General features: G+C 48.4%; 58 protein-coding genes and 1 tRNA gene (1 of these 59 only partly in view). 10 read left to right on the top strand and 49 right to left on the bottom strand.

Annotated features, from left to right (window positions below):
• Both WCT25_00295 and dnaJ read right to left on the bottom strand, forming a co-directional pair.
• Positions 1-665, bottom strand: the 5' portion of a protein-coding gene (locus tag WCT25_00295) for a Clp protease N-terminal domain-containing protein (GenBank protein ID MFA6535855.1). It extends 235 nt beyond the left edge of the window; only the first 665 of its 900 coding nucleotides appear in the window; its start codon is at positions 663-665; its stop codon lies beyond the left edge, outside the window.
• Positions 666-939: 274 nt separating this feature from the next.
• Positions 940-2,031 (bottom strand): molecular chaperone DnaJ, encoded by a 1,092-nt coding sequence (gene dnaJ / locus WCT25_00290; GenBank protein MFA6535854.1) that lies wholly within the window; start codon positions 2,029-2,031, stop codon positions 940-942.
• 78 nt (positions 2,032-2,109) lie between these two features.
• On the opposite strand from dnaJ, the gene WCT25_00285 reads away from it, so the two are divergent.
• Entirely contained in the window at positions 2,110-2,679 is a 570-nt protein-coding gene (locus WCT25_00285; GenBank protein ID MFA6535853.1) for a hypothetical protein, read from the top strand.
• Between the two features lie 273 nt (positions 2,680-2,952).
• Here the strand turns inward: WCT25_00285 and dnaK are convergent, their stop codons facing one another.
• From dnaK to WCT25_00210, 15 genes are all read right to left on the bottom strand, one after another.
• Positions 2,953-4,839, bottom strand: coding sequence for a molecular chaperone DnaK (gene dnaK, locus WCT25_00280; protein ID MFA6535852.1), 1,887 nt, complete (start codon positions 4,837-4,839; stop codon positions 2,953-2,955).
• A 110-nt stretch (positions 4,840-4,949) separates the two neighbouring features.
• Positions 4,950-5,276, bottom strand: a complete 327-nt coding sequence (locus tag WCT25_00275; protein ID MFA6535851.1) for a hypothetical protein — start codon at positions 5,274-5,276, stop codon at positions 4,950-4,952.
• Between the two features lie 110 nt (positions 5,277-5,386).
• On the bottom strand, positions 5,387-5,584 hold the full coding sequence (locus WCT25_00270) for a hypothetical protein (protein ID MFA6535850.1): 198 nt from the start codon (positions 5,582-5,584) through the stop codon (positions 5,387-5,389).
• Positions 5,585-5,994: 410 nt separating this feature from the next.
• Positions 5,995-6,585, bottom strand: coding sequence for a nucleotide exchange factor GrpE (locus WCT25_00265; protein MFA6535849.1), 591 nt, complete (start codon positions 6,583-6,585; stop codon positions 5,995-5,997).
• A gap of 161 nt (positions 6,586-6,746) precedes the next feature.
• Complete coding sequence (locus tag WCT25_00260) at positions 6,747-7,457, bottom strand: putative dsRNA-binding protein (GenBank protein MFA6535848.1); 711 nt, start codon at positions 7,455-7,457, stop codon at positions 6,747-6,749.
• A gap of 256 nt (positions 7,458-7,713) precedes the next feature.
• A complete protein-coding gene (gene rpsI, locus WCT25_00255; protein MFA6535847.1) occupies positions 7,714-8,127 on the bottom strand; it encodes a 30S ribosomal protein S9 in 414 nt (137 codons plus the stop codon).
• A gap of 5 nt (positions 8,128-8,132) precedes the next feature.
• Complete coding sequence (locus WCT25_00250; protein ID MFA6535846.1) at positions 8,133-8,474, bottom strand: uL13 family ribosomal protein; 342 nt, start codon at positions 8,472-8,474, stop codon at positions 8,133-8,135.
• Positions 8,475-8,514: 40 nt separating this feature from the next.
• Complete coding sequence (rplQ, locus tag WCT25_00245) at positions 8,515-8,829, bottom strand: 50S ribosomal protein L17 (protein MFA6535845.1); 315 nt, start codon at positions 8,827-8,829, stop codon at positions 8,515-8,517.
• Positions 8,830-8,896: 67 nt separating this feature from the next.
• Positions 8,897-9,853, bottom strand: coding sequence for a DNA-directed RNA polymerase subunit alpha (locus tag WCT25_00240; protein MFA6535844.1), 957 nt, complete (start codon positions 9,851-9,853; stop codon positions 8,897-8,899).
• Between the two features lie 77 nt (positions 9,854-9,930).
• Positions 9,931-10,539 carry a 30S ribosomal protein S4 gene (gene rpsD / locus WCT25_00235; protein MFA6535843.1) on the bottom strand — a complete coding sequence of 203 codons (609 nt, stop codon included), beginning with the start codon at positions 10,537-10,539 and terminating at the stop codon, positions 9,931-9,933.
• 40 nt (positions 10,540-10,579) lie between these two features.
• Positions 10,580-11,014: a 30S ribosomal protein S11 gene (gene rpsK, locus WCT25_00230; protein ID MFA6535842.1), complete on the bottom strand. Its 435-nt coding sequence runs from the start codon at positions 11,012-11,014 to the stop codon at positions 10,580-10,582.
• Positions 11,015-11,162: 148 nt separating this feature from the next.
• Complete coding sequence (gene rpsM, locus WCT25_00225; GenBank protein ID MFA6535841.1) at positions 11,163-11,543, bottom strand: 30S ribosomal protein S13; 381 nt, start codon at positions 11,541-11,543, stop codon at positions 11,163-11,165.
• An 84-nt stretch (positions 11,544-11,627) separates the two neighbouring features.
• Positions 11,628-11,744, bottom strand: coding sequence for a 50S ribosomal protein L36 (rpmJ, locus tag WCT25_00220; GenBank protein MFA6535840.1), 117 nt, complete (start codon positions 11,742-11,744; stop codon positions 11,628-11,630).
• Between the two features lie 93 nt (positions 11,745-11,837).
• Positions 11,838-12,056 (bottom strand): translation initiation factor IF-1, encoded by a 219-nt coding sequence (gene infA / locus WCT25_00215; GenBank protein ID MFA6535839.1) that lies wholly within the window; start codon positions 12,054-12,056, stop codon positions 11,838-11,840.
• 82 nt (positions 12,057-12,138) lie between these two features.
• Positions 12,139-12,825 carry an HAD family phosphatase gene (locus WCT25_00210; protein ID MFA6535838.1) on the bottom strand — a complete coding sequence of 229 codons (687 nt, stop codon included), beginning with the start codon at positions 12,823-12,825 and terminating at the stop codon, positions 12,139-12,141.
• Positions 12,826-13,235: 410 nt separating this feature from the next.
• Between WCT25_00210 and WCT25_00205 the strand changes: the two genes are divergently transcribed.
• Together WCT25_00205 and WCT25_00200 are read left to right on the top strand one after the other, a co-directional pair.
• Complete coding sequence (locus WCT25_00205) at positions 13,236-13,514, top strand: hypothetical protein (GenBank protein ID MFA6535837.1); 279 nt, start codon at positions 13,236-13,238, stop codon at positions 13,512-13,514.
• A gap of 2 nt (positions 13,515-13,516) precedes the next feature.
• Entirely contained in the window at positions 13,517-15,115 is a 1,599-nt protein-coding gene (locus WCT25_00200) for a hypothetical protein (protein ID MFA6535836.1), read from the top strand.
• Positions 15,116-15,178: 63 nt separating this feature from the next.
• On the opposite strand, the gene WCT25_00195 is transcribed toward WCT25_00200, so the two are convergent.
• Together WCT25_00195 and WCT25_00190 are read right to left on the bottom strand one after the other, a co-directional pair.
• Complete coding sequence (locus WCT25_00195; GenBank protein MFA6535835.1) at positions 15,179-16,645, bottom strand: hypothetical protein; 1,467 nt, start codon at positions 16,643-16,645, stop codon at positions 15,179-15,181.
• A gap of 176 nt (positions 16,646-16,821) precedes the next feature.
• Positions 16,822-19,314, bottom strand: coding sequence for a hypothetical protein (locus WCT25_00190; protein MFA6535834.1), 2,493 nt, complete (start codon positions 19,312-19,314; stop codon positions 16,822-16,824).
• 216 nt (positions 19,315-19,530) lie between these two features.
• Here WCT25_00190 and WCT25_00185 point away from each other — a divergent pair, with 216 nt between their 5' ends.
• The gene (locus tag WCT25_00185) at positions 19,531-21,468 is read left to right on the top strand and encodes a hypothetical protein (GenBank protein MFA6535833.1); all 1,938 of its coding nucleotides are present in this window, start codon (positions 19,531-19,533) and stop codon (positions 21,466-21,468) included.
• Positions 21,469-21,538: 70 nt separating this feature from the next.
• Here the strand turns inward: WCT25_00185 and WCT25_00180 are convergent, their stop codons facing one another.
• From WCT25_00180 to WCT25_00165, 4 genes are all read right to left on the bottom strand, one after another.
• Complete coding sequence (locus tag WCT25_00180) at positions 21,539-22,636, bottom strand: hypothetical protein (GenBank protein MFA6535832.1); 1,098 nt, start codon at positions 22,634-22,636, stop codon at positions 21,539-21,541.
• Between the two features lie 326 nt (positions 22,637-22,962).
• On the bottom strand, positions 22,963-24,357 hold the full coding sequence (locus WCT25_00175) for an adenylosuccinate synthetase (GenBank protein MFA6535831.1): 1,395 nt from the start codon (positions 24,355-24,357) through the stop codon (positions 22,963-22,965).
• 88 nt (positions 24,358-24,445) lie between these two features.
• The gene (locus WCT25_00170) at positions 24,446-25,600 is read right to left on the bottom strand and encodes a hypothetical protein (GenBank protein MFA6535830.1); all 1,155 of its coding nucleotides are present in this window, start codon (positions 25,598-25,600) and stop codon (positions 24,446-24,448) included.
• A gap of 63 nt (positions 25,601-25,663) precedes the next feature.
• Complete coding sequence (locus WCT25_00165; protein MFA6535829.1) at positions 25,664-26,542, bottom strand: hypothetical protein; 879 nt, start codon at positions 26,540-26,542, stop codon at positions 25,664-25,666.
• Between the two features lie 143 nt (positions 26,543-26,685).
• On the opposite strand from WCT25_00165, the gene WCT25_00160 reads away from it, so the two are divergent.
• Positions 26,686-27,168 carry a hypothetical protein gene (locus WCT25_00160; GenBank protein MFA6535828.1) on the top strand — a complete coding sequence of 161 codons (483 nt, stop codon included), beginning with the start codon at positions 26,686-26,688 and terminating at the stop codon, positions 27,166-27,168.
• 484 nt (positions 27,169-27,652) lie between these two features.
• Here WCT25_00160 and WCT25_00155 read toward each other — a convergent pair whose 3' ends face one another.
• From WCT25_00155 to WCT25_00120, 8 genes are all read right to left on the bottom strand, one after another.
• A complete protein-coding gene (locus tag WCT25_00155; GenBank protein MFA6535827.1) occupies positions 27,653-28,078 on the bottom strand; it encodes a hypothetical protein in 426 nt (141 codons plus the stop codon).
• Positions 28,079-28,155: 77 nt separating this feature from the next.
• Positions 28,156-29,379, bottom strand: coding sequence for an ABC transporter permease (locus WCT25_00150; protein MFA6535826.1), 1,224 nt, complete (start codon positions 29,377-29,379; stop codon positions 28,156-28,158).
• A gap of 2 nt (positions 29,380-29,381) precedes the next feature.
• Positions 29,382-30,086, bottom strand: a complete 705-nt coding sequence (locus WCT25_00145; GenBank protein ID MFA6535825.1) for an ABC transporter ATP-binding protein — start codon at positions 30,084-30,086, stop codon at positions 29,382-29,384.
• Positions 30,087-30,100: 14 nt separating this feature from the next.
• The gene (locus WCT25_00140; protein MFA6535824.1) at positions 30,101-31,867 is read right to left on the bottom strand and encodes an HlyD family efflux transporter periplasmic adaptor subunit; all 1,767 of its coding nucleotides are present in this window, start codon (positions 31,865-31,867) and stop codon (positions 30,101-30,103) included.
• Between the two features lie 2 nt (positions 31,868-31,869).
• Positions 31,870-32,361: a hypothetical protein gene (locus WCT25_00135; GenBank protein MFA6535823.1), complete on the bottom strand. Its 492-nt coding sequence runs from the start codon at positions 32,359-32,361 to the stop codon at positions 31,870-31,872.
• Between the two features lie 10 nt (positions 32,362-32,371).
• Positions 32,372-32,758, bottom strand: coding sequence for a hypothetical protein (locus WCT25_00130; GenBank protein MFA6535822.1), 387 nt, complete (start codon positions 32,756-32,758; stop codon positions 32,372-32,374).
• Between the two features lie 85 nt (positions 32,759-32,843).
• Positions 32,844-33,395, bottom strand: coding sequence for a sigma-70 family RNA polymerase sigma factor (locus WCT25_00125; GenBank protein MFA6535821.1), 552 nt, complete (start codon positions 33,393-33,395; stop codon positions 32,844-32,846).
• Positions 33,396-33,500: 105 nt separating this feature from the next.
• Positions 33,501-34,172, bottom strand: a complete 672-nt coding sequence (locus WCT25_00120) for a hypothetical protein (protein ID MFA6535820.1) — start codon at positions 34,170-34,172, stop codon at positions 33,501-33,503.
• 320 nt (positions 34,173-34,492) lie between these two features.
• Here WCT25_00120 and WCT25_00115 point away from each other — a divergent pair, with 320 nt between their 5' ends.
• The gene (locus WCT25_00115; protein ID MFA6535819.1) at positions 34,493-34,984 is read left to right on the top strand and encodes a hypothetical protein; all 492 of its coding nucleotides are present in this window, start codon (positions 34,493-34,495) and stop codon (positions 34,982-34,984) included.
• A gap of 95 nt (positions 34,985-35,079) precedes the next feature.
• Here the strand turns inward: WCT25_00115 and WCT25_00110 are convergent, their stop codons facing one another.
• From WCT25_00110 to WCT25_00100, 3 genes are all read right to left on the bottom strand, one after another.
• Entirely contained in the window at positions 35,080-35,487 is a 408-nt protein-coding gene (locus WCT25_00110) for a response regulator (GenBank protein ID MFA6535818.1), read from the bottom strand.
• A gap of 88 nt (positions 35,488-35,575) precedes the next feature.
• Positions 35,576-36,085 (bottom strand): hypothetical protein, encoded by a 510-nt coding sequence (locus WCT25_00105; protein ID MFA6535817.1) that lies wholly within the window; start codon positions 36,083-36,085, stop codon positions 35,576-35,578.
• A 102-nt stretch (positions 36,086-36,187) separates the two neighbouring features.
• Positions 36,188-36,736: a non-canonical purine NTP pyrophosphatase gene (locus WCT25_00100; GenBank protein ID MFA6535816.1), complete on the bottom strand. Its 549-nt coding sequence runs from the start codon at positions 36,734-36,736 to the stop codon at positions 36,188-36,190.
• A gap of 87 nt (positions 36,737-36,823) precedes the next feature.
• Between WCT25_00100 and WCT25_00095 the strand changes: the two genes are divergently transcribed.
• Both WCT25_00095 and coaD read left to right on the top strand, forming a co-directional pair.
• Positions 36,824-37,354: a DUF84 family protein gene (locus tag WCT25_00095; GenBank protein MFA6535815.1), complete on the top strand. Its 531-nt coding sequence runs from the start codon at positions 36,824-36,826 to the stop codon at positions 37,352-37,354.
• Positions 37,355-37,505: 151 nt separating this feature from the next.
• A complete protein-coding gene (gene coaD, locus WCT25_00090) occupies positions 37,506-38,642 on the top strand; it encodes a pantetheine-phosphate adenylyltransferase (GenBank protein MFA6535814.1) in 1,137 nt (378 codons plus the stop codon).
• A 61-nt stretch (positions 38,643-38,703) separates the two neighbouring features.
• Here coaD and WCT25_00085 read toward each other — a convergent pair whose 3' ends face one another.
• Positions 38,704-39,534 carry a hypothetical protein gene (locus tag WCT25_00085; protein MFA6535813.1) on the bottom strand — a complete coding sequence of 277 codons (831 nt, stop codon included), beginning with the start codon at positions 39,532-39,534 and terminating at the stop codon, positions 38,704-38,706.
• A gap of 245 nt (positions 39,535-39,779) precedes the next feature.
• Here WCT25_00085 and WCT25_00080 point away from each other — a divergent pair, with 245 nt between their 5' ends.
• A complete protein-coding gene (locus WCT25_00080) occupies positions 39,780-40,373 on the top strand; it encodes a hypothetical protein (GenBank protein MFA6535812.1) in 594 nt (197 codons plus the stop codon).
• A 111-nt stretch (positions 40,374-40,484) separates the two neighbouring features.
• Here WCT25_00080 and WCT25_00075 read toward each other — a convergent pair whose 3' ends face one another.
• The 3 genes from WCT25_00075 to WCT25_00065 all read right to left on the bottom strand — a co-directional run bounded on the left by WCT25_00075 (position 40,485) and on the right by WCT25_00065 (position 42,469).
• Positions 40,485-40,979, bottom strand: a complete 495-nt coding sequence (locus WCT25_00075) for a response regulator (protein ID MFA6535811.1) — start codon at positions 40,977-40,979, stop codon at positions 40,485-40,487.
• A 625-nt stretch (positions 40,980-41,604) separates the two neighbouring features.
• On the bottom strand, positions 41,605-42,054 hold the full coding sequence (locus WCT25_00070) for a DUF1761 family protein (protein ID MFA6535810.1): 450 nt from the start codon (positions 42,052-42,054) through the stop codon (positions 41,605-41,607).
• A gap of 22 nt (positions 42,055-42,076) precedes the next feature.
• Entirely contained in the window at positions 42,077-42,469 is a 393-nt protein-coding gene (locus WCT25_00065) for a VOC family protein (protein MFA6535809.1), read from the bottom strand.
• Between the two features lie 194 nt (positions 42,470-42,663).
• On the opposite strand from WCT25_00065, the gene WCT25_00060 reads away from it, so the two are divergent.
• Positions 42,664-43,167 carry a hypothetical protein gene (locus tag WCT25_00060; GenBank protein ID MFA6535808.1) on the top strand — a complete coding sequence of 168 codons (504 nt, stop codon included), beginning with the start codon at positions 42,664-42,666 and terminating at the stop codon, positions 43,165-43,167.
• A gap of 170 nt (positions 43,168-43,337) precedes the next feature.
• On the opposite strand, the gene WCT25_00055 is transcribed toward WCT25_00060, so the two are convergent.
• The 11 genes from WCT25_00055 to WCT25_00005 all read right to left on the bottom strand — a co-directional run.
• Complete coding sequence (locus tag WCT25_00055; GenBank protein MFA6535807.1) at positions 43,338-43,997, bottom strand: peptidoglycan DD-metalloendopeptidase family protein; 660 nt, start codon at positions 43,995-43,997, stop codon at positions 43,338-43,340.
• 136 nt (positions 43,998-44,133) lie between these two features.
• Positions 44,134-48,909, bottom strand: a complete 4,776-nt coding sequence (locus tag WCT25_00050) for a GNAT family N-acetyltransferase (GenBank protein MFA6535806.1) — start codon at positions 48,907-48,909, stop codon at positions 44,134-44,136.
• Positions 48,910-49,001: 92 nt separating this feature from the next.
• Complete coding sequence (locus WCT25_00045; protein ID MFA6535805.1) at positions 49,002-49,526, bottom strand: hypothetical protein; 525 nt, start codon at positions 49,524-49,526, stop codon at positions 49,002-49,004.
• 34 nt (positions 49,527-49,560) lie between these two features.
• A complete protein-coding gene (locus tag WCT25_00040) occupies positions 49,561-50,115 on the bottom strand; it encodes a hypothetical protein (GenBank protein MFA6535804.1) in 555 nt (184 codons plus the stop codon).
• A gap of 69 nt (positions 50,116-50,184) precedes the next feature.
• On the bottom strand, positions 50,185-50,892 hold the full coding sequence (locus tag WCT25_00035) for a hypothetical protein (protein ID MFA6535803.1): 708 nt from the start codon (positions 50,890-50,892) through the stop codon (positions 50,185-50,187).
• A gap of 39 nt (positions 50,893-50,931) precedes the next feature.
• The gene (locus WCT25_00030; protein MFA6535802.1) at positions 50,932-52,149 is read right to left on the bottom strand and encodes a hypothetical protein; all 1,218 of its coding nucleotides are present in this window, start codon (positions 52,147-52,149) and stop codon (positions 50,932-50,934) included.
• A 96-nt stretch (positions 52,150-52,245) separates the two neighbouring features.
• Positions 52,246-52,321: transfer RNA gene (locus WCT25_00025), tRNA-Gln, on the bottom strand.
• A 79-nt stretch (positions 52,322-52,400) separates the two neighbouring features.
• Positions 52,401-53,435: a DNA polymerase III subunit gamma/tau gene (gene dnaX / locus WCT25_00020; GenBank protein MFA6535801.1), complete on the bottom strand. Its 1,035-nt coding sequence runs from the start codon at positions 53,433-53,435 to the stop codon at positions 52,401-52,403.
• Positions 53,436-53,682: 247 nt separating this feature from the next.
• Complete coding sequence (locus WCT25_00015; protein ID MFA6535800.1) at positions 53,683-54,624, bottom strand: hypothetical protein; 942 nt, start codon at positions 54,622-54,624, stop codon at positions 53,683-53,685.
• A gap of 187 nt (positions 54,625-54,811) precedes the next feature.
• A complete protein-coding gene (locus WCT25_00010; GenBank protein MFA6535799.1) occupies positions 54,812-55,297 on the bottom strand; it encodes a hypothetical protein in 486 nt (161 codons plus the stop codon).
• Between the two features lie 865 nt (positions 55,298-56,162).
• The coding region (locus WCT25_00005) for a hypothetical protein (protein MFA6535798.1) at positions 56,163-57,369 on the bottom strand (1,207 nt) is incomplete at its 5' end.

Raw genomic sequence — 57,369 nt, 5'->3', positions numbered from 1 at the left:
AATTTCAGCCGCTCGTGGTAAATCGCGTGAATAAGCGAACCGTGCACGACCAAGAGTCGGAAAATCTCGTTGCACAAATCAGAAAAAGATTTATTGGCTAGACCAGAGAGTCGGATGAACGAATCTTCAGGCAAGTCCAAGATTTTCAGGGCAGAATACGCCAAGTCGCCGATATCCTTGGCCTGAAAAGTTTGCAAATCTCCCGCCGTCACCGATTGGGGTTGAGGACTAGACTGAATGACCTTGCGAATATCTTCAGCATGGGCAATGCTGAATTTTTTCAGCATCCGAGCCGCAACACAGTCACTTTCGGCCACCAGGGCCAAAAGCAAATGCTCCGTACCGACAAATTCCTGACCCAGACTCTTGGCTTCAGTCTCGGCCAATTTAAAAACCATTAAGACCCGGGGAGCAAAAACGGTAGCCGTGACCACCTTATCATCTGGTCCGTGGCCAATATGCTCGAAAGTGTGGGAATATAGTTCGCCGAGTACAACCCCTAACTTTTTCAGAATTTCGCAGGCGGTGTTATCACGCACAGCAATCAATCCCAGAAGCAGGTGCTCCGTCCCCACGCAGTCCTGTCCAAGATTACTCGCCTCCGACATGGCCTGCGCGATGACTTTTTGAGCCCGCGGGGTGAATTTAGTAGCCTCAATGCTCATTTTATCCCTTTCTTTTAGTGTTTTTTGAAGGAACCAACCTCAAATTATTATGCACGAAAAATTGATTTGGTCAACCAAAGGACCCGCAAAGTTCGACTTTGCGGGCTTGAATCTTCTGACTTCCAATTCTGCCAATCCTACTAACAAAAATCCGCCCTGCACTAATTTCTGCTATCGCAGAAATTAGTGCAGGGCGGATTTTGTCCGTTCTTGATTATTGTCTCTTGGTTATTGGTTATTGCTCGCTTCGAGCCCTGGTTATTGATGATTCTCCTTATATTCCTTCTTGCCTCAAATCCTCAATCGCTTTCTTGGCAGTTTTAGAAAGCTTAGTCGGCATGACAATTTTCACATTCAACAACAGGTCGCCGCGCCTATTGCCGTACGGCACGCCCTTGTTTCTCACTCTTAAAATTTCTCCGTGAGTAATGCCTTCCGGAATTTTTACGGACAAATTACCATCCAAGGTCGACACCTGGTATTCCGCCCCGAGCAAAGCATCTGAAAGCTTCACGCTAACATCCATCAGCAAATTGTTGCCCTCTTTAACAATAGACGAATGCGGCTTCACATGAACCTTGATATACAAATCGCCCGACGGCCCACCGGCAATCGCCTCACCGGCGCCGGAAAGTCTGACCGCCTCATCATCATTGATACCGGCGGGAATTTTTACATTGATCTCCTGCTCTTGTCTTAAAATTCCCTCACCACGACAATGTTCACATTTTTCTTTTGGCACTTTGCCTTTACCATGACAATTGCCACAGGTTTGAACCGTATTAAAAACTCCGATAAACGAGCGACGAGTCTCTTGCACCTTACCTTTACCACCACAAACTTCGCAGGTCTTCAATTCTGTGCCAGATTTGGCTCCAGAGCCTTTGCAGATATTACAGGTTGAATCCTTGGCCAAGGAAAACTTTTTATCAACTCCAAAAACCGACTCGGCGAAACTAATCTCGATATCAACCGAAATGTCCCGGCCGCGCTTGGTCCGACTTCGGCCACCACCGCCACCAAAAAAATCGCCGAACAAATCGCCCAGGTCGAAACCTTCAAACCCTTGGCCGCCATTCGCAAAACCGGAAAAATCAAAACCACCGGCGCCACCAAAACCGCCAAATCCACCACCTTGCCCTGGTCCGGCTCCGCCGGAAAAAGCTTGACCATAGGTGTCATACTGTGCCCTTTTTTGATCATCGGAAAGCACACCGTAAGCTTCGTTTATCTCTTTAAACTTAGCCTCGTTGCCACCCTTCTTGTCGGGGTGATGCTCATGTGCCAATTTCCGAAACGCTTTTTTGATGTCGTCCTTTGAGGCCTTTTTATCAACGCCTAATATTTCGTAATAATCTTTTTTCATATTGACATTTAATGTTTGCTATGCTATCACTATTTCTAGAACTTCGTCAACCGTATGACACCCCTTCGGATTAACACTATGAACCTGCGCCAATTAATCGGAAAGCTACTTCACAAGACCCGAGCCAGTGCCGCCAGATCAACACTTATCGAAATGCTGTCATTGCTCAAGGAATATCCAGACCAGCAAGAGACGGCGACACGGCGAAGAGTTGTCATGGCTATAATCCGCATCATTGAGGAATTCCCGAAAGAAATTTTTCTACACTCTGATCGATCAGCGAAAAGGCTTCCTGGGGCCACTCAGAACCAGTTCGGCTGGGTAATGCGACTGGTGGCCAACAAAGATTTCCCGGAAAGGGCGATGTTCGTTGGCTTTGTCGGCGACAAACCTGACGAAAGATTCGCGATCAAAATCCTTCTGGAGGCCGACCGCAACAGACCCAAACCCGTCTACGCCTACTCAATCGAAGTGACTGGAGAAGGAAGCAAGACGATTCTAAAGGCACTGGCCTTCCACGAGAGTAAGGATCAACTCAGCGAGGGAGGGCCATATGCGAGAGCCCATCAAATTGACGCCATTCTGAACGAACAGGAATCAGCGTCTCTCATCAGTGCCTTCATCAATCTGACCAGCACCGAAGACTAAGCCTTTCCCCTCCTCCACTCTCCCCACGACGAATGTCGCGGAGAGTAGGAAGAGGGGATTTTTTATTGTGACTGCGGAGAATACCCAGCCGCTCTGCGGCGGGGATGAGTCCGCAACGAGAATCATGCGTCGGCGGAGCCGACACTGCTACAACAAAGTTTGCCCCGTTGCCTCGCCCAATACCCCGCCGAGGTCTTCCGAGGGAACAGCCTTGCTGCGGGGATAGGACGAGGACAAATTTTATTTCTCTAACTACCCACTACTCACTACCCACTACTCACTTTTCTTCTCTTCCTTCACCTCCGCCTCGTGCACTTTCCCCTCCTTATTCTCGGCATTCGGCTGGGAATTTTCTTTCGCCGCCTTACTCATCGCTTCGCCAACTTTAGAAAGCTCGCCGGAGAGCGCCTCGGTCGCAGTTTTAATTGCTCCAAGATCAGCACCATCCTTCACACCCTTCAGAGCCGTGACTTTGTCCTCAACGGATTTCTTAACATCAGCCGGCACTTTATCGCCAGCATCCTTAAGCGACTTCTCGGCAGTGTAAATCAATTGCTCGGCAATATTTTTAGCTTCAACAGTTTCCTTTTTCTTCTTATCTTCTTCGCTATGAAGCTCGGCATCCTTTTTCATCTTTTCAATATCAGCATCAGTCAGACCGGAACGAGCTTCAATCTTAATCGACTGTTCCTTGCCCGTCGTCTTGTCCTTCGCCTTAACATTCAGGATACCGTTGGCATCAATGTCGAAAGTCACTTCAACTTGAGGCATGCCTCGTGGTGCCGGCGGAATCCCATCGAGAATAAATCGGCCGAGTGATTTGTTGTCAGAAGCCATCGCTCGTTCGCCCTGAACCACATTAATCTCAACTTGAGTTTGATTATCGGCCGCCGTCGAAAATACCTGCGACTTGGCCGCCGGAATGGTAGTGTTCTTCTCAATCAACTTGGTAGCGACTCCTCCCATAGTCTCAATTCCAAATGATAGCGGGATTACATCGAGTAAAAGTACATCCTTCACATCACCCTGCAAAATTCCACCCTGAATAGCGGCGCCAACCGCCACAACTTCATCCGGATTAACGCCCATGTGCAAGTCCTTGCCGAAAAATTCCTTCACCGCTTTCTGAATCATTGGCATCCTGGTCTGGCCACCAACCATCACGATTTCATTGATATCGGGAATTTTAAATGGTGAAGCTTCCATTGCCCGCTTGGTAATCATCATCGCTCGGTCGATAAATTCTCGAGCCAATTCTTCCAATTTGGCGCGAGTCATTTTCACCAGTAAGTGTCGAGGGCCGGAAGAATCTGAGGTCAAGAACGGAATGTTCACCTCGGTCTCAACCGCAGTCGAAAGCTCGATTTTGGCCTTCTCCGCCGCTTCATCAAGCCTCTGGAGAGCGAGGGCATCATTTCGCACATCAATTCCCGACTCCTTTTTAAACTCCTCGGCCAAAAAGTTAATAATTTTCTGGTCGATATCCTTGCCTCCCAAGTGCGAGTCACCATCAGTCGATTTTACTTCAATCACATCATCGCCGACTTCCAAAATAGAAATATCGAAGGTTCCGCCTCCGAAGTCGAAGACGGCGATTTTCTCATTTTTCTTTTTGTTGAAGCCATAGGCCAAAGCCGCCGCGGTCGGCTCGTTGATAATTCTTTTGACATCTAGGCCAGCAATTTTACCGGCATCTTTTGTAGCTTGTCGTTGTGAGTCGTTGAAATAGGCCGGCACGGTAATAATCGCTTCGGTGATTTTTTCACCCAAGCGCGCTTCGGCATCGGTCTTCAGCTTTTGCAGAATCATCGCCGAGACTTCTTCCGGTCGATACCACTTATCACTCATCTTCACTTCGATTCCGCCATTCTCGGATTTGCGAGTTTCAAATGGCGCCGTCTTGATATCTTTCTGCACCCCAGCATCATCGTAAGTGTGACCAATAAATCGCTTAATCGCGAAAATTGTGTTCTTCGGGTTTGTCACGCCCTGTCGCTTGGCCAAAAGACCGGCCAGTCGTTCGCCGCTTTTCGAGACTGCCACAATCGACGGAGTCGTCCGGACACCTTCGGCATTTTCCAAAATTCGTGGGCCACCAGATTCCATCACCGCCATTGCGGAGTAAGTTGTTCCCAAGTCGATTCCTAGTATTTTAGACATAGTTTTTTAAATAGATTAATGATTTAAGAATTAAGATTCATGATTAGATCCAACAGAAAAACACGGCTCAGCAATTCCCGATTTCATATCGTGAATCCTGAATCGTGAATCTAGATTCTACTCGACGGCGCTCGTGTTGGTTGACTCGTCAAAAAAAATAATTCAAAAAAAGGCGATTCGATTTCCTCATCAATAGCTTTCTCAACTTCCGGCAAAATCTCTTTTGTCTTCAGGCATGGAAGGCAGAGTATTTTTCCCCTCCTAATTCCTAATTCATTATTCCTAATTCCGCCCTCAATCGCTTCGATTGACAAAACCTTCACCCAAGGCTTTCCCTCGAATTCCATAACCAAAAACTTCACCCGCGCCAAAGTGCCAGTTTTAGTCCTTAAAACCCTCTCAAATACCTGGCCGGTCTGTTTTTGGGGCAAATTCATTGCCAAAATTATACCCTTTTTAGCCGATTTTGATAACTTGACAAAACCCCACAATTTGCTATAATACAGCCAGAAAACTTCAACCCAAAGAATACCATGTCAATAGGACACTATACCGCACTGATAATATCTCTAACAATCGGAATCCTGACCCTGACCACCGGCATCGTGTCGGCGACTGGATTCGTGAGAGTTTTGCTAATCGGGGTCGGCTCATTTAGTCTCGCACTCTCGATTGCCGCACTTGCGAGCCACATTATCGCCGCCATCGAGGCAAACAAGCCGAAGTGACGGTCAGTCGCTGACACGAACATCAAAACAGCGAGGTGCTCCCCCGCTGTTTTTTACTTGACAACTCTAGAGATTGTGCTAACTTGGATTCAGAAGCAGAAAGGAAAAATATGAACAAGACCCTTCGCAAGATTGAAACCATTAAAACCCCCTGTTCAGGTCTACGCTGCAACCACAAACTCTGCAACAAGCCACTGAAAGAAGGACAAGAAATCTCTTTTCTACCTGCGGCCGGCCGCAACGGCCAGGCGCGGCATTTCTGCAATCCGAGGTGTTTTGAGAACTGGAACACACACTGAACTAGCGGAGAAAAAGTAAACCGCAAATTCCGCCAAGCCAACCCTCCCGGTTGGTTTTTCTTTTCTCCCAACTACTCACTACCCACTACTCACTCCTCTTCCCGCCCAACTTCAAAACTTCTCAACTTCTAAACTTTCCTCTCTCCCACCTTCACCCTTGCCGCCTTCACCACCCGCCCATTAATCTCATAGCCCTTGCTTATAACCTCAACAATTTTATGATCTTGGCTTTTATCCTCCACCGGCACCGATTCAATCGCTTCGTGATTGGTATGGTCGTATTCATCTCCCACTCTCGGACTGATTGATTTCAAATGATTCTTTTCCAAAATTGAGTGGAGCTGTGAGTGGATATATTCAACTCCGACTCGCCAATTCTTATCCGCCTTCTCCCAAGCAACTTTGTTGGAAAAAGCCATTTCAAAACTGTCTAGAACCGGAATCAATTCCTCGATCAAGCCGAGATTGGCAAATTTAATAAAATCGCGATTGGATTTTTCCTGGTCTTTTCTGTAATTGATAAAATCGGCTTTTGACCTCTGCCAACCATCCAAATATTCGCTTTTCTCTTTCTCACAAGCAGAAAGTTTATCTTTTAGCTTTTTAAGTTTGGCTGGTAGGTCGACATGAGCCTCTTCGGTGTCCTCAAAAACCACATCGTCGGATGTTTCTTCGGGCGGAACCGTTTTATTATCTTTCAAGTCTTTTTCGTCTTGCATAGTGGATGAATAAGGAATTATGAATTAGGAATAAGGAATTGTAGGATTAGGGTTTAAGTATAAGGGATTTGGGAAAGATTAAAAACTTGACTTAGCGCAAATCCGTTTTAAAAAACCGACAGGCGCAAGGTGGCACGCTGTCGGCAAATAATTTTAACCATCTAGGACCTACCGTCGCCGAACCTCTTGAGGGTGGCCAGAGCCTCGGTAGCGGCTGCTTTTTCGGCCGATTTTTTTGTAGTCCCCAAGCCCTCACCTAGCACCTGGCCGTTACAAATTAATCTTACCGCAAAGGCCTGTCTATGGACCGGCCCATCCGCGGAAATCAGTTCATATTCCGGTATCAATTTCTGCTTGGCCAGAACCTCCTGAAGCAGGGTCTTCGGGTCCTTCATCGGGGCCGTCTCCGCCCAGTGAGCATTCATCAAGCCTTCTTGGAAATGAGTTCGAAAGAACTCCTCGCCGGCCTGGTAGCCATTTTCAATAATCAGTGCCCCGACTAGCGCACAAAGGGTTTCGCCCTCCAGACGCGCGGTAGCCAACTCAGAATTTCGAATCCCTGCCTCGGTCGTAGGCTGAATCACCAAACAGTCGAGCACTTTTAGCTTTCTCCCTACTGCCCCGATCTGTGAGTTAAGCCAGTTGGACGAGCGGATGGAAATTACCGCATTCGATTGCCGAAGCAGGGTGAGACGAATTGCGAGCACCGTCTGCAAGAATCGCCGACCAATGTGGGTCAAATTTTCGTTAGACTGGAGCGGACGCTGTTCGGGTTCGCGAACCATTGAGCTGTGGGTAATCGCCGCCGTAAACATTCGTTCAGTATCCTTAAAACCCAATTCCAAACGGAGGTCATTGCATGTTTTTCTCATATTTTCAAAAGTACTTTCTTGGGCAATTATGCATTAATATTGTCTGCTGTCAACTAAAACCGCCCCGCACTTTCGTGCGGGGCGGTTTTCTTTATTCCTGATTCTTGAATCCTGAATCCTGAATCCAGATTCTTAAATCTACCTCTTGCTCCACTGTGGCGCTTTCCTTGTCCCGCCAGCAAAAATCAGAATTTTGCTACGAGACAGCGTCTTTAATATTTCAACACAAAATAAGTACCGGGACCGACAATCATCTCTAGCGCTTGGACCATTGCGGTGCTTTCCTTGCCTTCTTCAGACCGAATTTGCGTCTTTCTTTGGCTCGAGGATCTCGTTTAAGGAAGCCGGCTTTCTTCAAATTGGTGCGGAGTTCCGGTTCGAGTTCGTTAATCGCTCTCGCAATACCGTGACGAACCGCTTCAGCCTGACCATTAATGCCACCGCCTCTGACCACAACCGTCACTTTAAATTTCTTGGCTGATTTTGATTTATCGAGGGCCTCGCTAGCGGTCAATTGCAAATCTTTGGTCGGGAAATAAACATGGAGCTCCTTGTCATTTATGACAATCGAAGTCTTGGCGGCCGGAGTAATCCGGACTCGAGCCGAAGCGGTCTTGCGACGACCTACGGCTTCAGTGTATCTCTCAGTTTTAGTAGTTTCTGGGTGCATAAAAATTATTCAGTAATAATCAAATTTTTCATCATTTGTTTGGTGAGCTTGCTACGCGGGATCATACCATAAACTGTCCGACGGAAAACCTCGGAAAAACCTTTGTCCTTAATAACCTTATTCATATCTTCAATCACCATCGAGCCGCGATAACCGGAGTGGCGGTGATAGATGGTACCGGCTCGCTTGCGCTCGGCAATATCAATCTTGGAAGCGTTAACAATCTTGACGACTGTCTTTGGCTTCACATTTCTTTGGAAGCTCGCATCCTTGCCAATCAAAAGCACTGCAGCCTGGCTGGCCACTCGTCCTAACCTCATATTCGTAGCGTCGATTGTATGCTCCATGATAAATAAAGTTTAAAGTAAAAAGTGTAAAGTCCAAAGTTTAGACGAATTCAATAATCGCCATTTGGGCACCGTCACTGATTCGGCGGCCAAGCTTGGTAATCCGAGTATAGCCACCCTTTCGGTCCTTGTACTTCTCGGCGGTCTTAATGATCTTTCCGGCCAATTCAGCGCTACCGGTCTTGGAAGTCAGCAACCTACGATTGGCTACCGTGCCGATTTTGCCTCGGGTAATCAATTTTTCAACGGCCGGGCGAATCTCCTTGGCCTTGATCAAGGTCGTCTTCATCTTGCCGTGGACAACCAAAGCGCGCACCAAGGACCGCCCGAGAGCCTTTCTCCCCTTTCGCTTCATTCCGAATTTTCTGTTGGCATTATGATGACGCATAGTAAATGTAAAATTAAAATCTCAAAATGGAAAATTATTTAAGGGTGATGCCGAAATCGCCGAGAGCCTTTTTGATTTCCTGGATACCTTTGGCACCCAAACCCTCCACATCCTGCAAATCCTTCTCCTTCTTTCTGGCCAAACCGCCGACCGTTCGGATGTTAGCGCTAGCCAGAGCGTTGGTGGTTCGAGGTGAAAGAGGCAGAGTCTCGATTCGGGTCTTCAAGAATTCAGTATCAGGTTCCTTCTTGGTACCGGCTTCGCCTTCGCCTTCGGCCGGAGCAACAACTTCTTCCTCCTCCTTAAAACCGACCACGGCCTTAAGCTGACTGATCATGATTGAGATAGAATCCTCCAAAGCTTCTTTTGGCGAAATGGTACCGTTAGTCTCAATAAAAATGCGCAGGCGGTTGAAATCAGTTCGGTCGCCCACGCGCATATTTTCAACTTCGTAGTTGACTCGGCGAATCGGGGTAAAGATAGCGTCCATGGCGATTGAACCGATATCAACTCGATCCTTGTGCAAAACTTCTTTGGAGACATAACCCAAACCCTTTTCGACAAAAAGCTCCGCTTCGATTTCAGCGTTTTTCTCGGTAGCATGAGCCAAAACCAATTCCGGGTTTAGGATTTCAATCTGTCCCGGGAACTTGATGTCGGCAGCAGTAATTTCTTTAACACCCTTAACTTTCAGGGTCAGATTCTGTGGCTCATCGGTGAGCATCTTGATTCGCAAGCGTTTTAGATTCAAAAGGATAGTGATGACATCCTCTTTGATTCCGGCCATAGTTGAAAACTCGTGACTAACACCCTCAATCTTGACGCGAGTGACCGCGGCGCCCGGCAAGGATGAAAGAATAATTCGGCGAAGGGAGTTGCCGAGGGTATGACCATAACCAGGATAAAGACCATCAATTTCGTAGACGCCGATATTATCGCCTTCTTTGACGATCTTCGGCTTTGACGGTAACAAAACGTTGTGTAGGGCCATAGGCTCTTTGTTTTATAAAATAATAATAAAATTTTAAGAAAGTATTATTCTACCCTATTTTAGTATTTATCGCAATACTAACGGCTGTAGAACTCAATAACTGCCGACAAATCAAAGGTCTGCTCCCCTTGGACATAAACCGGCGTTCCGGTCACTTCCCACTCGTTTTTGTCCTTGGCAAAGGTCATCCAGGTTGGCAACGGCTTCTTCGTCTTCTCGATCAAATCCTTAAATAGAGGGCTTTTCTGGCTACCTTCCCGAATTCGGATTCGGTCGCCTTTTGACATGGCGTAGGAAGGAATGGTGACTCGGCGACCGTTAACCAAGATGTGTCCGTGGGAAACCATCTGGCGGGTAGCTTGTCGCGAATTACCCAAACCGATTCGATAAACCACATTATCTAAGCGTCTCTCCAGTCGGCCATATAGGTCTTGCACGGTATTGGTGCCTTTGTTGGCGACCGCCGCACTCACATAGTTTCCAAATTGTCGCTCGCCGACTCCGTAAGTAAAGCGCACTCTCTGCTTCTCCAGCATCTGAAGACCGTACTCAGTTTTGTTCTTGGGATGCGCGCCTTTCTTCCCACCCTTGCGCGACTCAGACAACGCAAACTTTTGAGTTTGAGTTTTATCAAAAACAGAAGGACCGAGTCGGCGAGCTATTTTGTATCGTGGGCCAATGCGCATAAAAAGTTTAGAAGTTAATAAGTTTAAAAGTTTGGAAGTTTTAGACGCGGCGAGGCTTAGGTGGCTTCGGGCCATTGTGCGGGACCGGGGTGACATCCTTAATCGAGTTCAAAGTGATACCTTTGGAAATAAAACCCCGAACGGCTGACTCGCGACCGGAACCAACACCGTTGATGACCGCGGAAATCTCCTTTACGCCCATCGCCATCGCCTTCTCGGCCAAGACTTCTCCGACTTTCGCGGCAGCAAAAGGAGTGCCTTTTTTAGCACCCTTAAAGCCAAGTGAACCGCTTGATGACCAGGCGACGGCATTACCCTTGCTGTCGGCTAGCATCACTTTGGTGTTGTTATAAGTTGATTGCACGAACAAAATGCCCGTTTCCAGTTTACGCTTACTTGAGGCACGAGGAGCCGCGGCTGCACCTTCAGCCTTCTTCTCTCCTCCTTCAGTTGTGACAATTCTTTTTTTACCCATTTGATTAAATTACAGATCCAAAATTATAAATTCCAAATAAATCTCAAATAATAAACTGGGAGTTTGTGGTAATCTTGTTGCTTGCGATTTTTTGCCTTTATTTGGAATTTGAGATTTCCTAGTTTGATGCTTTCTCTTCTACTATCTACTATTTCTTCTCCGCCTTCTTTCTACCGGTACCCATCGTCTTCCTCACATTACCTCGACGAGTTCGAGAATTGGTTTTGGTTCGCTGACCTCTTGAAGGCAGGCCTCGCTGATGTCTGGTACCTCGGTAGGCTTTGATATCTTTGAGTCGTTTGATATTGCCGGCAACCTCTCGCTTGAGGTCTCCCTCCAATTTCAAACCCTCAACAATCTTGCGGATGCGAGCTTCCTCATCAGTAGAAAGATCCTTTGACTTCTTGCCGTAATCAACTCCAGCCTGCTTTAGAATGGCCTGGGCCCGAGGGCGACCAATGCCATAAAAAACCGTGAGGCCAACCTCAAGTCTTTTCTCATCTGGAATTGTGATACCGAAGATTCTCATTCTTATTTTTGCTTATTTTTTCTTGTTCTTGCTTTCCCTCTTTCTTCATTCCCTCTTCATAATACTTTATACCCTATACCTCTCCTATCCTTGTCTCTGCTTGTGTCTCGGGTTGCCTTTACAGACAACATAAACATAGCCCTTGCGTCGGACCACTTGGCATTTCGGACAGATCTTTTTGACTGAAGCTTTAACGCGCATGAAAATTAAAAAATGTGTTCATAGACACAGACGAACATACTATACTATATGGCCTTTTTTGTCCATAGCCAAAGGCCGATTTAAGCATTTTACTTAAATTCGTTGGACAATCCGGCCCTTACCGCCATACGGGTCTAGCTCGACTCTCACGGTATCGCCGATGAGCACCTTGATGCGGTGCAATCTCATTTTCCCAGCCAAATAGGCAAGAATTTCCCCGTCAGAATCATCGAGTTTGACCCGAAACAAAGTATCGGGCAAGGCTTCGGTGACGACCGCTCTTACCGATTTTTTTTCTGTGGAATTTGCCATTTATTAATTGGAACAGAGATATGTTAACACAGTTAGCCTACGGGCCGCAACCCGCCCTTGGCTATTGTCTCTTGGTTATTGATTATTGGACTTCATACACAACATCCTTTCTCTCAATCACAATTTTCCAACCAAGTCGCTTGGCCTGTTTAAAGAGTCCCGAGTTGGGATTAAAGCAAATTGGCTTGGCCACCAATTCTAAGAATGGAATATCCCCGTCAGTGTCACCGACTCCGACCGAATCCTTGAGGGTCAGACCGTTGCGTTCGACCGCGCGTCTCAAAATCGTAGCCTTGTTTTGAATCAGATGCTCATCGACAACCTTGCCATTAAAGCAATCTGTCGGGCCAAGCTCGTAAATTCGGCCATAAACTTTATCAAAACCCAATTTCGAGCAAAACTTGTCGAGAATTGTTTTGGGCGACTGAGAAATGGCCAGAAGAAAGTAGCCTTTCTTTTTGAGTTGCTTAATCAGGTCTCTAGTGTAGCGATAAGTCCGATTTTGGTGCCGAGCAATTACTTCTTTGGAGATTCGGTCGAAATCGCGATACGAAACACCCTTGAGATGCCTCATGAACGCCTCGATAACCTTCATTATATAGTCATCATAGTCTCCGGCTCGGTTAAGCCAGTTGGTTTGGACCGATTCGTAAATCCTCCGAGCGCCAGCCGGAAAAATATTCTGATTTACCAACTCTTCGGTAAGTTCAATCAAAAGACTCGAGCGAAAAATCGTGCCGTCGATATCAAAAATGGCGACTTTTTTCATATCCGAATTCTACCACAAAATCCCTCCGCCCCTCGTCCAAGCTTCACCCCCTACACTAACTTTTCCGTACGGAGAAGTTAGTGTAGAGAGGGGGGTGAAACGATAAATCAGGCTACCTTCAAGCTACCGGCAAGCTACCCACGACCCGCACCAGTTTTCTAAATTTTAATATGTAAAAGGGCCGGCGCGAAAAGAATCAAACGCGCCGGCCCGGACAGCCAGAATTCGGGTAAAGGAGGTAAACCCCGAAGACCGGCGGAAGATCGTCTTGGCCAAGTTTAATCCAAAGAGCCAACTTTCGCAATCAAACAAAACCTATCAAAAAAATTTAGTTGCACAACCGGCTTGCCTCGAGCTAAATAAGGAATACAATTAACTCAAGTTATCAGCTAATTTTATTAATTTTTCGTATGAAAAATAAATTTGCCGCAACCAATGCCGGCAAGACGGGAGTGGCGATTCTAATCGTTGTCATAGTTTTGGCAATCATCGCCTACTTCGTCTGGGGCAAAGGAGCGGCTAACGCCCCGGTGAGCTCGGAGAGCAGTTCACTCGGCGGCACTGTTGCCAACACCATCACTGGATCCTCCGATGTGGCAGCCAAGATTGCTCCGGAGACCAATCCGTTCAAAACGGCTGAGGTCAATCCATTTACTAGCGTTTACCAGAACCCATTCGGGTCAAAATAATTATGAATAAAGAAAAAATTTTGTCTTCGGTTATTTTGACTTTTGCCTTTTTCATTTCTGGCGCGATTGTGGTCCACGGCCAAACTCCATCCGCAAACCCATCACCAATCACCTTCCCGGTTGCTGACCTCGGGGGTTGCAAAACCGAGGCTAGCTGTAAAACCTTCTGTGACAACAAGGCCAATATCGTGGCCTGTGTCAATTTCGCCGAAAAGCATGGCCTACTGGGCGCCCAAGAGGCCGAGCAGGCTCGCAAATTCGGTGCGATGGGCGAAGGCCCGGGTGGCTGTAAAGATCAAGCCACTTGTAAAAGCTACTGCGATGGCACCAGTCACCTCGACGAATGTCTAAACTTCGCCGAAAAGAACGGATTAATGAGTGGCGAAGACTTGGCTCAAGCACAAAAAGTTGCCCTTGCCCTTAAAAACGGAACTTCCCTACCGGGTGGCTGTAAAGATAAGAATACCTGTGAAAGCTACTGCCAAATCTCCTCTCACCTTGAAGAATGCCTCGGCTTTGCCGAGAAGGCCGGATTTCTAACCGGTGAAGAATTGGCTGAGGCGAAAAAATTTGCTCCGCTAGTTGCGAATGGCGAGACCCCGGGCAAATGCACAAGCAAAGATTCTTGCGAAAATTATTGCAAGGATGTCACTCACACCGATGAGTGTTTCAGTTTCGCCGAGAAAAATGGTCTGGTCTCACCGGAAGACGCCGCGCTCTACAAAAAGACTGGCGGAGTGGGTCCGGGCGGTTGCAGATCAAAGGATAGCTGTGAAGCGTACTGCAATGAACCGGCCAATTCCGAAGCTTGCTTCACTTATGCCGAGCAACATGATTTAATTCCCGCCGACAAACTGAAGGAGGCCAAAGACGGCATGGCCAAAATGCGAACTGGCCTGAAGTTCGCCACTCCAGAAGTCATTAGCTGTCTCAAAGAAAATCTTGGCGAGGACAATTATGCCAGTATCGAATCCGGTAGTTTTGTCCCGGGACCAACCGCCGGCAAAGCGATTCAGGGTTGCTTTAGCGCAATGCAAAAATTTGCCGAAGAAAAAATGAGTCAGATTCCCGAGGAGGCCAAACCCTGTATCACCGGAAAACTTGGCGCCGATGCCTTCGATAAAATCAAGGCTGGCGAAATCGATCCGGACACAATTCAAACAACAATCAGCACTTGTATGAAGACTTCGGTCGGTGGCAAAATCGAAAACCAAATGAAAGCCCAGTTCCAGGGTATGACCGACCAACTACCACCAGGGGTTGATCTTGGCGACATCAACGCCATGGCCGAAAAATGTCTGAAGCAATCCTACGGCGACAACTATGAGGCCAAGTTTAGCCAAGGCAGTGTCAACACCGACGAAGTCCAAGCCACCATTTCCACATGCATGCAAAATCAGATTCAGGCTAAAATTATGGAGCAGATCAAGGATCAAATCCCAAGTGGGGCTGGAGCCGGCGAAATTCCTCAAGGCTATGCACCCGGTAACGGCTTTCCGAATGATTGGTCACCGACCGATGATGAAATTGAGAAAATGAAAAGCCAGTACGGCGCGCCGCCGGAAGGTTATCAAGGTGGCAGTTATGGACCGACCCAATAATAGAGACTGCAAGAAGAATTTAAAAAGGCCCGCACGGAACGTGCGGGCCTTGCCTTTCACCAATTAACCTTCGAGAGAACGGAGGCATTCGTCAAACAGAGCTTCTTCCCAACTCGACGAATTTCTGCCACTGAAGATCGCCAGGAGTTGGAGCTCTCCCTGAGTCGCACTTTTCACAACCGCCGCTCGAAGTCCCATGGCAACATCGTCAGTCCAGTGCGTTCCTCGAATATCACAGTATTTGAGATAGACCCGAACCTTTGCCGTAAAACTTCCGGCCACCTCGATCAGGCTCGTGAAGACCAGCGTGATGAGCTCGGGATGATCCTCAGCATTCCACCGGCCCGAGGAGATCTCTTGGAGCAACTCATCGTTCACTCCGCCAAACTGCTTGAATTTCTCGAGCACCCTCTTCTGATACCCATCATCCGACAAGTACCCGCTTTGAGCGACAACCTTGTAGAGCTTGAGGGACTCGGCTTGACTTGCGATCGCCGAGAGAACGATCTCGAAGACCGCCTCGTCGAGTTCGCCTCGATTCTCGCCGTGTTGCGGATCACCGTTCTCGAGATAATCCAGACACTCCTGAATGGTCGGCGTAATACCCTTCACCGCGGCCAGGATGAGCTCCTGGTTTTGAGAGTTGAACTCCTGAATATAAACCCGGGCCAGATGACCCAAGTCGCTGATTTTCCTAAGAGCCTCCGGAAGAATGTCGCGCGCGAAATCGACATCGATCTCAAGCGCCTTCTCCAGAATTTCAACCGCGTGCATGCTCGTACTGCAGAGCGTAAGTGCCCGACTCACGGCCACTTTTTGCAGCCGCTCGTCTTGATCACTGTCACGGACCACATCCATCCACTCCTCGAGAGGAGCGTCGACTGTCGCAACCTTGTCCAAGACTGCCTTTTCCGCTTCGTCGTCATCGGCTTCAGTGACCTGGTCAAAAACTTTGACCAGGTCGGCCAAACTGTTCGCCGCCTGCTTTTGCTCTTTGAGAGCGTGCACAAGCAGTCGCCTGCAACCCTGTCGTTTGGCGACTGCACACACCTGCTCCCAGTCTGCAAAAGTGTTTGCCTGACTCATAATGCCGTTCTCGATCTTCTCTTGAACTGCCGAGTTCGGGTGCAAACGCGCGCACAACAACAGCAACTGGCACCAATTTTTGAGCGTCCTGGCACTGGTCGTAAGAAAATCGACGATCTTCTCAAGCGTGGGAGAAAAATTCGGCGACAAATCCATCAGCCGACGCAATTTGTCTTGCGTGTCAGCGTAGGCGAACATGCGCTCAAGCACAAATTCACCAAACTGTGGCCGACTTTTCACCCGATGGAAAACCGCCTCGCCCGATTCAAAATCGACGATAAAGGTGTCGAGCTTTTCGAGAGCTCTGGTCTCGACCGGGCTTTTGGGTTGACAGTTGAACAGGATTCTGATGATTTTTGCCAAATCGGCACCTTCCAGATCTTCCAGTTGGTATTCGACTCTGGCGCCCGAGACTCTGCCCAATCTTGCCGTACTGATGCTCATTTTCTGCCTTTCTCTTTGTTGGTTAAATGATTTAAAGGAGCTACCTATCTACTAAAATACACTTCTAGTTAAAAATGTCAAGATGCCGAATTGGCGCCACAGGTTAACAACTTTTAGCCAATTAAAAACGGGCCGTCCGAAGACGACCCGTTGACTAACAATTTGCAACAAACAATTTACGACTCCGAGCGACCGCGAACCGCCGTACCGAGCTTCTCGAACGTTTTCGCGAGCGGCGTCCCTTCGAGGAGTGACTGGATCGTCGCTCCAACGCTTTGCTTTCTCAGGTAGGCCGCGAGACCGAGCTCCTCGGCCATCTTGACCAAGGCATCCCGATCGTTCGAGGCTTCGATGGCCGCCACGAATTTCTCCGGGATAGCAATGAGCCTGTCCTTGAGGGCCGAAGTTTCCGCTTGCAGTTTCTCGATCTCCAACTTCTGGATCTCGGTATCGATTGCCTGCTTCTGGTCGGCGTTGGCCTTATCACGAGCCAAGACGGCTGCGCTGATTTTGGCCAGGATGTCCTGAATTTTGAGGTTGGCCTCTTGGGCCGCCCTCTCAACTTCGAGGACAACTTTTTGCCTCTCGAGCGCTTGGGCCAACCGCTGACCTTCGAGCATCATGTCTTTCTCGTGCTCGCCCTTGGCCGTCTCAAGCTTCTCTTTGGTGGTCTGTCGAGTGATCTCCTCAATCCGCTTGGCGACCACGAACCCCTGTTCGCGCTTGGTCAGATCAAGCGTCTGCGTGATAATCGACTTTTGCGCATCAGCAATGAGCCTGGCCACTTCGGGGTCGGTCGGCTTGACCAGGAGAACTTCCACGTCATAGACGCGAGCGTCAATCTGCGGAAAGCCACATCCCGGGCGAGGACCGGTTTCCGGCCGCTTGCCAAGAACCGCATCCCGAATGATCACCGTCGAATTGCCGATGAATTCACTCACGGCGTATTGCCTGGCGACACCGCGCAGGATTGACCGCAAGTGATCCGTCACCAATTTCACGTAGTTGTCGACCACGAACCATTTGTCTCCGTTGCCGATAAACTCCACCTGGTAGCTCACCTTCACCTCGATTCCCATGCCGTCTTTGGTTTCAACCGTGACAACATCGGAGACCTGGTTGCCGGCAATCTTCAGGTAAACCGTCTCCTGAAGCCTGTCGGTATTTTTGGGCTTGCCCGTGGAGAGCGACAACCGCGTCAGCTCTTCGTTGTATTCGAGGAGGACTGTCTGCGGCCCTTTTACCACGCGTCGCTTGCCATTCTTGGCCACGACTTCAGTCGCGTAACCGGCCCAAACCCCAATCGAAACTGCCCCCTGGTACTTGGTGTCCAAGGTAATAGTCCGTGGGGTAGTGTGAGTCGACCTGCGTTGAATTTCATCGGCGCCAATTGGCACATTCAGTTCTCCATAATCCGCCCCACGGGCAAAGGCGCCCGCCGAACGAAAACGAGAACTTTCCTCCACGAAGATTTTCGAACTGGTCAACCTCTCGGTTTCCAACTCGGCGTTGATCCGCAGGGCCTCGGTATTCCCGGGGAACCACAGCTCCACCAACTTCTTCGGCAAGGGTCGCTTGATGAAGACCTCTTTGCGCGGATCAAGGAGAAGCATCTTTGGTCCCTTGACCAAGGCCACCTCGCCCGTCTCACGGTTGAGAACATACCGACCTTCACCTTCCGGAACAGCCACTGCGTAGTGGATATTATTTTTGTCGTAGGTAATGATGGCGTGCTCCGGACGCGGGAAGTAAATAGCCTGTTGTTTGCCGGTAATGAAAAGTTCCGTCCCGGCTTGGACAACCGCCTCCTTGCCCGCTTCTTCCCCTCCCTTTTCCTTGTAGTCCGAGATTACTTTGACATAAATCCCGCTCAAGGAATTGAGCTCAATCGCCTTCGAGACCCGCGAACCATCCGTTTCCACAAAGGTTTCGGTGGCGGTCGGAAAGACCACCGCCGGACCGGGAACGAATCGCTTCACACCGTCTTCGCCAAGCAGAACACAATACTGGAGACTTTCCAGCGTGACCGCTTCGCGGACGAATTCACCGGTTTTTTCATCCGGCACGACACGCATACCCGTGGGCGGAATGAAGAATGAGGCGTCGGTGCCACAGATGACAATCCTCTGGCCCATGGTGAATTTATCAGGATCAAGTTCAAGTGAAGATTTCTTTTTCACCGGATCTCCACCTCCAACTTTCTGGACGACGGCCTTGCCCCAATTTTCCCCGGACTGCTTTTGATTCGTCACTTCCAGAGTCAAGAACTGATTGGAACGCAACTTGTGACCCGGAATGACGGTGGCGTTTTGTTGCCACCAGAGAGCGAACGACACTGGCCCGTTGTAGATGACCACATCACCCATTTCAAGATCCGGTGGTGGACTATTTCGACCACTTTCCGGGAAGCATTTGTCTTTGACTTTCCCCGGATTCTGGAGCATCACATACTCGCCTTGCCGAGCCGTCACATTTCTTTGAACCGCCAAATCGAATGACGATTCATGCTCCTTCATCTTGACGCCGTCCCAAGTCACTGCGACTTGGTCACCTGCCAGGCTCATCTTGTTGGGCCCAGCAATGGTGTTGACATTGCCATTGGTTCGATCAAAAACCATCACAAAATGACCGTGCGGGATTGCAAGATCACGATTTCTTTCAGGAGGCATAATGACTTTCCTTTCTTTCTCTTTGTTTGTTGTGTAGAACAGATGGGCCAACAAGCCCGTCCTGTAGTCGTATTACACTAATTTACCACGGATGTCAACATCGACTTTGCAAATTTTCATAAGTTCAAGAACCCGACTCGTTTCGTTGAATTCGTAAACCCGGCAAGCACCCGATTCGTTTGCAATCTAGCGCCTTAAAGCTTAAAATTCCTTCATATGTTTAGCCACGAAAAATCATCCCCGGGCCAGAGCCAAGAGAGTTATGAAGCCTCCAAAATCACTCTGACGCCACCACCCGGCGAATCACTCCTCCGCCTCGACAGTCCGGAGTCGCTTTGGCCGGCCGATGTTAAGCAAAACGAGAAACTAAGAGACGAAGCTGAGGTCCGCCTCAAACTCACCGCTGACCTGGAAAAAGTTTTCGAAGCAATTCCTGATGCCGATGTCGAAATTGCCGAAGCCCTCAGATCAAAACTGATCAAACCGGAGGTCTTGACTAGAGTTTATGACGAGCTCTCAAATTTTCTCGAAACTGAAAATGGTGCCGAGCGAATTTTGCTTTATCTCCCTTTTGAAATTTTGCCAGCCAGCGATTTGAAAACCGAGTCCGCCGAGCTCGACCGAGCCGCCAAACAATTTAACCAGTCCTACCTAAGAAAGTGGCGAACTCTGCTCACAATCTCCGATACTCGAGCCAACTTTGTCGACGGCGACATCCCGGAAGTTGAGCTACGATCCAAGCCTTTGCCCCGTGTCATCAAGGCTGCCCATTTTGTACCCAAATTAGTTGAGAAAAATTTACTGACGGCCGATACGGTTGTCGATCTTTTGGAAAATAGTGAAGATGAAACCTTAAGCGACAGCCTGATGGATGCCATTCCGGTTTTAGCCGATCTCGGATTCCTGCCAGCGAAGACCTTTGACCGACTTGCCAAATCAAACAACCCCGACTTTGCTAACCTGGCGAAAATGATCGAGCAGAGCGAACAGTTACCGACCGAGGAAGTTGTGAAAACAGGGCGAGATGCCAACTGGTTGAATAGTTTTGGCAAACAAATCGAGGCTAATTTAGAGGCACTTAACAAAAGACACGCGGATCGGGCTGGAAAAATTCCGGAGGCCAGGATCGCTTGGCAAAAGGATCGTGACGAAAGAAAGCTTATAGAGACTGCCGCCGCTCAAATTGATTCAGCTTTAATCAAGCAAACCCTTTCGGTTGGTGATTTGGATCAGGTCGCGAAGACAACCCGAAACACCCCTTTCAAACTAGCCATCATAAGAGGACTTGGTAAATTCCTTGGTAAGTCTATTTCGAATAGCCCGGATGTTGCCCCAAAAATCTACGCGGAGCTTGAGCCGATAATTATCGACCTACTTGATCATCGCGAGAAAAAAACCAAAGAGCTGATCGAGGCCAGTTTATATCACTTGGCAGACTCCGGGGTAATCTCCAGTCAAAAGCTCGAGGCTCTCGGACTTAGGACACCGAGAATCGGCGCAGAATTTAAAATTGCGGATCAAGAAACTGCCAAAGAATTTTTGGAAATTGCCAAAGCGATTGAGACTAGCGAAGAGCTTTCGAGGTCTATCCTGCCAATCTCGATTATGTACGGCTCTAAGGTCAAGGGTTACGGCACTGATTTTGCCGATATCGACGTAGCCGTCTTTATTAAACCAGAAACTCATTTTGAGAAAAGACGAGAAATTCAAAAAACTCTCGAGTCAATTTTAAAATCACACAAGATCAAAGGGGGCGTATTGGAATTCTGGCTTGAAGCTAAAGGAGAAACTGTGCAAATTAGGGATTTCAAAAACCCGGACAATTTCTTGGGCGACAGTTCCTTCGTGAATGTTCTTTTTGGTGGAGTTTGGGGCGGCGACCGAAAGGAAATGCAAGATCTTTATGAAAAACTGCTAACAAATTATCTGACTGCTGATGATGGGGCCAAGGAACCTTGGCTAAGAGAGCTCGAGCGCGACTCATTACAATATCGATTAATGCACAAGGGCTATTCTCGCTTTTATCCGGAGCAAGGCGGAATCCAAACTAAAAATTCTCGGGACATCGATTCGGACAGCACCTTCTGGGACTCGGGCTACCGCCGTCTCGCCACCAAACTGTTTTTGAAAAAGGTTTTCCTGCCGAAAATTTAGACAAATTTAAAGGGCGGCTCTCGTAGAGAGCCGCCCAACTGCAAGAACTTCTTATTCAACAAACGAGGACTTAATCCTCTTCTTCGGTGCGACCGATACCGGCCGTGGACCGCCCGCGCCCGGGAACCGAGACCGGCACGGTCTCGAGCTTGTCCCAGGGAATGGTCGCGCCAAGCTGAATCATCGCGCCCAGATAAGTGAGTTCAATGTCAGCTTGGACGTCCTTAAGAGACATGGTCGCCAAAGCAAAGCGAGTGATGCTCTGCTCGGCCCGAACCAAATCTGCGCCGACCGTAATATGCAGGTCCCTGATCATTTGTTCCTTGGTAGCCGCCCCGAGCTGAACAGGCAGGGCCGGATCTTCCAGAATCTTCAGGATTCGATCCGCATCCGCCGCCAGAGCACGCGCCACCGGAATACCGGGACCAGCGAAGACCTTGTTGATTTCATCAATCACCGCTTCCGCCCCTGCCCGTAGAGCTGACGTGTCAGGCAAAGCCATCAGTCCCTGGGCCGCCATACCAGCACCGCCGACTGCACCGCTCATGGCCGCGACCAACAAGGCAGGATTACTGAGTGTCGCCATATAACTTTGCTGCCAGGCGATGAGCTGGTTATTGAATCCGCGCAAGGCCTTCCAGAGATGAGCGTCAAGCTTTGCAAAGAATGCCCGCTTACGAGTCTGGTTCGCATACGCTCCGGGGATACCGATTGCCGTCAACACATCACCGGCCGACTTGGTGGCAATGAGCTTCTGGAGCCGGAAGAAATCGGCACCACACGGTTCCGACTGATTTTCAGAGAACTCCTCCATTTTGGCCAGCAAAGCCTCGGGAAGTTCGAAGAGTCCAGTACGCCGAGCAAAACCGGCCTTCACAGCCGAGAGAACCTCGACCACACCAATCTTGAGTTCGCCGCCGACCTTGAGCATCTCGATAAACGATTTATCGTCGGGCACCTGAGGCAAAACCGACAGGGCCTGCATCGCCGGACCAGCCGCACTGGCCGTCGAAGCCACCACTTGGGGGGCGCCACGCAACTTGGCAATGTGACGCCGGAAGATGGCCGTGGGGATTTTCAGGGCCGACAGGGCTGCTTGAATATCCGAATCCGGCGCGTCATCCTTGTTGCCGAGGGCAGCCAGAGCGTCTTCGCTCGGCGTCCCCACCACGCCCATCAGGGCATTCGTAACTTCCTCAACTGTCTTGCCAACGGCATTGGCGAACGGACCGATCCGCTCATTCCAAAGTGCCGAGTAATCGGGCTTCGCCTCCGCCGCGGGGGTCGTAGTACCGGGAGCTTCTGTTTTGGATTCCATACTTAACTGTCCTTTCTTTCTTTGGTTTGTTGTGAAAGATCGAGAACCTTGCGATTCTTCGTCTTTTCTAGGTATATACTAATAGACAATAATTGTCAAGGCCCAAATTAATTTTGTCTTTTGAGCATTAAAAGAGACCGGATTTTGGCAAATCCGGTCTCAAGCTAAACTTTTCTCTACAAAAGAACTTTATCTGCTTCCGTCGGTCCGAAGGAGATCATTCTGACCGGCACACCAAGTGCCTTAAGAAGTGTCTCCGAGCATAACCCGGCCAATTCCCTCTCATCGGCGAAACCTTTGAGATCGAAACTGGTTATTTCCGGCCGACAGAGAGACAACTGTCTGCTCAACTCGGCTTGGCGGACCAATTGCTCGTCACCACTCTGATGCGAAACCTTGATCTGACCGTCCGGCCCGAAGAAATTCGGATCGTCAGCCCCAAGATATCGGTCACACATCGGCCAGCGACCAAGCAATTTGATTTGGTCAAACCAACTGATCGCCAGACCGTGGAAAACTTGCGGACCACCGCAAACTTCGATTGCATAGCGCAAGGCTACGAGGTCAAGCGGACCAACTCTGACTTTTCCCTGCCAACGATTTTCATCTTTACTGCTGCCCGGCAGGAGTTCCTCGACAAAGCTTTGGTCCTCCGTCACCATCGCACCGGCGCCGTGGCGAATTTGATAAGCCCGAGTCACCCCGAGCCTGACAACCTCACCGTCGTAGCCGAGATCGTGGAGAAAATTCCAAATCGTTTGGGGAATGGTTCTTAATCGCGAGGTGTTGGGGTGAAAGCCGTAAAACTTATCTGTCAGCACCCCATGCGAACTCTCGACCACAACCACACCATCCGGCGAAAGAATCTCGTTAACCAAGAAATCTCGATCAACAATCTTCACCCGACTCGCGACCAGCCGAAACTGATCGGCAACCCAATCAACGAAATCCTCGTCCTGAATCAAATCGATTTCTCGCTGTGCCATTTCCTGATCAACCGTCCATAGAGTAGCCGAATTTTCGATAATTTCTTCAAGCTCGAGAAGTTTTTGTTCCCTCACGGCCCAAAGTTTGTCTCGTAGGCTCGACTGATTAAGGTCCTTGGCGTAGATAGCGAGTTCGGGGTGAATTTCCGAATCAAGCTTAGCCTCGCCAATCCCGACTCCAATCGTGCCTTTGGGATTATCTTTCCTCGCCAACTCGCGTAAGCGAGAAGCGATGGTATGAAACGGGGTCGCACAAAGTGCTTCATCATCTACCGTAAGATAACTCCAGACATTCCCAATGCCCCACTCAAACTGGAGCTCTTCAGCTTCCGCGAGTAGACGCAGTGGCTCGATTACAATCAGACTACTCAGGTAAGTCTTAACACCCTCGAAAGTCCCGCAACCGAACTGACTGAAATTAAATCTCTGGCCAGCCGAAGTTTTTACTCCGTGACTACCTTGCGCTCCACCGGCTTTAATGACGGTATGCGCTTTCTTAGCAACACAAATCTTGTGGACAACACCGCCTTTACCGCCGTCGCCTCCACCAAGATCTGTCACCGTAAAGACTTGTTTCTTTTTCATCCTTTACCTTTCTTGTTGGAGATTTAGTGGAAGTTGGAAATTGATTTTAGAAAGGGGTGGCGACTTAAGCAGTCGCCACCCCAGTTTTTCAGAGCCACATCCCGCCGGGTTTTCCAGGCTTATCAGCTTTGGGCTTAGCCGCCCCAGCCGTGTCTGGAACATCCGAACCAATCGGCCAGAGGTCACCCTTCTTCGCAAAGAGATCCCCCTTCATGGGAATCCGCTTGAAGTTCGGGAGCGCCGCCTGGGCGCCGATCGGAATGTGAGCAACTGCCCGTCGGATCGCCTTGGCATCCGAGGTGTCGATTTCCGCGTTGTCGACCAGAAACCGGTCGACCGATTGCAGAGTAAGCGTCCCTTCGGTCAGTCCGATAATCGCCGCTTTCACAGCCGGCAAGAGTTCGGTCTGCGGAATGGTCACTACCCGTTCGGAACCGTAGATTTCCTGCCAATACTCCCGAACATATGTCCCCGGCTCCACCAGAAGCACGAAGGCGTGCGCAGTCTTCAAAAGATCCCGCACAATCTCGGGCGTATTCGGCAACTGGCCCTCCTTCATTGGGTGGCCGTTTTCCCGGACTTTGTCCAAGACATCCTGACCAAACACCTCTCGGAGTTTGTCATAGTCGAGATCCGGCCGCCGCCTTTCCTTGGCATTGCGGCCACAAGCGTCGGTAATCGTGAAGTCGTAAGTTCTGAGACCCAACTCCACAGCCGTCGACCAAGTGAGGTAAGCGGCTCCGAAGAGTCCAAACTGCGGATCCTCGTCATCGTCGCCTCCTTGACCCTCCGGCACCATATAGGTCATCTGCTCGGCAATGCGCTCGTCGAATTCGGCTTGCGACCGACAGAGCACATAGCTATCATCGACATCAGCGAAGATGGAAGTGATCATCTGGGTATCATACCGACCAAGAACGGCGCCGGGCACTTCGGCCAGAAGCTTGTTCGTCTTGGGCAGGACCTTCATCGCGATTTCCACATTGCTACCCATTGAACCGGTAGTATCCAGACGCGTTTCCTCGAGCATCGCCGTCCCGCGGAACAAGACAAACTTCTTACCTTTCGGTTCCAGCCAGCTGATTGAGCGCCTGACGGCGCCAAACCCTTTCGGATCAACCAGTCTGTGAAGGCCCCTGCCTTCCCGATGGCGCTGTTCGCCTCTGGAGGTTGCCGAACCAGCTGATCGGATTGTTGCTACCGCCCGCTCAAAAACAACTGTCGATCCTCTATCTTTACCCATAACTTTCTTGCCTTTCTTTTTTGACCCAAGCAGTTTTTGGATTGCTTGAGATTGGTTTTGGTTTTACTTTTCTTCCTCTTCCACCGTTTCTTCCGAACCCCCGAACTCATCCAATGGGTAAGCCGTGAAAGGATGATACTCTCTCGGCCACTGCCCATAGACGAGCCGGTAAAAATCTCCGTGAGCTTGCTTGGCAGAGGCTTCACCCTCGCTAAGCAATTTCTGGAGAAGTTCCCGATATTTCTCATCAGGCAACTGTGCGTCTTCGAGTAGCTCGCCGGTTTCCGGGTCGCCACCCAAGGCCACGACTACCGCCCTAGTCACTTGCGAAATCTCTTTCGCTTTCACGCCATCCGAAAGAGCTCCGTCGGCGAATTTTGCCCCGGTCCAATCGAAGACTGCCACAAAGTGACCCTCCCGATTGATCAAGATATTATCGCCCGACAGATTGCCGATTTCGATGTTAAGATTGTGCGTAAACCCCAGCATCTTCAAAAGTTTGCCGAGTATCCACGCGCTCGTCCTCGGATCGATTCGGATCCGATCCCGGGTAGTCAGGTGCAAAATCGGCACCAACTCCACCAATTTCTTCGCGACATTCGGAAAAGCCACCACATTAATTCGCCGGCCACCTTGCTCGTCAGCAATAAAGCTTTCGATCAAGGCCGGGAAATAAAAGTGGTAATTCAGTCGGATTTCCGGATGCTCTTTAGCTTCCGAAGTCTCCGCAAATTCAGCTTCCAAAAGCTTGGCTTCTTCGGTCATGATTCTAATAATCACGGCCTCGTGGTCGAGCGAAGAATTGTCCGAGGTCTCCAGAGCAATTTTGAGAATTGCCGGCTGACCGTCCGGAAGAGTACATTCGTAGATTCTGTGATGTTCGGTTTGGCCAATCTGCTTGCCGACCTGGTAGGTCCGGCCACTGACGCTTGTAATCTGCATTTTTTTCCTTTCTTTTTAAGGTTCAAGGTCTATGCACCTTATAACAAATTAAGTATTAAATGTCAATACAAAGAAAACCGACCCTTTGACTTTTTGAAAACCGAGGCTATGATTGGAAAAGATTAAGAAAGGAAGCCTAAAATATGGACTCAGAAACTGAACCTAACCCGGCCAACCACCAGGTCGCCATTAAGGCCCGTGAACTTTTCCGAGTAGACATCTCGCCGGAAGCACAGGTCAAAATTGCCTATGCCGACCCGAGATTTTATGACTGCTTCGGCGAGCAAACAGTCGACCGGCGACCACTCGGCGGTTTAACGAGCGTGGTACTCCTTGATTTTGAGAGTAATGATGAACTCGTGAGCTATGAGCCATCCCTTACCCTTTCAGATCTGTGGAATCTTCTCCTAAAGCAACCGAATGGTGAGCCCGGGGATTTGCTTTGCCGAGCCTACGAGAATGGCTACTGCAATATTTTTTGCTTCAATGATTGTTTCGGCGCGCGGCGCGCCGTCTACGCCATGTGGTATTTCCACGGCTGGTACATCGGGATGACCATTGAACCGGTCGATGTCAGAGACAACATTCGCCGAACCTGGTCACCGGGTCACAAAGTGTTCTTTTGAAAAACAAACCGCCCCGCACTTGTCGGACAAGTGCGGGGCTTTTTTCAATATTACGATATATCGTAATATTGAGGACCGAGGGCCATACATGGAAATTTCGCGAAAAGAAAAACCCCGAAGCACTCGCGCGCTTCGGGGATCGGGGGTCTACCCCTGGAGGCTCTGCTTCCTCTGGGCTCGCCGTTGTTGCCGAGGTCACGGTGACAACCTCATGGTAGTTGGATTAATCCTATATAATCCCCAAACGCTTCCGCTACTGGATCTCTCTTTCGCGGGCTCTTTTGGGCGTAACATATATCCTTTCTTGGCCGGGGTTTCCGAGGCCTATCCCTTAAATCCGTTACGAGCATTTACAGGGTACTAGAAGTATAGCATACCCCACACTTTTTGTCAAGCAAAAATAGCTTTAGCAAAAGCCGGCCAGATTTAATAGCTTAACAGGGCCATAAAAACGATCCTCGTTTAATTTCCCACGATTTAGAGCCTAGTTTTTTGCTCTCGCCGGAAGCTGGGGTAAGAGCTGAATCGATTTGGCAGAAATACTACCGTCGGTATTGGTCGTACCACCTACACCAACATCAACTCCAACCAAAATATCCGACAGCGAGCCAGCCGAAGTTTTACTCACCGGCGTGCTGGTTCCGAGCAGAATAAGCTTGGTACTGCCATCTTGAAGTTTAATCGATAGGCTAGCTGAATCTTTGGTAATAACTTCACCGAAGGCTGATCCCCCACCCCGATTCCCCAAACCATTGACACCTCGAAAATTATTCGCGCCCGCCGACATCTGACCATTATCAAACTGACCGCGTGCCGGCGTCAAAGTCTTGCCGTAGGCCACCCCACCATAAAAAATTATTCCTCCCAAAACCAATGCTCCGACAACTCCTGATGCAATTTTTTTATTCATATTACTTTTCAAGTATTTATTAAATTATTCCCCTATTCTTTAATTCCTAATTCCCAATTCACAATTCCTGATTCTACCTACTCGTACCGGAGAGCCTCAATCGGATTTAACTTGGCCGCCCGTCGTGCCGGATAATAACCGAAAACGATTCCGGTCAAGGCCGAGACGCCGAAAGCCAAGAGAACCGACATGAGCGACACGCTAGTCTGCACCACGCCGGTGAGACTGACTAGATACGAAACCAGCCACCCCAAAATTATCCCGATTACCCCACCGATAATGGTAAGCGCCACTGCCTCAACCAAAAATTGAGTTGAGATGTCGTTTCTCTTGGCACCAATCGCTTTGCGCAAGCCAATCTCGCGAGTGCGTTCGGTGACCGTCGTGAGCATCATGTTCATAATGCCAATCCCGCCAACAAGAAGCGAGATTCCGCCAATCGCCGCCAGAAGATAAGTCAGAGTCGAAGTGATGCTTGAGGCGGTTGAGAGAATATCGTTTTGGTTCAAGACGCTAAAGTCCGCTTTGGTCGCGTCGCTAATATTATGCCTAGCCAAAAGCAAAGCTGTTAAGTCGGCCTGGACCTGCGCCATCACTTCTGGTGCGCTGGCCTGGACAGCAATTGTGGTCAAATATTTATCACCGGAAAGAAATCTCTGAGCGCTTTTTACCGGAATATAAATAATGTCGTCCTCATTTTGAAAACCGGTTCCACCCTTCGCGACAGTTACCCCAATAACCTTAAACTCCATTCCTTTAATTCGAATTATTTGACCAACCGCACTTGAACCCTCACCAAAAAGATCGTTGCTCGCCGTCGGCCCCAAAACTGCCACCTTGGCGATTGAACTGTTCTGTGTATCGGAGATAAAAGCTCCTTCATCGATAGAGACATTTCTAATTTGTGGGTAATTCGAGGTAACGCCGATAACGGTCGTATTAGTATTTGTCCCTTTGGCTGTAATCTGATACCGGCCCGAAACCTGCGAATCCACGGCAGAAATTCCGGCAACTTCTCTGGCAATCGCTACGGCATCATCACTGGTCAAAGTCTTGGCTCCACCTCGGCCGGCACTGGCTCCAAAGCCTTGAGTTCGTTGGGCGCCCGGCGTCACTTGAATTAAATTGGATCCCAGAGATTCAATTGATGAGGAAATCGTGTTCGAGGCCCCGGTGCCAATCGAAACCATGGCAATCACCGAAGAAATACCGATGACAATACCCAGAATCGTTAAACCTGAGCGAACCTTGTTCGCTGAAAGTGCCGCATAAGTCTCGTGAAAAATGTCGCTGATTTGCATAATTAAATTTTAATATGACGCCTAGTGTGCGCTTTGGAATCTGAGAGAATTTTTCCGTCCCGGAGCATAATAATCCTTTCGGCATGTTCGGCGACATCATGCTCGTGGGTAATCAAAACAATTGTTCGGCCATGGTCACGATTCAACTTTTGAAAGGTTCCGAGCACAATCTCGCCGGTTTTAGTATCAAGGTTGCCGGTTGGTTCGTCGGCCAAAATCAGGGTCGGATCATTGACCAACGCCCTGGCAATCGCGACTCGTTGGATCTGACCACCGGAAAGCTGATTACTCAGGTGAAGAAAGTGGGATTCGGTCATACCGGCCGCCTTCAGAGCTTTCTCCGACCTTGTCTGTCTTTCCGAGACACCGACTCCGGCATAAACGAGCGGCAACATCACATTGCGAAGTACTGTCGTGCGTGGCAACAAATTGAAGGCTTGGAAGACGAAGCCAACATTCAAACGACGAATGTCTGCCAACTCTTCATCAGACAAAGTCGAAACATTCTTGCCGTCGAGAAAATATGAACCAGTTGTTGGCGTGTCGAGGCAACCCAAGATGTGCATCAAGGTCGATTTGCCGGAACCTGACGGCCCCATAATTGCCACAAACTCGCCATCCTCGATCTTGAAGGAAACTCCGTCGAGCGCCTGAAATGCGGCGTCGCCCTCGCCGTAGGTCTTAGTTATGTTTTTAACTTCAATCATATTTGAGCCTAAATTTAGAGCCTGATTCCGGAACCACCGAAACCGGTATTGCGATTAGTGCTCGTCGTAGTAGTTTTAGCCGCAGTCGCCGTGCCGGAAATCGTGCGAGTGATTATCTGTTGCCCTTCGGTAAGGCCGGAAACAATTTCGACTTTACTGTCGTCGGAAATGCCTGTCACGACTTCAATCTGTTCCGGAGCCGCATTGGAAATCACGCCTTGTGTACCTCCGGCATCGGTAAACGGAGTAGCAAAGACTTGAACATAGCTGACACCATTTTGAGTCTTAACTGCGCTTGTCGGGACTGCGAGCACATCCTGCTTAACTTCGGTTTGAATCGAGGCGTTCACCGTCATGCCAGATTTAATCTGAACATTTTGACTATCGAAGGCGATCTTCACCACATACGAAACCACACCCTGACTAACTGTTCCGACCGTATCAATAGAAGCAACCGAGCCGGTTAGGGTCAAATTTTCAATCGCGTCAAAAGTCAAAATTGCCTTATTCCCCACTTTCACTTTGGCCGCATCGACTTCGTTAAGCGAGAGTTCCGCAATCTTCTGATTCGTCACCAATGTGGCCACCGCCGTACCGGTCCCGACCGTATCAAATTTTTTCAAATTCACGGAAGCTACTGTGCCGGCAAAAGGCGCGGTAATGGCATAATTGGCCAAATCGTCCCTCAGTTTCCGTAAATTATTTTCTTGGGTAGTCAAACTGTAGGCGCTTGATTGTAGACTAATCGGATTATTACCGTCCGGATTGCCGATCCTTAAAATAGTCAGGCTTCGCTCATCGTCACGGATAGTCCTTTTATCAGCATCAATCGCCTGTTGCTGGGAAAGTAAGGAACTAAGTCTACTGTTGGCAGTCGAAAGATAGGTCTCGGCGCTCAAGCGCATAGTGGTGATTTTAGAATCAGTCGCCAGACTTCTTTGCGCAGTCTGATCAATCGTCGCATCAAGAAAATTTAAAAGACTTTGAAGCGCCTGGGCGATTGAGGTGGTAGTTTTTATCGAGTCGGTCAAATTCTTTTCCAACTCACTGTTGTTTGAATAGCGGGTCAGCAATTTGTAGCTGACCAGACTTTGGTCATACTCGGTTCTCGCAACAGTGTAGTCTCGTTCGGCAATATCCGAAATCGGTTTAATAATTTCGTAAGCCGAGTCTGATGACGAAAAACTATTGTTGATAACGCTAATGTTTGTCTGGGTCTTATTAATACTTAAATCGGTTCCGTAAATAATACCCTGAGCGCCGGTCATCACGGTCGGCAACGCCAAGTAGGCATCTGAAACAACATTAAAAGTATCGTTGAAGGTCGTCGCCAGACTTTTCTTGGCGTCATCAAGACCTTCGATGGCTTTCTGGTAATCAATCGGGGCTTGAGCAGAATCTTTTTGAAACTGAAGTTTAGCTTGGGCCAACGATTGTTCGGAATCGACAACTGCCCGCTTGGCATCAGTGGCGTCAATGTAAGCCAGCGCTTGCCCGGCCCTGACCGTATCCCCGGCCGAAACCCCCACCCAAGTAATATCACCGGAAGCTTTGGGTTTGATATCAATCTGATCTGAAGTTGAAACCTGGCCACTGCCGGAGACTGAAGAAATAATTGCGCCACGCTCGACCGTGCCGAGGATGTAGCGAGTTTCTCCGACAGTTGAAGTTAGAGATCGGTAAGTATAGATACCGACAACCACCAACACAATAAGTATCAGACTGCTCCAGATTTTGTGCTTTTTAATGAAGGTGGCTATTTTTGAGAAGGAGTTTTTCATAATTATTGAGCTTTAACCGGTCCGAAACCTGAGCCTGGCGGAGGAGGCAAAACGCGGATTAATCTGGCTTCGATTTGAGAACTGTCATTCGGTGAGCCGACGACTACCACCACATCATCAACCTTCAGATCGATAGCCTTGATCACATCTCGAAATCGTCTGATCTCGGTATTATCCCCAACGAGAACAACTTTTTCTACGGAATCAGGGGAAGCCACAACAAGAGTCGGCAACTTAATACTTACAATTTTGCCGGTGGCGCCATGGGCTTCGAAAAATCCGCCCCGCATCATGGGCATACCAAAAGACCGTCCACCACGCTCGCCAAAGGCGCGATAATAATTATCGCCAAAACGATAAGAGAAAGCTGCTTTGCGAAAACCGACAAGCATTCCGGCCTGAAAAATTAAAAGTGCCACAATCACGATAGCGATCACCGTCAGAATGTTTTGAAAAGCTTTGGATTTGGTAAATTCGTTAAAATTTTTGTACATATATTTTTAATTAACTACTAAATGAATGTCGAAAACCGTTTTGCCAATTGGCGACCAAAATCCGTAGAGAAAGGAGCAAAGTCGCCACCAGGGTGAGTGAAACTGTAATCTCCGAAACCGGAGCCGATTCGATAAGTGAAAAGGCCAACTCCCGCTCTGAAGACAAAACCAAATCAATGTCAGAAAACAAAAGCGACAGGTAGCTGTAGAAACCACTCTGCTCAACGGCTTGGGATAAATATCCAAGCGACCAAACTAGACCCGAAAGAGAAAGCAATAGGCCTCCAGAGGCAGAAAACAGAAAAAACTTGGCGCGACGACGCTCTTCCTTGCCAATCTCGCTCAAAATGACAGCCTTCAGTTTGGCGGGGGGATTTAATTTATCATTTGGAGCCATACTGAATATACGGAAAACCGGCCGATTTTGGTGCACTCGGAGTGCCCTCAAAATCGGCCGGTCCGCTATTTCTCCTTATCCAACTTCAGCTGGCCCGGCGCAGAGCCGAAATGGCTCGCCGGTATTGGCTTTTCACGGTATGGAGTGGCCGTTTTAAAATCTCGCCAATTTCTTCAAATGTTAAATCGCTTGAGTAGCGGAGTTTCAACACTTCGCGATATTTCGGGTTAAGCCTAGCCAAAAGACCGGCCACATATTTCTCGTCTTCGGCTCGCGCCAAAAGTTCGTCCGACTGAAGCGCATCACTAGCAACGGTAGATAAAAGATAATTCTCTCCCATCTCATTCTCAAAACTGGAAATTACCAAATCTCTTTTCTTTCTCAAAAAATCAATCGCGGTATTTCTAGCAATCGCAAAAAGCCAACCTCGAAAACTTTTTTTAGGTGAAAATTGACGAATATTTTTCCAAGCCTTGATGAAAGATTCCTGAGCGATATCTTCAGCCGCTCCCAAATCGTTGGTCAGTCGAAAGGCCAGATTGTAGATATCACTAAGGTAGCGGTCAACCAAAACACTGAGGGATTTTTCATCGCCTTCCAGATAATCATTAACTAGTTGTTCGTCAGTCTTTCTCATTTCCTATATTATAACAAATATTGACCCCATAAACCTCACAGAGATTTTACCGACAGAAACTGGCAAAAAAATCGGCGTAGCGCTTACGCGCTACGCCTTGAAACTTCATGCCTTTTTCGGCTCCTCAATCTGCTCCAGACCCAGAACCGCGTCATTCCACATCAGCTTCCTGGCGCCTTTGATAGAATAAGTTTCCTTCGTCAGGAAGAAGGTCGCCCCACAATTGTCGTGCGTCGCAGAAAGAAAGTGGAGAAAAATTCCTTCAACCCTGAAGAAGTAGTACAGACAGAGGCCTGGGGCACCCGAACTGTTCATCAAGTCGGCCAAATAGGCCGCCTTGGCTGGCCAGGTCAGAGTCACTTCGTTGAAGCTGTCATGGTAGGGGGAATAATCCAGAACAATCGGCTCGGTGAGGTTCTTTGACTGGCGCAGGAACCAGATGATTAACTTTTTCACTCTTGGATCACTCGCCTCGCCACTCGTCGGAAAATTCCAAATGTAGCGCTCGAGGTCCTTGTGAACCTTCTCCTGTCCACCTCTGGCCATTTGATTGACGAAGCCTCTCTGCAAGGCGTCGGGTATCAAATTGGGGCGCTCGATGTAGAATTGCAGGACCTTCTCGTCAAAATACGGCACCGCCAAATTGGCCATGACTCTGGCTTTAAAGGCCTGAAACTGGGGGTCGGCTTCCTGCCGAGCCTTCCAGGATCGTTGCTCTTGTTCTTCCGCACTGACCGCACCAACTGCCACCAGTCCGGGTTTCTCATTTGTATTCATGAGGTTACCTTTCTGTTTTTGTTTGTTTTTACCCGAGCAGGCAAAATCCTGCTTTAGGGCTTTTGTACTTTCTGGCTTGCGTAAGTGCCGGCCAGATTCAGATTAACCCTACACCTAATTATAGAGATGTCAAAAGGACACCACCAACTTCAAAGAGAGACCTTGATATTCTCAAAAACTTGACTTTTCGTCAATGATATGTTAGCATTCCGAAAGACCTTACAGCTTGATACTTGGTTTTTCCAAGGGCTGTTTGTTCTCTGAAAACCACTAAGCGAACGCGGGACCACTCGCGACGCGCAGAAGAAAGGTTAGTAGCCATGACAGTACACGCATACCTCGCGAACGGAGATCACATCACGGTCGGGCCGACCGGAACCGGTTGGGCATTTGACAGCTGTGTCCACGACCGAACAACGGCCCCCTACATCTCCTTGTCAGAAGCGGTGATTCGGCTTGGAGTCCCCCCTGAAATCGCCCGGGTCACGAAAGAGTTCAGCCTCTACGATTGTCTCCGGGACACTGGGCACCGCGACAGCGGGAAGTATACTCACCGCTCGGCCACGGCTGAAGCCGAGTACCGGCCCGAAAAAATGGGTTTCTGCCTGACCATCCAGGCTCGGGGCAAAAACCTGGACGACCTCCAGGCAATCCGCGACCTGATTGCGGCCGGCAAGATTGCCCCGTCGCTCCCCTTCGGTGGCCAGCAGGTGCAAAGCACCGTGCTCGGCATCAAGGCGGCGTTCCACCAGCTCATCGAGTCCATCTCCTTGGCCTACAGCCAATGGAGCTGCCGGACTTTCCCGAGCTAGACTCAGGATCAATCGCCCGCCCCCACATCTCGAATGTGCGGGCGGTTTTTAATTAAAAAGAAAACCAACCCGCAGGTTGGTTTGAAACAAAAAGGCTAATTGGCTAGGGCTATCTGGGCGCCAGCAATATCTTCTACTAGGTCGAGCAAGCGCTTGGGTTGCGTCACTTCCTGGCGCATCGCATTGGGACCGATCAAAACCGATTCGGCACGAAAGTCTTGAGTCGGATCAGTATTCATGACAATAATTGGCAATTCTCGGTTCACTTTCCGAATTTCCTGACAGAGCCCCTGACCACTGATGGCCTTCCCACAATCACAAATGATAATCAACCGGAAATAGCCGAGCACCTGACCGAAGGTGTGAAGGATACTTTTCCCATCCTCGACCCAGACTATCGTGTAGCCGCGGATCTTGAGAGCCTCCTTAATCGCTTTCGCCAGAGTCTGATCACTTTCAACCAATAGAATTTTCACGCTTGGCCTTTCGTTGAGTTGCTTCATTCCGCCTTTAGTTTTATCAGAGCCTAACCGGCAAGTCAAACAAATAGTCCGAGTATTAAAAAACGCACCACGGGGTGCGTTGCTTAGTCTAAAATTCCATATGTTGAATCGGTGGCGATGAAGGCTGAAGAAAGAAGTCGACAACCTCGAGCAGGTTTCGGATCTTCTTCGACTTCTGCACAAAATCAGCAGAATCGTCAGAGTCCGGGTCGAACCCCATAGTAAGCACAGTCTTCAGGTCGAGTATCGTGTAAAATATCCACGGCACTTTCTGCCACTCCGGATGAGACCGGAAGATCTGCCACATTCGCACTCCGGCCCGCCTGAAATCACGCCCGGCTTGTGCGTCAACCTTGGTCCCAGGTGGAGTATTTTTCACCGCCTCCTCATAATCCTGCAGTGGCAGCATCATTCCGGAAATGACAAGGTTATAAGGGAAAGGGCCGCTAGGTACTCGCTCAAGTAATTCCTCAAAACTCTTTTCCGTTTCGAGGCGGGTGACTTCACAACCACCAAGATTCTCAAAGTGGACACCGAGCCGGCTACTGACTGCCACCGACTGCTGTGGGTCATTTTCAATCAGAATAATTTTTGTCATAACTTTCACCATTTCTCACCCAACACTACCACCATTTTCCCGAAAAGCAAGAAGAAAGCCCCTTGGAGTCTGCTCCAAGGGGCGGATTTCAATTCACCTAAATTAAATCAGGTGGCTTCCAACCAAATAATCACGGAGCTTCTTAAGTGCCTTTCGGCGCATCGAGATAATCGCTTGCTGCTCGTTTGATAATTCAGCATAAGTCAGATGAACACTCAATGGAACGAAAATTGGCGCCCAGCCGAAGCTGTTGCTACCGCGCGGAATGTCGGACACCAAACCCTCCATCGAACCGGAAAACAGTCTGACCTTTCCCCCATCATGAAGACCGTAGCAAACCGTGGCGGTACATCGGCGATTCTTGCCATCAACTAGACGACAAAGACCTTCCATGTCGAGCTCTTTCAGAAACCACTTGATTAATGGCCCCGGAAGTTGACCGAGGGCGTGGAAGACGAGCGAGACATCCTCAACCAAAACCGGCTGGCCGAGCTTGGTAAAAGCTCTTTCAGCCTTATCCTTCACAATTTCCCCCAAATCCAAGGACTGGATTTCAGGCAAATCAATTTCTTGATGTTCGATTGGTACCGCCAAGTAACGCCTGACTTCTTCGGCCTTACCAGAATTACCCGTAATTAATGTAAGGTTCATATCTCTTGGCATTATACCTATTTAAAATGATTTGACAAATTAATAAATTATGCTAGCGTGTAAAAAGAACCCCAATCAAAGGATCTTGTGAAAATTACCGTCGGCTCATTAAGTACTCTCAAATTGGCGGCCGTGATCAATGCCTGCAACGCCCTCGGCCTCGTAGCCAATGTAGGACCGGTCAAAACTTACTCTGGCCAGAACGAACAACCACTCGACTTCAATCAGACATTTAGAGGCGCCCTAGCCAGAGCCAGGCAAGCCCAAGAGGCCGATCCGAACAGTCTGGCAATTGGCATCGAGAACGGAATTTTCTGTCTTCACTCAATCAGCCGGTCGGAGGAAGGCATCCGCTTCTTGGACATCGCCGTCATTGTGGCAATCACGCCGGATGGCCAACAAATTATCGGCACTTCGACCGGCCTGGAATTCCCTCTCGAGTATGTGATGATAGCCTCCCAGAGAGGCTTCAACACGACCACGGTCGGAGACGTGATTGCCGAAAAGCTTGGTGGCCGCCCGGATGACCCCCACAGCACTTTGACCAAAGGTCAAATCAGCCGACAGGGTATTTTGGAATCAGCTCTCGTCCAAGTCCTGAAGCAAATTCAATTTTGAACCCGACCATCAACTCCCCGTCTCTTCACGGGGAGTTTTTAATTAACTGCCTGCTTTGTCTTGTCTCGGCGCGAACAATTACGCCTCATTGACTATTTTTGTCAAATCGGCTAGCTTGTGGACAGAACGAACCTTAAAAGAAAGGGAGTTTATGAAAGCCCGAAAAGCCGTTTATGCCGCCAGTCTTGACCCAATAACCTTTGGCCACATCAATGTCGTCGAACGGATGGCTCCGCTTTATGACGAATTTGTGGTTGTGGTCGCCGTCGACCCGCGCAAGTCCTACACCTTCACACCCGAAGAGCGGGTAGCGATGGCCAGGTTGGCGCTTCTGCACATCAAGAATGTCAGAGTCGATATTTGCGTCGGTCAGTATGTCGTGAAGTTTGCTGATTCAATCGGCGCCCAAGTCATCATCCGCGGTTTGCGCGGTTGGCGCGACATGGAGGATGAAGAAGTCTTGAGCGAGGAAAATCGGCAAATCTGCCCACGCATCGAGACCGTCTATGTCGGCTGTTTGAAGGAATTGCGATATGTGAGCTCGAGTCTAGTCAAAGGCCATGTCGGCGCCGATCCCAACTGGGAAGAGCAGGCCGAAAGATCGGCCCCACCGGCAGTGGTCGCCAAACTTAAGGAGAAGTTCATCTTGAAGAGGGCTCGCCGACACTGGGACGCCCTCATGGTGGACTTGGGCCAGCCGAAAGGGTCTGAAAGAATCTTTTTGGATCTCGTTGCCCGCTATGGCGAAACGCACCGGGCCTACCACACTCTCGAACACATCGTTTCGATGCTCGACGAGCTTCGGGAAGTCTGCACTCTGCTCAGCGCTCCTTCGGATGTAAACTTGGCCGTCTGGTACCATGATGTAGTGTACGAGCCTCCGTCCAAAGATCATCCGGTGATTGCCGACAACGAAGCGAGGAGCGCCTACCGAGCCGAGCTCGACTTGCAGAAACTTGGTTTAACCAAGAACACAATCGAGCATGTAAAAGAGCTCATCATGGCGACGACTCACACCGAAATGGCACCTGATCTTGATGCCCAGTATCTGGTTGACCTCGATCTCGCCATCCTCGGCAAGTCGGCAAAAAAGTTCGATAGGTATGATCGGGGGATTGCCAACGAATACAGCTGGCTCCCCATTCAGGACTTCCGCCGGGGACGAGCCGACGTGATGGAGAAATTCCTCAACCGGAAACCCCTCTACCTGACCAAGTTCTTCCAAGACCGGTACGAGGCTACCGCTAAGGAAAACTTGCGAAAATTGGTCGCAAACTTGAGAGGCTAACAACTCGGCCCGAAGCGCAAAGCGCTTCGGGCCTTTTTAATATCAATTTTCTAACAACGATTTACTTTGTCACCACCTCTGCCCCACTAGATGACACCTCCGGCGCCGCCTCCCCACTACTGGTTTCAGGAATTTGCGCTGGTTCGTTATTTGTCAGTTCCGGAACAGCCTCCTTATCTTCAATCAAATTTTGTTCCGGCCCCTTGAGCAATCTCTCGGTCGCAACCTCAGCAATCATTGGTTGCATTTCGGTTTGAAGTTCAGCGAATTTTGGCACCCCAGCAGAAATCTGATCGATCGTGGTGTAGCCGTTTTCATAAGCTTCCGCCAAGACAATCACATACTCGGCCTCCATCTTCGGCGCCTTCTCTCCCTGACCAAAGATGGTCGACAGCAATTTTAATAATTGTTCATAAAGCGAAGGGATCTCTCCGGTCTCAAGTACCGTTTTAAATTGCTCGGGTGGCATTTTTTTAAATATCTCAAAGGTGGCCGTAATTTGTTCCTGCCAAATTTGTCTCATTTCTTCCTGCAACAGTTCCAGCCTCGCCTGTTCGAGCCTTTCTCGCTCTTCCCTCAATTCCTGAAGTCTGATTTCCGGACTAAGCAAAGTACCCTCAGCAAGCGGAGCCATACCAAGACCCTCCCTAATTTCAATAAGTTTCGCTCGCTCCTGATTTGCCGAAGCCTCGATTTGAGTAAGTGCCAAGGAATTTTCACCTTCTACTCGAATCAAAACATTCAACTTTTCCGGTTTGGTCAAGGTCTCGAAACCTTTGCCACCCGGCTCCATTAATTCCCAATTAGCAGCTTGTGCGCCCTGTTCAACAGTGGCAACCGACAACTCTGGCGCAACAGGCGCCTCGGGCAATAAATTTTTAGCTTCTTCCATATATCTAAAGCATATAGCATTTAAAACGAAGTGTCTAACAGACTTCTCACCAATTTCCCGTTCCACTTTACTCAACTAAAGTGGAACAATTGAATACTGACCCACAGATTCAACCGTCACGCACCTTATTTGTCTAACCCAAAACCCGCCCTTGACATTTTCTATATATATGTATATACTAGAAGTAGACTCGGTTCCCTGGTATACCAAACGAAACCGCAGAAAACCCAAATTAAGGACAAAAAATGAAAGCAATGCTCGCCGACCTAACCGGCTGTTATGTTAGGCAACACGGCCGAATTTCGCCGTGCGGAGTTATACAGACCCTCTACAACGGCGTCCCTGACAATCGGTGCGAAGAGTTGGGTTGCACCCGCTGGAGCCAAAAATTGCTGCAATATGGCAATGGCGATTTCCGGGCGGTAATTGATGAAGAGCGCGCCCCGAAGCACCTCATAATCCGTCAGGGCAAGCGCGAAGTTGCCCGAATCCCGCGGAGTCAGATCTTCAGCTGCGAGGTTTTCAAAGTCGGAGTTTGTGCGGGTGGATTCCCCGCGGCAATTCTCGTATACGGAAGGACACCGTGGAAGAACCGCGACGCCAATCTTCGGGCTCAAAGGCTCCGCGAGGCGCGGCGCGGCAAAAAGCCGGAAGTGTTTGACAACTCCACCTTTGTGAAGGTCAGCCCACTCTATGTAGGCCAAACTCTGGTTCGCATCCGCCTCGGAGACATTTTCGATTCAGGAGATTACCAGTTCAAGATGTTTACCCTGTCGGGCCAACCGGTCCGATGCCAGGTCGGACACTGGCTTTCCAAAAAGACCTGGGGTGTTGAGTAAGACCCCTTCAGCTCGTTAGCCGCCCACCCCGTGGGCGGCTTTTTAAATATATAAAAACCCGTGAGCCACTTGGGCCACGGGTTCTGCAAACTTTTTCTAGGGATAAATTGATTAATCATCATCATCGGCCAAACCGATAGCCTCCTCCACCACATCGAGTACGGCACTAGCCACTGCTTCCTCAATGACATCCGAAACGGATGGCGCAGTAATCTTCTTTATATCGACCGTGGGCAGGACAGCATGAATTGTAGCCAGCAACTCTTCGACCGAGAAGGGCTTGGTTAGGACCCGATTGGCACCAGCCTTGAGGCACTCACCAATAAATTCTCGTCCAGGCATGCCACTTTCGATAATGACCGGCAACTCGGGTCGGACCGCTTTGATCCTCTGACAGAGTTCTTGGCCGTTCATCTCTACCATCTGGTAGTCGAGAACCACCACATCGAACTCGAGCAGACGGGCCAAACCATCACTCCCAAGAAACTCCTCCGCCGAGGCGAAAGTTGAAACTTGGTAGCCATGCCGTAGAAGAGCTTTGGCCAGAAGCTTTCGAATATCTTCTTCCGCCTCAATCAGAGCAACGCGTGCATGAATCACTGACATATGACCTTCCTTTCTTACCTGAACAGCTCCCGAAGCTGTCGCAGGGTTGTTTTGTTATATACTTCCACTTGTATTTATATCACTACAATCTTTTCTGTCAACAAGACCAACCTGGCCCACTCATTTCTCCTCTCTTATCTAAACCGTCTATCCCGTTCCACTTTAGTCAGGTAAAGTGGAAAAGTCCCTTGCACGAAATTCCAACGGGTGTATTCTTGCCAAAGAGAGATATTGAACGCCGGCCGACAATCACCGGACTCCGATTGGAGCTGGCTGTCGTCCGACTAAAGGGAGACATAATTGACTCGCGCGTTCCAAGCGCGGATCAGCTTTCTTCGGCCTCCAGACGCTAAGCGTCTAACCGCATTAAGTCGTCCACCCAGATGCATAGCTAAGGTGATAACCTGCGAGGCACCACAAGGTTCACTCGCGACCGAAGCTTGCATTGCTGTCTAGCCCCGACCCGATGGAAACAAGTTGTTTCTCACTCGGCCCAGGCGTCTTAAGGTGCAGCAAGGTAGAATCTCTCCTTTGCGTATAGGGCGGCTCGCTTGCGAGCCGCCCATTTTCATTTGTCGCGACAAAAAAATATCTCCGTAGCCAAACTCACCCCCAGTATTTTGTCTTAGACAAAAAAGCTGGTCAGAAATGCGATCAGCAGAAGCGTGACCAGATTTGAGAAAATATCAGAGAAGAATTTTTTCCAAGCAAGTTTTGGATCACAATTACTCCAGAGCACTCCGGAACCAATTGTCGGGACAATAAAGCAGAGCCAGTTTAGCATCACAAATCCAATAGCCAGACCGAGCGACACGCCGTTCTTGACGCTCATAGACACAATAAAGACCACCGCAAAGGCTGTTAGAAATGATAGCAACAGTTGAGCCGTGTACATCTTCGGCATCATCGCCTTCCCCGTCTGCATTTTATTCTTTTTTTCTTCCTCCGACAGTTTATCAAACCCGAGAGATTGCATATGAATCCTGCCCATCGGAGTCGAGTTGGAATACCAAATGGTACCAACGACTGCGGCAATCACCGCCCCGGCAACTGAAAGTGAAATTGTAGTAAGCATATTAATGTATAGATTAGATTAATTATTCAGGTCTTTTGTATTGAGACAACCCGAGAATGTTTCCTTCGGAATCCTTAAACCAAGCCAGGAAACCCATCGCGCCGTTTTCTCCTAACGGAGTTTTACCGCGTACTACTGAACCACCGTTTTTAATAATATTACCTAAAGCCAAGTCCATATCAGGAACATCGATATAAAACATCGGGTACGGCATGCTGGCATCACGCTTACTAGAGCCGCCATTTATAAAACCTGTTTCTTTTGGTTGCATCTTTTCGTCAATCGGCCCAGTTTGCCAACTGGTATAACTAAACTGCTCCCACTCAAAAGGCTTCCAGCCAAAAACTTTCTGATAAAAAGACTTCGCTCGCTCCTTGTCATCCCAAGGAAATTCAAAATGTGTGACTTTATTCATATTCAAAATTATATCAGAAACAGCCAAATTTAGACCAGGGTCTGAATTATAAAACCACCATTAAGGTCCGACCTTGATATTTTGGGGTATGACGACCACCCGACATTGACATCGTCGCATGACAGTGTTAGTCTACATACTAGTTCAGCAACTCAAACCGAATAGACAAGAACCACCGAAACCGAAGGAAAAAAATGAGTTCATCAGCTCTTCTCACAAAAGCACTTGTCAAACAAGTGGCGGATATATTGAAACCGAGTATTGAGGCGATTATTGCACTCGACCCCTCTCGGTCTGTCGCCTGCGTGGCGGTCCTCGACCCGACCATACCGTACGACCACCAATTCATCAACCGGGATGACCCACTGCTTTGGCAAGAATCGTTCGGGGAACCAGACAAGACGAAATGGAAAAATCCCTACGATGAGTTCGCGCTCAAAAAGGCGCACTTATCGTGGCGTACTGGCCTACCCAGTCATCTCGTCCAGCGACACCAACCCCACCTGCTTCTGAAGGAGGACTTTAAATTTGGCGGAAGCGTCTGTTATGAGGGAATTATCGTGGGCACCAGCGGTCTCGCCTGGCACCACGATCTGGCAATTTCCGGCCTGTTCGCCTCGACACTCCACGCCTTCGTCATCGGCGCCTTCGAAGTCGACCTGGCACGCAAGCCCTACTTCGTCGGCCTCCCGGAATAAGCCTGACACAACCTTTACACTCGGCATTCGCCTCACCACAACCGCCCCTTTGGACGGTTGTTTTTATTTAATCAAAATCTGACTTCACCACATACCACCCCTACCCGTTCCACTTTAGTTAACTAAAGTGGAACGGGTAAGCAGTTTTCTTTTCGGAGACGAAGAGGAAATTATTTAAGCAAAATGAATTGAAGCGGGTCTGGGAACAATTTGGAATTAGAGGAAATGTCGGCGTACAAGCCGTAGCCATCAAGTTCGCTCCAAGAATTATTCTCTTCTAGATTTTTGTAATATTCAGCCGTGATTGTTTGGACATGTAGATGAGGAAACCAATTACCATTAAAAGGCGCCTTTCCAACTTTGGCAAAAACTTGCCCGACTTTTAGGCTGTCGCCGACTTTGCATTTGATTTCTCGATCGAGGTGAGCATAAATCAGATAAATCGGCACCGAGAGATTTTTCACAATCACTCTTGGCCCCCAACCGCCTTCTTCCGGATAGTCATCGTCGATTCTGACAACTTCCGCGTCAAAATCAATCGCGATTTCTGTCCCAGTCGGCACATTGATATCAACTCCGAGATGAATGTAGGAATTTTCGGCATCAAGGTAACTGCCGTGCCACAAGACACTTCGATCTTCCGGCCAGCCACCATAGGAAAAATCGAGATTATATTTTTGATGGGCCTGCAAAACCATTTTCTGGCAAATCTCCGGATCAAGCAGTGGATTCTCCCCCGCTTTCACCCGGTTCTCCGCAAGCCACACTTTGGCTTCCAAATTCAAATTCACATATCCAAATTTTTTATTCTTTAGATTCGGAAAAATCATAACTGGATTATATCAGCTTTAGCAGGGCCTCGCTTCATTGTCCCCTCTTTTTTCCATTTTAGCATTTTGCAAAACACTAGAATGGAGAGGGGGTGCATTCCTCGGTAATTACAAGGCCGGACCTTGTAGATTCAGGTTAATTCGCCGCCACTTCATACACCCTATACACCGCATCCTCCCCTTCATCGTAGAAGTCAGGAACAAGCACATCCTCCAACAGAACAACCCCCATTCCCCCAAGTTGCGCCTGTTGTCCGTCTAACAGGGCCAATGAGTTTGATCGAAGATGCATGTCAAAAAGTACCGGTTTGCTATCTCTCGCCGCTTTCACCTTAAGTTTTCCCAGCAATTCTTGAATTAATTTCTGGCCAATACCGCGCCTTCGAGCCTCCGGGGCGACCGCAATATCTTCGAGATAAACTGATTTGTCGCCCTCATCAGTTTCACCCTCTACCGCAACAGCATATGCAATCATCTCTTGCTTGGTCCCTCCTTCCTGCACACCCCAGGTTGCCAAGGAATATTCTAACCCATTACCGTCTTTAATGTCTCGAACAAGTTCCAACCCCTGTATCAATTCGGAATCATCTGCATATACCTTACCCTCAAGATCGCGCATCAAGCGAAAATCATTTTCAGTAAGGGGGAGCGTGGAAACTTCACCGAAAATAACGCGCTCAGCATCTTTTGGATTGTCAGCTTCAGACCTCCTGTTTACCAACTTAACTCCCTTTTCCCAAATTGTTTTAACGCTGGTATCTTCCGCCTCAAGAAAGTATCCGTCCGACCTGCTAGCCCCGCCGATTTTTTTGTATCTCCCTGCATCTTCGGGAAGTTTTGACAACTCTCCAGCAGTAGGCAAATCATTGTTTGCCTTGCCAAGAATAGCCTTTTTGACCCCAATTTCTTTGGCGTAATTTTTAATATATTTAAAGAGCTCATTTGTAAACTGCCCAGAAAAATTTGCACTGTAAAAAGTATTGGCCTCAATATTGTCTACCACCAAAGCCGGTTCGCCTTTTTCATCCTCACCGAGCCAACACCACGCGGCCGTCACCGGCTCATCTCTTACCTCGTCCCACACATTCACGATTTGAATGCCCAAGTCGATGTTATAGTCCGATATAGGAGACTCAGCCCCGTGGTACTCACTGTCTATGCAAATGCAACAAGGAGAATAGTTACCTTGGTACAAATCCACATCAGGGTCCCTTGTCCAGACAAAGATACTCATCGGACGACTTTCAACCTCCTCCCTCCTTTTATCGGATTGCTCGGAGAAAAGATTCTTGAGCATACTTCTGTCAGTATCAAAGTGGTTGAATTGCTCGGCAAGTTTCGTATTTATCTCCTGAATAAGAGCCGAGGCACGATCGCTCCCCAAGGCCGGTGCAATAACGGTTTTAAGATTGCCTCGAAATTCCTCAATTCGACGCTCCATAACTACAAATTTTGCGCGCAAATCTTCTTTTGCGCTTGCCATCTTTCGTTTAATCTCTTGTATCCTCTTCCCAGATGGCATCTTCTCCATAACGACATTTTCCAGTTCTTTTTCGGTCGCCACGAAAATTTCCTGCGCCTTATACACATCATCTTTAAGGCGCTGGAACGAGGCCACATCAGACAACAATTTTTCCCACAGAACACCTTTTCGCTCTTGCGAGAATTTTGCTTTCAGGTTTTCTATCCCCTTTTCAATGCCGGCCACTTTTTTAGGATTTCCCTCGTTTCGTGCTTTCTCCAAAGCTTCTGTCATTTTTTGAAGTTCTTCTGTAGGAAGTTCACCCTTTCCCAACACGATCTCAAATGCCATTAGCTCAGCACGGTATTCGTTCAGCACTTCTTTGATGGTGTGGGCATAGGTATCAATCGTTTCTTTAATTCTTCCAATCGGCGTAGTAATTATTTCCGAGAAAGCCAGTGTGTTTTCGTTGGAACCCAAATTAAAATGCGCAGTCTCATCATAATTTAGCCAACGCTCTGAGTTTATGCCCTTTGCATCGATACTTTCCAAAACCTGCTTATTTAATCTGTACCCCACAAGAGAGTCCTGCATCAGTGTGCGAAATTCAACCGATTGAGGGTCAACATCTGGATGCTCCGCCATTATCTTCTTTTTGATTTCAAACTGAGTCTTTATACTACTTTTTGCAATTGTGTCGAACTGCGGATACTTAATCAGTAGGCGTGAACCAAAACGCGGATTGGCTGCCACAGCGTCTAAAAGAAACGGGTTCTCCCTCGCAATCCGAATTATTTTGCCCAGGTCGTTCCTAAACTCCAGAAGACTCAAAAGCAAATCCGGCGTTCTTTCAGCTTGTGCAGAAAATTCGGGAGAGACAGCCGCCAAATCAGACAGAATTTTACGCATTTCTGGAAAGAAGCCGAAAATATCTTCACTGTTCACGGTCACCCTAAGCTTCTCTTTAATTTTTCCTGCCATATCTTTTTTCTCATCCAACAAGCATTTCAGGAAGGCCCGCTTCCCCACTTGTGACATTGCATCATCTGAAAGCTGAAGCCGACCCTTAATTCTCATGGTAGCTTCAAACGATCCCCCAGATAAAATACTGGCGACGGCTTCTATCGAGGCTTGCGTGTAGATTTCGTCGGTGAGAGAGAATTGCTTTTTAATCTGAACAGCGTCCTCAATGTTTTCTTTTGAAAGCTGCCTCATGACTCCGTTTTTTGCCGCCTGTTGGACAGGCACTGAAGAAATATATTCCTTGGAGATTGAGCAACTATCTTTAATCCCAATCGAGATACTGCGGTTACCTATGTTTAGAAATTTTATTAGCTCTCCTTCGGCAATTCGGTTTAACTCCTCGGCAGGAAGAAAGAACTTCTGTGCTATTTCCACGGCCAGTCTTATGTTGCCTTGCTCTATATATTTTGACATCCCATTTTTGACTGCCTGTTGCATTTCCTGAGAAGAAAGCTCTTCCTGTGTGAATGAGAAATTTTTTACCAGATTATCGTAGTCACGAATATTGCTGGACTTACCATTAGACAGTAGGCTCAACAACCCCTCCCTGGCGCATCGCCTCATGGCCTCAGGAGACACACCAAATCTTTCTTGGTATTCCTTGATAGGAGCAGTGTCAGCGTGGGCAAATCGGTCAATGATTCGCGCGTTAACGGCATTTTGGACTTCAGGAGATGGGATAACCCTAGCTGAAACGACGGGGAACTGATTTATCACTTCGGTCGAATGATCGGTCGTGTAAGCGCCGGTCAAAAGACTGATTGTGAGTTTTTTTACGGCTTCTTCGATTTCCGGTGAAGTATTAAAATCAATCGGAAGCGCGAATTTATCCCTAATCAACTCACAGGTCCGAAAGTAACCATTGTTATACGCGCCGATCCGCCCCCCAAGTATGTGTCGTACTAAAGCCTTTCGGGCACACTCTTGGATCTCCGGAGAAACCAGCGTCTCTGAAGAAAAAGACGGGTCGTCTGCCAGTTTCAGTGCCTGTTCGGCAGATCCGGTCTCCAGGTACCGGATTAATAGACCCTTAACCTCCAACTGAACTTCTGGGGTATGCATGATACCTTCGGGAATTGAAAAAGCTTCTCTCATCTTTTCTGCCACCGGCAGATTATTTCGTACGATTTGGCGTATCATTCCCACCTTCACCGCTTCTTGAGTTAAGTCTTCCGAAAGTAAAAAAATATTTCTAATTTCAACCGCGCGGTCAAGCATATAGTGAACCCCCGATATACAATATGTCACGATGCGTGCAACCGCCGACTGCACCTCGGAAGAGGCCAGGAACTCGTCGGGAACAGAAAACTCTTCCTTTATGGATATTGCCCTCTTAGTTAAAGCGTCAATATTGTCGATATCTAGACAACTCATCATTCCCTCTTTGGCGGCCTGCTGCATTTCCGGAGATGTGCTAACCCCCTTCGGAAGCTCAAATTTATCCCTAATCTCGATTACATTGTGAATATTTCCTCTTGATAAGTTGGCCACCATTCCAACCTTTGCCGCCTCTTGAAGGTTTTCTTTCAGGAGCGAAAATTTAATCCCGACTTCAGTGGCATTTTTGACAAAATCATAGTCACGGCGAGATAAAATGTCGGCCACCCGATACTTAACAGCCGCCTGAACTTCTGGCGAATGCATGAATTCAGTAGTAAGCAAAAAATGTTTCTGGAGGCGTTCCGCCTCGCGAACATCCCCGACAAGCAAATCATCGGAAAATTTCTTCTTAAGGGCATTCTGGACTTCTGGCGAACTGATCACTTCGGCACCAAGAGACAGTTTGCTTTTTATTTCAATCGCTTTTTCAGTGTACCCCTCCGAAAGAAGTTGGGCTATTACATGTTTGAAGGCGGACTCCAATTCAGGAGAAAGCGCCTGTTCTGGGGAGAGATTAGGAAAAAATTTATTCACTAGCCCAACAATCCTGTCCGTATCATCCCAACGAATCAGCTCATCCTTAATGGCGTTGAGTGCGGCGACAGAATGAATAAATTCAGTCGGAAGGGAGAACACATCTTTAATGTCGACAGCTTCTGCAAGGTTTCCACTCTCTAGGCACAAGAGCATCCCTTCCTTGGCGGCTTTTTGTACTTCCGGAAGAACTCTTACTTCACTTGGTATCCTAGAAAGGATTTGTTTTCTTTCCCATTCCCAATCAACATTGTCGTTATTATCTAAGTCATCATCTTGGTCATAATCATCACCCTTATCGTGCTCGCTGCGAACATGGTCGACACCTTCAAGATTATTCTCTTCGGTATAACTTATATAACCTCTCAACAAACCCTTGATTAAACGATCCGTCGCCCTTTCCCGAATGGTGTCTTTTTTACGCTTCTCGTCGACATCAAACTTACCCACCATATCCTCAGGCCTTAAAACCACCTTGTTTACCTCACCTTGCTTAGAAAATTTTTCCGACATATGCAAATAGTAGCAAAAAACACTCACGAATTCCATGAATGATTTGATTGCAATAATTACAAGGCCGGACCTTGTAGATTTAACATGCCAATTTAAGAATATACTATTTCCAAAACTTCAGTGTCAATCGTCCCTTTGTACAAAATGTGCGGCACAAGATGAAAAAGTAACGGCCTGGCGCCATCTGCCCTCTTCTGCTTGTAATACTCAATTGTCTCCTCTGGGACAATGCGGTAAATTTCCATTCGGGCAGGATCAAACGGCTCGTACTCTTTGAAATTCGGAATAACATCCTTGTCACGACGATAAGTAAAAGCGATACTATTTCCTCCCTGTATCAAGGACACAGGAATCTTAAACCAAGCAGTTGGAGGCAATTCGATACCAGCTTTTGCAAGATTTGCCTTCAAAGACGCGGGTGCGACGGCAGTAAGGTGTAGTACATCATTCCACAAACAACGCAGGGGCGGAATTTCAGTAGTTAGCAGGTGCTTCCTGTCTTCATATTTCTTAATGTGCTCATTGTAAATTTCTGGCTGTGTTTCCTTCAAGACATTCAGCGGATAAAGAGTCGTCCCAACCATGTTCTTTGGCACACGATGATATAGGTATTCCATATACGCAACACTAATGTCCCGGCAACTAATTTAATTACGGTAACTCAAATTTAATATAACCCATGTTCTTGAACAAAACTTTTCCTGTCGCCGGATCGATCTCTGCCATTGCTGGATACTGTCCATGGTCGGTACTAAAAAAATAGGGGATTTCTTTTTCGCCTATATCCTCTTTCTTTACTTTCAATTCGTAGACTAAATCAATGTCAAGAAATGACCCCGGGTAGATTGTGCCTCGAATTAAGTCCCTGTTGTGGTCGTGCTCTTCTGGGACGGAAAATATTGTGGGTAAATTCGTATTTACATACAAGTGCCAATATCCCTCACCTGCCTTCAGTGCCTTATTCCCGCTATTTCTTATAGCAAACTGAAATCTCGCAGTATAATCATCGCCATTCTCGACAAGAAGAATAGTGTCTCTATAAAATCCATCCTGCTTCACAACAAAACAAAGGTTTGGCGATTTAAATACATCAGTATATTGATACACAACAAAGCCGACCACTGCCGCCACAATTACCTCTGACCAAAAAGATACCTGAAAATCATGGCTGGAGAGAAAATCTTTTATTGCAACTAAAAATTCCATGCTGGCCTCCTCGGTCTCGTAAATTTTACCATCAAGCCCAACAAAGCTTATTTGACTACTTTTGTTCTATCATTTTGATGCTCCTCGGAATGACATTATTTTATCAATAAACTCTTGTCTAAAGATAACGTAGTTAGTACCGTTCTCACTCTTCTCTTCCATATAGCTCAGGAGAGGTTGTCTTTTGTGAGTTTTTGGATCATCAGTATCAGCTTCAACTCTCAATCCAGGCAATGGTCTAATTCTCTGAGCGACCGCCTTTCCGACTTCCTGACCACCCTTCTTGAATCGTAAGTGAATTGTCCAAATGCTTATAAACGGATGTTCGGTTGTCAGACGTTCCCTAAGGAGGTTGATCCACTCCTCGCTTTTCTCATGGTTCACGAATATCAATAAACTGAACTTAACAGGCTTATCGCCATATTGTTTCTGCTTTTTCTCAACAACCTTTGCCATCTCCTCAAATGACTTGAAGTGTGAGTAGACACCAGTTAATTCCACAGATTCCGCACCCAGCTTTTCTGGGGTCTCCCCAAATGATATGAAGTCGAAGTCTGGGTAGGCTCTTTCGGCTTGGTCATACTGTGCAAGCCACCAGTCCTTTCCGGTGTGTTTCTTCATCGTGAGCGTGAAGAAATAGGCGGCAAATCCCTCTCGAGCCTTCTTCACCTCTTCGTCTGGACTGGTAAAAAACTTCTGAGCACCTACTCTTTTTAAAACCTTTTCCACCTGACTAAAAAGGGTGTGTGGATGAGCAAAGAATATTCCAGTTGCCATATAACTATCTTGCATAATTCTCCTCGGAAATGAGGTAACCTATAAATAGAAGACGATTTGATCGAGCGTGAGTATCACCTGGAGCGCACGTGCTTGTGTGTATGTCTCACCGGCCGCATACCCATGACCGACGGTGTGGCGTGAAGCCCCAGCCACTTCTGGTGCGTTAGGGTCGAAATCGGGGTACGCAACTTTCAAAAGATATTCAAGGAAATTCGACGGGAAGAACAGCGATGCCTCGCCATCGACTTTTTTCACTCCCTTTTCTACGGCATGTTTAAGCAATGCTTTAGTCTTTGCCGTCGATCCCTTCTCTGCCAAATGCACATCCGCAAGTACACCTTCGATTTCGGTCATTATGTTCTTTATAGAGGAAACGGGGTCGTTACCCTTGAATGCATCCAATCCAGCCTGTAGCACGGTCTTGTGTTTAGCAAGCGCTGGGTTTCGCCACCAACGCTCCGCAATCTTATCTATGCGTTCAGAAGTGAACTTGGCTACAAGTTGTTTCTCCTTAGCCTCGATATCAAACTCCGCTTTGTATGCCTTTATTAGTGGGTCGAAGTCACCACCAATGACTTCGATAAACGGGAACCAACCTGCTTTGGTCATACGTTCGACCGTCGCTTCATCGGCAAGTGCCTCATACATCGCTTGGTAGCGCAGACGCTTGTAAAGCGTAGCCAAATCGCGCTCCATTCGATCCGTATCCAGCTCACCACTAAGGTCAAAGAACATTCCAAACTTCCACCCAATCTTGAAACAAGCGACGATCTTATCCGAGGGATCAGGGGTCAAAGCGTGATACTTCATTCGACGAATATCGCCAATATCTCCTCCGTAAACCGCTTCACCGGCTTGGACAGTACGCTTTGTAAGTATCTCGATTGCGCGGCCGGCCCCGTCCAAATGAAGTTCGCCTGTGCCGTCTTTATGTATAACAAGCACAAACTCGACAAATGAATCAATGGAAAGGATTATCCCTGCTTTCTTCGCCCTCTCGATAATGATGTTGCTTACTTGCTCCATATATAAATGGAATTCGCGCTCGTCTGATGTTAGATAAGCGCGAACAAGTATAGGAACTAATTCTTCTTTTCCTGCCGGAGTATTGGTTGTAGCAAAGCCTACCAATGGTGGTAAGGAGTTAAGTTTCAGAACATTGACGCGTTTCGGCATGTATGACACACCCATCGAAGTCATCTGCTTCGGCTTATAGGGAACGTATCGTTTCTTTTTTCGTCGATTCTTGCTCATGATTTCATTACACACTAACTTAAGACCCAATCAAAATATACCGTCTCTGACATAGGAGTCGAACGATGCTCCTTGGAGTCCGAACCTATCTCAAACTGGCTGGGGAGCTAGGTTTCGAACCTAGAGTCTCTTGCTTCAAAGGCAAGCGTGTTACCGGTTACACCACTCCCCAATATCTAAAGACGATACCGTACAAACTACCTTAAAAACGGCTTTTTTTCAACCTCCATTAAAAACTACTTTGCTGTTAGCTACTTATTATTCGTCAACTTTATCAGCGCCAATTCTAGAGGTAAAGTCTGGGTTGAGGCGTAGCCGACGAGATCGACGGCGGTGAGGATTTCAATTAGAGCCGGAGAGTTGATTCGAGAATTTTTGTTTGCCGACAATTCCTTGAGAAAAGCAAAATCGGAATCGGAAAATTCAGATTCAAGATTTTTCGCCATTCCCGGGGCGGTCTTCAAAATTAAAACTGCCCGCGCTTTGCGTAAAAGTAGTTTGCCGTAAACTTTGATATCCAAATTTTGTTTTTCGGCCTCCGTCAAGGCTTGAAGTCCCGGCTCGACTTCCCCGCTACCAAGCGCCTGCAAATATTGATTAACCAGGCTCGCCTTCGGCGCGCCGGTAATCGCCTCGACTTCTTCACTCGAAATTTTCTTAGCTTTGGCCGAACTTAGGATTTTTTGGAGAATTACTTGAGCGTCGCGGAAGGAACCTTCGGATAAGAGGGCCACCAAATCGGCCGAGGCCGATTCGAGAGTAAAACCCTCGCGCTTCGCCAAATCAATAATCATCTCCTTGAGCAAGGAAAGAGACGGCTTTTTGAAACTGAAAACTTGGCAACGGGAAACGACCGTCTCGGGAATTTTGTGAAATTCGGTGGTAGCCAGAATGAAAATCGCGTGTTTGGGCGGTTCTTCGAGGGTCTTTAGCAAGGCGTTGAAGGCGCCTTTGGAGAGCATGTGCACTTCGTCTATTAGATAGACTTTATAGGGTGATTCGAAAGGCAGAGTGTTGATGGCCTCGCGCAAGTCCCGAATGTTGTCGACTCCGGTGTTTGAAGCGGCGTCGATTTCGTAGAGGTCGTTGCCGGTAGTGCCGATGGCTTCGGCGAAAATTCTTGCGACAGAGGTCTTGCCGGTACCGCGCGGGCCGGAAAAAATATAGGCGTGGCCGATTTTCTCCTGTTTAATCGCGCCTTCCAGAACCCGGACAACCTCGTCCTGGCCGGAGACTTCTTTGAAGTTTTTTGGACGATATTTTCGGTAGAGTGCGACTTCGTGCATGGGGATAGTATAGCAGAAAAGCAGGGGCACAGAAGTATAAGGTATATAGTATATGGTATATGGTAGAAAAAGAAGGTATGAAGTATATGGTATAGGGTATATGGTATGAAAAAGAAGTATAAGTATAAAGTATAGGTATAAGTATGAAGAAAAGAAGAGAAGAAAGAGGGGGAAAAATTAAGAGAGAAAGAGAAAGCCCCGACGCTTGCTACAAGGTCGGGGCGGTTTTAATTCTTAGGAATGTGGATCATTCACGAAGACACCAGCCCAATCGGCCACGCTCGGCCAATTTGGCAAGCGCCCGGATGACAACCCGCTTGTCCTTGTCGAGCCACACTCGGCCCCAGACTGACACCCAATCAGTCACCGACCGAGCCAGCTTGAAAGTTTTCTTCATGACGAGCCGCTCGATCCTGCTGTTGTGTGGAGCCCTCGACCAAAGATCAAAGCAAGCTTGAAAAGTCTTGGCCTCGTTGAGCCTTTCGGTCAAAATCTTCTTAAGCTTTCTTTCTGTCAACTTCAGAATTATCCTATCATTGCCGAAATTTCGAACGGCAAGACACTTCTGCTCGGTATCGGCCAGCTTTACTGCCCGACGCAAAATCTGATGATTCAGACCTGACAGTGGTACCTGAAAGGAATACTGCCAGGTGCGCCGAGAGATCTGTAAACAATCCTCGGTAGTATGGGCACTCGCGAATTCATTGATGGCAAGAACTCTGAGTTTCTCCGTCACCAACTTTCGCATATTGCTCCAAGTCGGCAATTTTTCGATATTGATTTCTGAAACGACCTTGATGTCAGTCGCCTGAACCAGTTGGGTGCCAATTATCGTCTCGGCCTTGTCCACAGCTTTACGCCAAACGACTCCCCCCTCGACAGCCGCCTCGGCCGCCATGAGACAGTCGTCGCTCGTTTTGGCCAACCTTAGGGCTTTGGCCGCATACTGGTCGCGCTGTTTCTTGCCCAAGTTATCGGTCTTAGCCAGGCCCGCCCACTGGACACAATTTTTGGCCGATTTGACCCGACGAATAAAATGCCTCTTTTGCTCCGCTATGCCGGCCCTCAGGGAATCGTTAACGGTAAGACCGAGCACCTTTCTAATCTGTGGCAACGCATCCTTACCAAGCTTCAACCTGAGAGAAAACTGGAGTCTCTGCAATCGATTGATTTCTTTTATTGTCTTCATTTGAGAGAACCTTTCTGGGTTTGTTCTATCAGTTTAGGACGAGAATGTCAACGGTAGGAAGTATAAGGTATAGGGTATATGGTATGAAAAAGAGAAGAGAAGAAAGAGGGGGAAAAATTAGGAGAGAAAGAGAAAGCCCCGACGCTTGCTACAAGGTCGGGGCGGTTTTAATTCTTAAGAACTCACTTTAAACCGCAAAGCCAGACGATGCCGGTGGCTCCTCGGACTTGGGCGGAGTTTCAGTCTCCTCTGCCCTGCCAGATCCCTGGCCAGTATTCAGAGACCCCTCCTCATCCTCAGGATTCAAAATCCTTTCACAGGCCCTCTCCCACTCCCGCATGGCATAGCCTGTAATCTCGCTTGGTATTCTTTGCAGATAATCTTCGAGAATTCCGAGATGACCGGTATTTTCGGCCATGTCACAGGCACGTTTGAAAACTACCAGCTGTTCGTCCGGAAATCTCTTCTCGAGATAGTTCAGGATACCGATACACAGATTAAAATCGGCATTGGTGAGAACCAAATGCAAAGTATCGAGCTGGACTTGAAGTCTTCTTTGCATCAACTCAATAGCCTCGGCTTCACCACAAATGATAGCCAGAAGCCCTAGCGGGCTTAGACATGGACCAGGCCCGGAGCCTTCTTGACTGTCCCGTTCAGTATCATCAGCCATAACAGAATTTCCTTTCCTTTGGCAATTATATGCCCCATTTTAAAAAAGAAAAGCCCCGCACTTGTAGGCAAGTGCGGGGCCGTGGTGACCGCGCGTGGTAGTAATAGCGAGTTGATTTGGACACGGTCACCGATCTCTGTGACAGGAAGTCAAACATAGTAAGTAAGAGCACCCGTCACAGAATTTTCGGTCATCAGCAACACCCCCTTTCTGTCTAAAAATTATCATAAAAGCTGGAAAAGAAAAAGAGGTGGGCCTTGCGGTCCACCTCTACGGCTCGCGCCGATTTGTTTTAATTATATGATTTTAGCTAGTGAATTGGACTCACCTCCTTTGGTCGGGCGTTTTGCCCGGTGCCGGGATACAAGAATCATGACCGGTTTAGCGATTTGGCCGTTGGTCAAGACTCTTTCATTATGGCCCCTTAGCAACGCATGCGGGGGCCGCCGATGGGTTTGTACTATTATCTTCGGGAGGGAGCGGGCTTGCGGTCATCAACGAGACCTAGCCAACGACATAAGCACTCCTAGCCGAATTGATACTAGTATAGCATAACCAGTTTTTTTGTCAACCCCGTTAGAGATTTGTTGTTAAGAATGGCAGATTTTCCCTTATTTTACTTAGTAAAAGCGAGACTAGAGCCACATCTACTGTCATCCTTGATGACCTATCTCTAACGGGGTCAAGCGTTTTAAAGACCCCGCATTTGCAACAAGTGCGGGGCCCGCGAGTCAATCCCTAGCCAAAAGGCCGTTTTCTCCAACTCAAAAACCTACCCAATTTGGGCAGATTAGCGTGTATAACTTTGACCTACCCGAGAGTCCCGTGTCTAAAGGACATTTCTAAAGGACAAAATGCATGTCCTTTATCGCTTCAGACGCTCCCAGAGAGCCCTCAAGGCATCGAGGATTGTACTGCTGATGGCATTAAAAACGGTCGCGGTGTTTGATTGAATCCTAACTATCACAGGCGGACTGTTTGTCGCAATTGAGCCAGTTGTCGCTATGTTTAGTCCTATCAATCCGGTAACCGGCAAGGTTGAGGTAGCCTCTAGATTTTGTCCTTTAAGGATTTCCTCGCTCGTTAGGGCCAGATTAGTCGAGGTGGCCGTACTGCCGATCTGGGAACCCGCGCCAACGGGGATGCTGGTATCAGGGACAAGTTCCGGCAGACCGGTCGGGGCATAGTTCGGATCAAGTGACCCACAGAAGATGTCGTTTACTTTCTTGACGGTAGTGATGTAGGCATAGCCGGTCGGCGTAGTCGTGGCCCAAGGTTCCAAGACATCAGCTGAATATTTGACCTGAAAGGCCATGACTGCAACCTCGGTTGCATCATCATAAATTCCATTCAAGGGAACATCAATCTTCTCAGTATCTCGAAGGAAGGCCTGCAACTTCAGAACTTCGGCCGAATCATTTTGCTTCTGCTTACCAAGATATGAATTTAGGTAAGTACAGGAAAGTGGCGCAGATGCAGGAGTACCGCTTCCAATAATGCCACCACCAGAGGCCGGAGTTGACGCCGGAGAATTATTGGAACCACCGACTGAAACAACCAGCGTTCCGGAAATTGGGCCGTTCCCGCCAGATGGGGCTCCGCCACCACCACTGCCTCCCCCACCACCTCCGTTGCCACCATTAGCAACAACTGGAGCCGAAACATTTATCGTCGCATCCGCCGTTGCTGAAACACCCTGTCTTAAAATCGAAGCGTGAGCCGTGTAAGTTCCAGCGGTGCTGTAAGTACACGAGCCGTCAGTGGTGAAAGTTGTTTGATTGGTTGTAGTTGAAAAATCAACTGCGCCATTGTTATCGCAGTCAACATCCAAAACTGAACTGCCGACAGCTGTGCCGGAAACCGTCACCGCAAAAGTGACACCACTAAGCGGGGCTGTGCCGGAAGTCACACTCGGAGTCAAGGTGACGGCAACGGTCGGAGAGACTGGGGGCACACTCGGCGCCACCAGTTGGTAGAAAGACGCGATAGCCGGAGTGGTGGTGGAAACCGTATTGCAACCATTCACGATAGTCGGAACAGTCGTGATGGTTGTCCAAGTGGCGAGGTCAGTT

Source organism: Candidatus Paceibacterota bacterium, from assembly GCA_041666545.1.
Lineage (GTDB): Bacteria > Patescibacteriota > Minisyncoccia > Phycocordibacterales > JBAYGS01 > JBAYGS01.
Note: the sequence above shows the minus strand (reverse complement) of the source record. Positions and strands in the feature narration are given on the sequence as shown.

Coding starts and splice junctions, on each gene's coding strand:
- dnaJ (MFA6535854.1), bottom strand. CDS start 2,031: ATGAAAAAAGATTATTACGAAATATTAGGCGTTGATAAAAAGGCCTCA.
- WCT25_00285 (MFA6535853.1), top strand. CDS start 2,110: ATGAACCTGCGCCAATTAATCGGAAAGCTACTTCACAAGACCCGAGCC.
- dnaK (MFA6535852.1), bottom strand. CDS start 4,839: ATGTCTAAAATACTAGGAATCGACTTGGGAACAACTTACTCCGCAATG.
- WCT25_00275 (MFA6535851.1), bottom strand. CDS start 5,276: ATGAATTTGCCCCAAAAACAGACCGGCCAGGTATTTGAGAGGGTTTTA.
- WCT25_00265 (MFA6535849.1), bottom strand. CDS start 6,585: ATGCAAGACGAAAAAGACTTGAAAGATAATAAAACGGTTCCGCCCGAA.
- WCT25_00260 (MFA6535848.1), bottom strand. CDS start 7,457: ATGAGAAAAACATGCAATGACCTCCGTTTGGAATTGGGTTTTAAGGAT.
- rpsI (MFA6535847.1), bottom strand. CDS start 8,127: ATGCACCCAGAAACTACTAAAACTGAGAGATACACTGAAGCCGTAGGT.
- WCT25_00250 (MFA6535846.1), bottom strand. CDS start 8,474: ATGGAGCATACAATCGACGCTACGAATATGAGGTTAGGACGAGTGGCC.
- rplQ (MFA6535845.1), bottom strand. CDS start 8,829: ATGAAGCGAAAGGGGAGAAAGGCTCTCGGGCGGTCCTTGGTGCGCGCT.
- WCT25_00240 (MFA6535844.1), bottom strand. CDS start 9,853: ATGGCCCTACACAACGTTTTGTTACCGTCAAAGCCGAAGATCGTCAAA.
- rpsD (MFA6535843.1), bottom strand. CDS start 10,539: ATGCGCATTGGCCCACGATACAAAATAGCTCGCCGACTCGGTCCTTCT.
- rpsK (MFA6535842.1), bottom strand. CDS start 11,014: ATGGGTAAAAAAAGAATTGTCACAACTGAAGGAGGAGAGAAGAAGGCT.
- rpsM (MFA6535841.1), bottom strand. CDS start 11,543: ATGAGAATCTTCGGTATCACAATTCCAGATGAGAAAAGACTTGAGGTT.
- rpmJ (MFA6535840.1), bottom strand. CDS start 11,744: ATGCGCGTTAAAGCTTCAGTCAAAAAGATCTGTCCGAAATGCCAAGTG.
- infA (MFA6535839.1), bottom strand. CDS start 12,056: ATGGCAAATTCCACAGAAAAAAAATCGGTAAGAGCGGTCGTCACCGAA.
- WCT25_00210 (MFA6535838.1), bottom strand. CDS start 12,825: ATGAAAAAAGTCGCCATTTTTGATATCGACGGCACGATTTTTCGCTCG.
- WCT25_00205 (MFA6535837.1), top strand. CDS start 13,236: ATGAAAAATAAATTTGCCGCAACCAATGCCGGCAAGACGGGAGTGGCG.
- WCT25_00200 (MFA6535836.1), top strand. CDS start 13,517: ATGAATAAAGAAAAAATTTTGTCTTCGGTTATTTTGACTTTTGCCTTT.
- WCT25_00195 (MFA6535835.1), bottom strand. CDS start 16,645: ATGAGCATCAGTACGGCAAGATTGGGCAGAGTCTCGGGCGCCAGAGTC.
- WCT25_00190 (MFA6535834.1), bottom strand. CDS start 19,314: ATGCCTCCTGAAAGAAATCGTGATCTTGCAATCCCGCACGGTCATTTT.
- WCT25_00185 (MFA6535833.1), top strand. CDS start 19,531: ATGTTTAGCCACGAAAAATCATCCCCGGGCCAGAGCCAAGAGAGTTAT.
- WCT25_00175 (MFA6535831.1), bottom strand. CDS start 24,357: ATGAAAAAGAAACAAGTCTTTACGGTGACAGATCTTGGTGGAGGCGAC.
- WCT25_00170 (MFA6535830.1), bottom strand. CDS start 25,600: ATGGGTAAAGATAGAGGATCGACAGTTGTTTTTGAGCGGGCGGTAGCA.
- WCT25_00165 (MFA6535829.1), bottom strand. CDS start 26,542: ATGCAGATTACAAGCGTCAGTGGCCGGACCTACCAGGTCGGCAAGCAG.
- WCT25_00160 (MFA6535828.1), top strand. CDS start 26,686: ATGGACTCAGAAACTGAACCTAACCCGGCCAACCACCAGGTCGCCATT.
- WCT25_00155 (MFA6535827.1), bottom strand. CDS start 28,078: ATGAATAAAAAAATTGCATCAGGAGTTGTCGGAGCATTGGTTTTGGGA.
- WCT25_00150 (MFA6535826.1), bottom strand. CDS start 29,379: ATGCAAATCAGCGACATTTTTCACGAGACTTATGCGGCACTTTCAGCG.
- WCT25_00145 (MFA6535825.1), bottom strand. CDS start 30,086: ATGATTGAAGTTAAAAACATAACTAAGACCTACGGCGAGGGCGACGCC.
- WCT25_00140 (MFA6535824.1), bottom strand. CDS start 31,867: ATGAAAAACTCCTTCTCAAAAATAGCCACCTTCATTAAAAAGCACAAA.
- WCT25_00135 (MFA6535823.1), bottom strand. CDS start 32,361: ATGTACAAAAATTTTAACGAATTTACCAAATCCAAAGCTTTTCAAAAC.
- WCT25_00130 (MFA6535822.1), bottom strand. CDS start 32,758: ATGGCTCCAAATGATAAATTAAATCCCCCCGCCAAACTGAAGGCTGTC.
- WCT25_00125 (MFA6535821.1), bottom strand. CDS start 33,395: ATGAGAAAGACTGACGAACAACTAGTTAATGATTATCTGGAAGGCGAT.
- WCT25_00120 (MFA6535820.1), bottom strand. CDS start 34,172: ATGAATACAAATGAGAAACCCGGACTGGTGGCAGTTGGTGCGGTCAGT.
- WCT25_00115 (MFA6535819.1), top strand. CDS start 34,493: ATGACAGTACACGCATACCTCGCGAACGGAGATCACATCACGGTCGGG.
- WCT25_00110 (MFA6535818.1), bottom strand. CDS start 35,487: ATGAAGCAACTCAACGAAAGGCCAAGCGTGAAAATTCTATTGGTTGAA.
- WCT25_00105 (MFA6535817.1), bottom strand. CDS start 36,085: ATGACAAAAATTATTCTGATTGAAAATGACCCACAGCAGTCGGTGGCA.
- WCT25_00100 (MFA6535816.1), bottom strand. CDS start 36,736: ATGAACCTTACATTAATTACGGGTAATTCTGGTAAGGCCGAAGAAGTC.
- coaD (MFA6535814.1), top strand. CDS start 37,506: ATGAAAGCCCGAAAAGCCGTTTATGCCGCCAGTCTTGACCCAATAACC.
- WCT25_00085 (MFA6535813.1), bottom strand. CDS start 39,534: ATGGAAGAAGCTAAAAATTTATTGCCCGAGGCGCCTGTTGCGCCAGAG.
- WCT25_00080 (MFA6535812.1), top strand. CDS start 39,780: ATGAAAGCAATGCTCGCCGACCTAACCGGCTGTTATGTTAGGCAACAC.
- WCT25_00075 (MFA6535811.1), bottom strand. CDS start 40,979: ATGTCAGTGATTCATGCACGCGTTGCTCTGATTGAGGCGGAAGAAGAT.
- WCT25_00070 (MFA6535810.1), bottom strand. CDS start 42,054: ATGCTTACTACAATTTCACTTTCAGTTGCCGGGGCGGTGATTGCCGCA.
- WCT25_00065 (MFA6535809.1), bottom strand. CDS start 42,469: ATGAATAAAGTCACACATTTTGAATTTCCTTGGGATGACAAGGAGCGA.
- WCT25_00060 (MFA6535808.1), top strand. CDS start 42,664: ATGAGTTCATCAGCTCTTCTCACAAAAGCACTTGTCAAACAAGTGGCG.
- WCT25_00055 (MFA6535807.1), bottom strand. CDS start 43,997: ATGATTTTTCCGAATCTAAAGAATAAAAAATTTGGATATGTGAATTTG.
- WCT25_00050 (MFA6535806.1), bottom strand. CDS start 48,909: ATGTCGGAAAAATTTTCTAAGCAAGGTGAGGTAAACAAGGTGGTTTTA.
- WCT25_00045 (MFA6535805.1), bottom strand. CDS start 49,526: ATGGAATACCTATATCATCGTGTGCCAAAGAACATGGTTGGGACGACT.
- WCT25_00040 (MFA6535804.1), bottom strand. CDS start 50,115: ATGGAATTTTTAGTTGCAATAAAAGATTTTCTCTCCAGCCATGATTTT.
- WCT25_00035 (MFA6535803.1), bottom strand. CDS start 50,892: ATGGCAACTGGAATATTCTTTGCTCATCCACACACCCTTTTTAGTCAG.
- WCT25_00030 (MFA6535802.1), bottom strand. CDS start 52,149: ATGAGCAAGAATCGACGAAAAAAGAAACGATACGTTCCCTATAAGCCG.
- dnaX (MFA6535801.1), bottom strand. CDS start 53,435: ATGCACGAAGTCGCACTCTACCGAAAATATCGTCCAAAAAACTTCAAA.
- WCT25_00015 (MFA6535800.1), bottom strand. CDS start 54,624: ATGAAGACAATAAAAGAAATCAATCGATTGCAGAGACTCCAGTTTTCT.
- WCT25_00010 (MFA6535799.1), bottom strand. CDS start 55,297: ATGGCTGATGATACTGAACGGGACAGTCAAGAAGGCTCCGGGCCTGGT.